The sequence below is a fragment of the Xanthomonas axonopodis pv. maculifoliigardeniae genome (assembly GCF_041519315.1).
Taxonomy (GTDB): Bacteria; Pseudomonadota; Gammaproteobacteria; order Xanthomonadales; family Xanthomonadaceae; genus Xanthomonas; species Xanthomonas euvesicatoria.
This window is the reverse complement of sequence record NZ_CP167998.1, coordinates 3,789,543-3,847,213: the sequence shown is the minus strand read 5'-3', so window position 1 is coordinate 3,847,213 and position 57,671 is coordinate 3,789,543. Positions and strand designations below refer to the sequence as shown.

Genomic DNA, 57,671 nt, shown 5'->3' with positions numbered 1-57,671 from the left:
TGCGTTCGCATCCGCAGGCCGAGCTGGTGTTGCTGGATCTGGCCATGCCCGGTGCACGCGGTTTTTCGGCGTTGTTGCACGTGCGTGGCGAACACCCGGACATTCCGGTGGTGGTGATCTCCTCCAACGATCATCCGCGTGTGATCCGGCGTGCGCAGCAGTTCGGCGCGGCCGGGTTCATTCCCAAATCCACGCCGGCCGAATCGATCGGCACCGCGGTGGCCAGCGTGCTGGAAGGCGGCACCTGGTTCCCGCCGATGACCGCCGAGCGTTCGGAGGCCGACGCACAACTGGCTTCCAAACTCGCCCAGCTCACGCCACAACAGTTCCGTGTGCTGCTGAGCCTGGCCGATGGCCTGCTCAACAAGCAGATCGCGCACGAACTGGGCCTGGCCGAGAACACCGTCAAGGTGCATGTCACCGCGATCCTGAAAAAGCTCGACTGCTACAGCCGCACCCAGGCCGCGGTGTTGGTCAAGGCGCTGGAGCCGGAAGGCGAGGGCTGAGCTAGCCTGCGCAACGGGTGGCCGCGCATTGCCGTCTGCAGCCCACATGACACATCCCGCAGAACGCATGCAGGCATTGCGCCTGCGCATCAAGAGCGGCTGGCAAAACGCAGCGCGCAGTCGTCAGGTGAGCATGGACTGCGTACTCAGACCCTCAGTGCACGCACAGCTACATGCGGCAGCGAGCACCAGCCGCATGGCGACTGCCGCAGTGTCTATTGGCTCTAGGCCGGCGGCTGCCGATAGAACACCATGCCGCCATGATGCAGCTCGTCGTCGGTGACGAAGCGGCCATCGGCGGTGAAGCCGGTGTCGTCCCAGTATTCGATGTGAGTGCCGGTGATTTCGTAACGGCCCTGGTAGGCGCTTTGGCGCGTGCCGCGGGCCTCGTCGTAGCGGCCGTTCGGCAGGAGTTCCTGCCGGATCCGTCCGTCGCCGGTGACCCACATGCCGAGATAGGGGTGTGCGTGCATCGGATGTCCTGGTTGCTGGGTCGCGATCGTGGCGGGTGCCGTGGGCGGTTGCGCAGCTGCCGCGAACGGGCAGGCGAGCGCCGAGCCGGCGCCCAGCGCCACCGCGATGGCGGCTTTCATCGGCCTGTCGCTCATGGGCTGGCCCTGCGTTGCATTTGGCTGCGACCGCGCTGCAGCACGGCGTCGTAGGCGGGCAGGTCCAGGAACGCGTTGACCTCGACCGCCTTGCCACCGGCCATCCGCATGATCCATGCGTAGCGATTGCGATAGCTGCCGCCATCGCGCAGCGTGGCCACGCCTTCCCACTGCACGATGACGTGCTCGCCATCGGCCCAGATGCGTTGCTGCACGGGCCGCAGTGGCGAGGCCAGGCGCTCGCTCAGCGGACGCACCGCGGCGTCGACCAACACCTCGCGACCACGCAAGGTGCCGGCGCTCGGACCGGAGCCTTCGATGGTCCACACCACCTCGGGCGACAGCAGCGTCTCGAAGATACCGCTGCCCCCGTTTCGCCACTGCGCAAAGGCCGCTTCGACGATGCGCTTGTTGCAGATGGGCACGAGTTGCTCTGCGCAGGTGTCTGTGGATGCAGCATCCTTGGATGTGGCGCCGGCATTGCCTGCGAACGTTGCGGCGACAAGCAGCGCTGCTGACGTGATGGTTGGGAGTCTGGTCATGGCTGCTCCGTGGTGGTTAGGTGCGCAGCTGCACGTGATGGGTGCCGTAGATCAACTGCTGCGCCATCGGCCTGCCGATGAAGCGTTCGGGAAAGATCGGCGGCACTGCGCTGACCGCGTCCAGGCGCGCGACATGCGCGTCGCTGAGCACGATCTCCAGCGCGCCGAAGTTGTCTTCGGCCTGCTGCAAGGTGCGTGCGCCCATCACCGGCGACACGACGGCCGGGTTGCGCAAGGTCCAGGCCAGCGCCACCTGCGAGCGCGATGCGCCCAGTTCATCGGCGACCGCACCGACCACATCGGCGATCTCCAGCGCGCGTGCATTGAGATGCCCGGTCGAGGCGATCACGCCCTTGCGGCTGCTCGACACCTCTGCCGCATTGTCGTCGGTCAGATCGGCGCGGCTGTATTTGCCGGTGAGGATGCCACCGCCCAGCGGCGACCACGGCAACACGCCCAGGCCGAGTTCGCGCGCCATCGGCAGCAGCTCGTGTTCGACGCTGCGTTCGACCAGGCTGTACTCGATCTGCAGCGCCACCAACGGCGACCAGCCGCGCAGGTCGGCCAGGGTCTGCAATTGCGCCACGCGCCAGGCCGGCGTATTGCAGATGCCCAGATAAAGCACCTTGCCCGATTGCACCAGATGCTCCAGCCCGCGCATCACCTCGTCCGGTGCGGTGGTGAAGTCCCAGGCGTGCAGGTACAGCAGGTCGATCCGGTCGGTGGCAAGTTGGCGCAGGCTGGTTTCAACCGAGCGAATCAGGTTCAGGCGATGATTGCCGCCGGAATTGATGTTGTCCGCATCGCGCGCCATGGTGAATTTGGTGGCCAGCACGAAGCGTTCGCGTCGGTCCTTGATCAACTCGCCGAGGATGCGTTCGGAGCCGCCGTTGGTGTAGTTCACTGCGGTGTCGATGAAGTTGCCGCCGCGGTCGGCATAGGCGTCGAAGATGCGTTTGGCTTCGCCTGCATCTGCGCCCCAGCCCCAGGCTTCGCCGAAGGTCATGGTGCCCAGCGACAGGGGCGAGACGCGCAGGCCGGAGCGGCCGAGCAGGCGGTAGTGGTCCAGTGAGCGTGGCTGATGCATGCGTGATGTCTCCCGGTAGCGACGTGGTGCGTGTTGCCAGCCACTGTGCCGCGGCGCGGGGGGCGAGCGTGAGCCTGGTTATCCGGCATCCTTGCCTGATCGTCCGAATGGCCGCGGCCAGTCATGGCTGTTCCCCTGCCGATGCATGCACTGCGCCCGAATGCAGCGGCTCTCTTGGCGTCAGACGCAGCAACGCAGGCAAGCGTCTATGCTATGGCGACCGCCATCGAACACTGAAGCCGCGGCACCGTGACCATCAAATTCGACCTCAACGATCTGCAGGCATTCCGTGCGGTTGCCGAAAACGGCAGCTTTCGCCGCGCTGCCGAACGCATCCGCATCACGCAACCGGCACTCAGCCGCAGGATCGACAAGCTCGAGTCGGCGTTGAACGTCAAACTGTTCGAGCGCACCACGCGCAAGGTCACGCTCACCACCGTCGGCCAGGCGTTCATGCCGCAGGTCGAGCGCATGCTCGACGATCTGGACATGGCGCTGATGAGCATCGGCGATGCAGGGTCCAGCAGGATGGGCACGGTGACCGTGGCCTGCGTGCCGTCTGCGGCGTACTACTTCATGCCGCAGGCGATCCACGGGCTGCATCAGTTGTTTCCCAAGATCCGCATCCGGCTGTTCGACGGCAGCGCCAGTCATGTCAGTGCGGCAGTGGCCTCCGGCGAAGCGGATTTCGGGGTCAGCTTCAGCGGCAACCTGGCGCCGGAGGTGGAGTTCGAACCGTTGTTGCAGGAGCGCTATGTGATTGCCTGCCGCCAGGACCATCCGCTGTCCGGGCGCGCACAGGTCAGCTGGCAGGAGGCCTACGGTTACGACTACATCACGCTGGACAAGACATCGGGCAACCGGCTGGTGCTGGATCGGGCGCTGGCTGCATTCACGCCGGACAAGCCGAGCATCTGCGAGACCCGGCATGTCACCACGTTGCTGGGGTTGGTGGAGGCCGGCGTCGGTATTGCCGCCGTGCCGTCGATTGCCATGCCGTCCGGCCCGCATCCGGTGCTGGCGGCGGTGCCGCTGGTCGAACCGGAGGTGTCGCGCAACGTGGGGCTGCTGAAACGTCGCGGACGCACGCTGACACCGACCGCGCTGGAACTGGCGGAACTGGTGCGACGGATGCCCGCACGTTCAGGGTGACACCGGGTCCAGGCCGGTCGCGCGCGCCACCGCCTGCGCATTACCCGACTGCAGGTACGCAAGCAGGCGCTTGGCCGCCTCGGGATGCTCCGCGTTGACCGGAACGCCCGCCGCATAGCGCGTGATCGACTGCAGCGGTTCGGGGATCTTGCCGACAAACTCCACGCCTGCCACCGGAAGCAGCTCGGCCACCTGCTGAAAGCCGAGCTGATAGCTGCCATCGGCCACCACCGTGCCCACCGGGATGCGCGGAATCTTCTTGCTCTTGGCCATCATCGGGCCTTCGATCTGCAACTTTTTGAACAGCGTGGTTTCGATGTAGACGCCGCTGGCGCTGTCGGAATAGGCCACCGAATCGGCGTGCAGCAGCGTCTGTTTGAAGTGCTCGACGCTGTCGATCTTGGGTTTGGGTGCACCGCTGCGCACCACCATGCCGATCCTGGAATCGGCCAGTTCCACCCGCGATGCCGGGTCGACCACGCCTGTGTCGATCAGCTTCTGCAGCGCGCTGCCGACCATGATCACCACATCGGCATGCTCACCGCGTGCAAGCCGGTTGGGAATGGCTTGTGGCGTTTCGCCCATCGAAGGACCGAGCAGGGTGGTGACCTTCACCCCGGTCTGCTTGCTGTATTGCGGCGCCAGGCGATCGAAGGCGGCCGTGAAACCGCCGGAGGTCATCACGGTCAACTCCTGTGCGCCCGCCGCTGTGGACAGCAAAACCGTTGCAACGATCGCAGCCAACCATTTTTTCCACCTGCTCCGCATCATTTCGTCGCTCCTGCCGCAGCATCCAGGCCGGTCGCCGTCGCTGGATTGCCTTGGCGGCGATACAGAAACAGCGTGGCCCCCAGCGCGCACGCCGACGCGAAGACCAGCCAATAGCCGGGCGCCGCCTTGTCGCCGGTGACATGGATCAGCCAGGTGGAGATCACCGGCGTAAAACCGCCAAACACGGCGGTTGCCAGGCTGTAGGCGAGCGAGAATCCCGCAACCCGCACATGCGCCGGCATCCGTTCGGTGAGCGCCGGGATCATGGCGCCGTTGTAGAGGCCATAGATGAAGGACAGCCACAGCAGCGCCTGCAACATATGCGTAAAGCTCGGTGCGGCCGCAAGCAACGCGAGCACCGGATAGGCCGTCGCGATGCACACCACCGCCATGGTCACCAGCAGCGGCTTGCGGCCGAAGCGGTCGCTGAGTGCGCCGCCGATGGGGAGCCAAATGAAATTGGACACGCCCACCAGCAGCGTCACGATCAATGCATCGCCGGTGCTGAGTTTGAGCACGGTCTTGCCGAACGTCGGTGCGTACACGGTGATCAGATAGAACGCGGTCGTCGTCAGCGCGACCATCAAGCCGCCGGCAATCACGATGCCGGCATTGTTCGCCAGCCCGCGCATCACCTGCTTCATCGTGACCGGCTGCCGGCGCTGCGCAAATTCGGCAGTCTCCTCCAGGCTTCGCCGCAGCAAGAAGATGAAAGGGATGATGACGCAACCGATGCCGAACGGAATCCGCCAGCCCCATTGCGCCAGATCCTGCGGCGCCATCAGCTGGTTGAGCGCAAACCCGATCGCGGCTGCCGCGACGATGGCAAGCTGCTGGCTGGCCGATTGCCAACTGGCATAGAAGCCGCGCCGGCCCGGTGTCGCCATCTCGGCTAGATACACCGACACGCCGCCCATTTCCGCGCCGGCCGAAAAGCCCTGCAGCAAGCGCCCGAGCAGCACCAGGGCCGGGGCCCACAAGCCAATGCTGGCGTAGCCTGGCACCAGCACGATCAGCACGGTACCGCTGGCCATGATCGCCAAGGTGACGATCAGGCCTTTGCGGCGCCCGACATCGTCGATGTAGGCACCCAGGATCACCGCACCCAGCGGCCGCATCAGAAAGCCCGCACCAAACACGGCGAAGGTCATCATCAGGGACGCGAATTCGTTGCTCGCCGGGAAGAAGGCCGCGGCGATCTGCGTTGCGTAAAAACCGAACAGGAAGAAGTCGAACTGCTCGAGGAAGTTGCCCGAGGTCACCCTCAGCACCATCCCGAGTTTGGACTGTTGCGTTGCCTCACCGCTGGAACTGTGCATAAATCGCCCTCCACGATAGGTATGCATGGACGTCTGACACCTGAGGCACTCGATTCTGGTCCAGATGGTCGATGTTGATAATTGCTGCTTTCTCATCGATTGATGCGCGTTGAACATCGGCCCGCGCGGCTGCAGTACGCGACGCGCAGTGACCTCGCCACGATGCGCATGCCGCATTCGCCAGCGGCCGCTGGCGTTGCCGCCTGACCTGAAGGTCGATCCGTCCATGCCGTCGCCGCAGGTGCGCTGGCGGCCTGCCGATGCGCCGACTAGATCGGTGCGTGCGCTGCCGGTCTTGGGCGCATGAGAGCAAGCAGGCAGCGCTGGCAGCGCGCTACCCGCGCCGCATCAACATCTGCGTCACCAGCGCACGCAAGGCAGGCGGGCGGACCGGTTTGGACAAAAATCCCCAACCCAGATCCAGCGCATGCTCGCGCAGGACAGGGTCGGGTTCTGCGGTGACCAGGATCACCCGTGGCTCGCGTTGCCAGCGTTCCACCAACTGCGACAGCAGCATGGGGCCGTGGTGTGCGCCCATGCGCACATCCAGCAGCAGCAGTTCCGGCACCTCCTCGGCATTGGCAGCGCTCAATGCCTCATCCGGGCCGCCGGCGAAATCCACGCGGCATTCCCAGCGTTCCAGCAGCGTGCGGGTGGCTTCGCACACCAATGGCTCATCGTCCACGCACCATACCCGGCAGCCGTGCAGGATGGGGTCGTTGCCGTGTTCGGCAGTGCTGGCCGCCGCTGGCAGTTGCCGAGCGATGGCGGTGCGATCGCCCAGCGGGACAGTCACCGAAAACACGCTGCCGGCGCCCAGGGTGGAACGCAGCCCGATGCGATGTCCGAGCAGACGGCCGATGCGCTCGACGATGGCCAGGCCCAGGCCTGCGCCGCGATCGTTGGCCACGCCGTCGTCCAGGCGGCGGAATTCTTCGAAGATTTCGTGTTGCAAGGCGTCGGGGATGCCGGGGCCCTGGTCGTGCACTTCGATACGCAGCCAGCCGCCACGGCGACGGCAGCCGATCAGCACGCGCCCGCGCGGCGTGTAGCGGATGGCGTTGGACAGAAAGTTCTGCAGGATGCGGCGCAGCAGGTTTTCATCGCTCAATACCACCGCCGAGGTCGGCACCGATTCCAGCACCAACCCGCGGTCTTCGGCCAGGATGCCGAAGTCGCGCGCCAGGGTGTCCAGCAAGGGCGCAAGCGCAAAGTCGCGCACCTGGGTCTTCAGGCTGCCCGCTTCCAGGCGCGAGATGTCGAGCAGGCTGTTGAGGATGGCGTCCTGCGCAGCCAGTGCACCGTCGATGTTGTCGACCACGCGTGCGCTGCCAGCCTCACGCACTTGCCCGCGCAGCACCGAGACGAACATGCGCGCGGCGTTGAGGGGCTGCAGCAGGTCGTGCACCGCCGAGGCGACGAAGCGGGTCTTGTAGCGGTTGGCGCTTTCGGCTTCGCGCTTGGCCGCCGCCAGGTCGCGGGTGCGCTCGGCCACGCGGTGTTCCAGCGCGTCGGCCAGCGAACGCAGTTCGCGTGCGGCGTTCTTGTAGCTGGTGATGTCGGCGTAACTGGTGACAAAGCCGCCATCGGGCAGCGGATTGCCGCGGATTTCCAGCACGGTGCCGTCTTCTTTTTCGCTCTCGCGCATATGCGGCTTGCCGCTGCGCAAATGATTCAGGCGCCGCTCGATCGCCGCCTCGATCGGCCCCGGCCCCAGCAGGCCGCGGCGTGCATTGAAGCGGAACAGGTCTTCGATCGGGCGGCCGATCTTGAGCAGTTCCGGCGGGAACCGGAACAGCTCCACATAGCGCGAATTCCACGCCACCAGGTTGAGCGCCTCGTCGATCACCACCACGCCTTGCGGCAGATGTTCCAGGCTGCGGCTCAGGCCGGCATTGGCCTGCTGCGCGGCGGTCACCACGCCGTCCTGGGCCGTGCGCAGTTCTTCGGCGTGTTGCTGCAGCAAGGTTTCCAGTTCGTGCCGGCTGCGCTGGCGTAGCGCCGACAGCCGCCGCCGTTGCTGCACGAACAACCACAGCAGTGCCAAGGCCAGCCACGCGCCGGCGGCGGCAATCGCCGCGGCGCGGCCGGCAGCGGCGCTGGCGCGGGTGTCGTGCAGCAGATGCAGGCGCCAGCCGCTTTCGGGCACTTCCAGGGTCTGCCACAGCACCTGCGCACCGAGCGGCGGGTCGCGCACGTCGGCCAGCACGCCGCCGTACCCGGTCTGCTCGATCAGCCGGCGCCGCAGCGGCAGCAATTCCTGGTCGGCGTACTGGCGGGTGCTCTGCAGTTCGCGGCGATCGCGGTCGCTGAGCGGGGCCAGCACGCGGTAGCGCCACTCCGGCTGGCTGGCCAGAAACACCACATCGTGCGCGTCCGACGCCAGCACGATATCCGGGGTCTGCAGCCACTCGCGCTCCAGCGCAGCCAGCGCGATCTTGATCACCACCACGCCCTGCACCCGGCCGGCGCCATCGACAATGGCCTGCGACAGGAAGTAGCCTGGCTCGCTGGTGGTCATGCCGATGCCGTAGAAGCTGCCGCTGCCGGTGGCCAGCGCCTGCTGGTAATACGGACGGAAGGCGTAATCCACGCCCACGTTGCTCCGTGGCGCCCGCCAGTTGCTGGCGGCCAGTGCCACGCCGTCATGGTTGATCAAGGTCAGCGTGGACGACTGCGTGACATTGTTGGCGCGTTCGAGCTTGCGGTTGAGCGCATCCACCTGTGCCGGCGACAGCGGGCCGGACACGGCCGCGCGCAACTCCGGGTCCAGCGCCAGAATCTGCGGCAACGTGCGATAGCGGTCCACGCGCTGCTGCAGCGCCTGCGCGTAGAGCCGCAGCTGGCGGCGCACGGTGGCGCTTTCATCGTGCAGCGCGCTCTGTTCGACGAAGTGCCCGGCCGCCACCATGGCCACCACCATCCCGCCCAGCACGATGGACAAGGTGAGCAGCAGGCGACGGCGTTGCGATGCGTACATGGGCGCAAGTATGCGGTCTGCTGCCGGCTCGCGTAGCCATCAGCGCGTAACGGCCAACAAGAAACGGTTGCGCTCACCTCCAGACAGACGCAGCCGGCGCTGGTGCCGCATGTGCTACGCGTCGACGACGGTTCCGGGCGCTCGGCCCGCAGGTGCCTGGCCGCTGCTCGCGATCTGTGTCAGCCGCTCTGATCGCACGCTGAGCAAGCGCCGAATACGACAACGGCCGCACCCGGGATGGATGCGGCCGTGTCGAATGCCTGTGGCGGTGCGGTTCCGGCGGCGCGTCGGCGAACCGGCGCGCGGCCATGACTGCTTTTGCTCAGTGCAGCTTAGAACTGCACCTGCGCACGCAGTTCCATCACGTGCGGGGTTTCATGCACGCCATTGCGCGAGGAATCCACCCAGCTGTAGTTGGCCTGGAACTTGAAGTGGCTGGTGAGGTACCAGTTGGCGCCGATGGTGGTGTCGTGCTGACGGCCGCCATGCACATTGTTGTCTTCCAGGTTCAGGCGGCTGTAGCGGGCGGTCAGCTCGACCGCGCCGTAGTCGTGCGACGGCTTGATGTTGCCCGGCACGCCGCCGGCATAGCTGCGCGATTCGCCGGTCAGCGTCCAGGTGCCGTAGACGTACTGGCCCTGGGCGATGAAGTGCGGCTGGTTCGCGTTGCGCGCCACTTCGGCACGCAGGGCTTCGCTCTGCAGCGAGAACGGGCCGTGGATCCAGACCGCTTCCAGGCCGGTGCGGATCACATGGTCCACATCGAGGATGGTGCCGGTATCGATCAGGCGCACATCGGTCAGGCCGGCTTCCGGGCGCGCACGCAGGCGCACACGCGGGCTGAACGACACGCCGCGGCCGTCGCTGTAACCGCGCGGGTTTTCGATCGAGCCGGCGATGCCCAGGTGCAGCACGTCGCCTTCGGCCTTCATCGGGGTCCATGCCGCGTGCACGGCCTGGGTGGTGCCCGGGTTGTCGCCCTGCAGATCCTTGCCGCCGTACGCGCCGGCCTGCAGCAGGTACTGCTGACGTTCCAGCGTCCATTCCGCGCCGGTACGGCGCCCCTGGAACACCGCCTGGATCGGCAGGCCCAGTTCCATGAAGCTGCCCGCACGCGAGCTCTGCACCGCTTCCAGGCCCACCGGCACCTTCATGTAGCCCAGGCGCACGCGGCCGTAATCCTGGCCGAACAGGGCCTTGGTCTCGAACCGGTAGAACACGTCCAGCCACAGCTTGGACTCGAAGTCGTAGTACACCATGGCGTCGTAGACGCCCTTCTTCTTGATGGTGGCGCCGAATTCCTTGCGGCGGAAGTCGTTGCGGTCTTCCAGGCGGTCGTCGCCGGAGAAGTTGTTGTCGTCGTAGGCGTAGTTGCCGGTCAGGCCAAGCTCGGTGCCGTCACCGAAGGTGTACTTGGTCGGCCAGTTTTCGATCGAGGTGGCTGCATTGGCAGCGGCGGGGACGATGGCAGCAGCCAACGCCAGGACAAGCAGATTGAGGCGCATAGGTATGGTCTTCGGCAATGAAAAGGGGCCGGGCGTCCTGCCATGGCGGTCGCAATGAATGTCTTCAGCAAGCGCGCAGGGTCCGGACGACGGCAGCACAGAAACGGTGTCTGCGTTAAACGGAATTAACGGCCGGCGGCGGCGCGGCTGAAGTGTAAGCCCACGTTCAGCCGCTGGACACGGGGTAGTACCAATGGGCTATCGGCCGGGGCTGTGACGTGCGGCCAGAATGCGTGCAACGGGTGCCTGCTCGGCACCCTCTCTCGTCTCTCGGAGTGGTGTCATGCACATCAGCAAGCCTGCCGGCCCCCTGCCGGCGTCCGTCCCCTTCTATCGCCAACTGTATTTTCAGGTGGTGGTGGCGATCGTTCTCGGTGCCCTGCTGGGCCATTTCGAGCCCGCCTTCGCCGAAAGCCTCAAGCCGCTGGGCGACGCGTTCATCAAGCTGGTGAAGATGATCATCGCCCCGGTGATCTTCCTGACCATCGTCACCGGCATCGCCGGCATGACCCATCTCAAGACGGTGGGCCGGGTGTTCGGCAAGGCGATGGCCTACTTCCTGTTCTTTTCCACCTTGGCCCTGGTGGTCGGTCTGGTGGTTGCCCATGTGGTGCAGCCCGGCGCCGGCATGAACATCAATCCGGCCGATCTGGACCAGAGTGCAGTCAAGAGCTACGTCGAGAAGTCGCATGACCTGACCCTGGTCGGCTTCCTGATGGACATCATCCCCAACTCGCTGATCGGCGCGTTCACCGGCGATCAGGTCGTCAACGGCAAGCTGACCGGGCCGAACATCCTGCAGGTGCTGTTCGTGGCGGTGCTGTTCGGCGTGTCGCTGGCGCTGGTGGGCGAGCGCGGCAAGCCGGTGCTGAACCTGCTGGAAGCGCTGATCGCCCCGGTGTTCAAGCTGGTGCACATCCTGATGCGTGCCGCCCCGATCGGTGCCTTTGGCGCCATCGCCTTCACCATCGGCAAGTACGGCGTGGAGTCGCTGGTCAACCTGGCCTGGCTGGTGGGTTCGTTTTATCTGACATCCCTGCTGTTCGTGCTGGTGATCCTGGGGCTGGTGAGCCGGCTGTGCGGGTTTTCGGTCCTCAAGCTGATCCGCTACCTGAAGGCCGAGCTGCTGCTGGTGCTGGGCACGTCCTCGTCGGAGTCGGCGTTGCCGTCGCTGATGGAGAAGATGGAAAAGGCCGGCTGCGAGAAGTCGGTGGTGGGCCTGGTGGTGCCAACCGGGTACTCGTTCAATCTGGACGGCACCAACATCTACATGACGCTGGCGGCGCTGTTCATCGCCCAGGCCACCAATACCGAACTGACCCTGGGCCACCAGATCGCACTGCTGGCCGTGGCGATGCTCAGCTCCAAGGGAGCGGCCGGCGTCACCGGTGCCGGCTTCATCACCCTGGCCGCCACGCTGGCCGTGGTGCCTGAAGTGCCGGTGGCCGGCATGGCGCTGATTCTGGGCGTGGACCGTTTCATGAGCGAATGCCGCTCGCTGACCAACTTCATCGGCAACGCGGTGGCCACCGTGGTGGTCTCGCGCTGGGAAAACGCCCTGGACCGCGACCGGCTCAAGCTGGTGCTGGACGGCGGCGAACCGCCGCTGCTGGCCCCGGTCGGCCAACCCGGCGTGGCACCTGCCAGCCTGCGTTGATGCTTCCTACGGCCCTGTCTTCCGTCGGTGTTAGCGACGGGATGCAGGGCCGTTCTTGTTTGGCTTCCACGCCGGCTGCGCCGCCCACCACGCCGCATCCGTGATTTCCCTGCCGCGCTGACAGCTGCGCGACAGGCCCTTGTTCAGGCAGGAGGGTAGAATTCAGCCTCCTGCGCCTTCGAGAACCACACCACCGATGTCCACCGACGACTTCAAACAGGCCGCCCTCGACTACCACCGCCAGCAGCCGGCCGGCAAGATCAAGGTCACCGCGACCAAGCCGATGCTGACCCAGCGCGATCTGTCGCTAGCGTATTCGCCGGGCGTGGCGTTCGCCTGCGAGGCCATCGTCGAAGATGCCACCCAGGCCAGCGAGCTTACTGCGCGCGGCAATTTGGTGGCGGTCATCACCAACGGCACGGCGGTGCTGGGCCTGGGCAACATCGGCCCGCTGGCCTCCAAGCCGGTGATGGAAGGCAAGGGCGTGCTGTTTCAGAAGTTCGCCGGCATCGACGTGTTCGATATCGAAATCAACGAGAACGACCCGGACAAGCTGGTGGACATCATCGCCAGCCTGGAGCCGACCTTCGGCGGCATCAACCTGGAAGACATCAAGGCGCCGGAATGCTTCATCGTCGAGCGCAAGCTGCGCGAGCGCATGAACATCCCGGTGTTCCATGACGACCAGCATGGCACCGCGATCATCGTCGGCGCCGCCGTGCTCAACGCGCTGGTGGTCACCGGCAAGAAGATCGAAGAGGTCAAGCTGGCCACCACCGGCATGGGCGCGGCCGGCATTTCCTGCGTCAACATGCTGGTGTCGCTGGGCCTGAAGCCGGAGAACATCCTGGCGCTGGACCGCGATGGCGTGATCCACACCGGCCGCACCGATCTGGACCCGGACAAGCAGCGCTACGCCCGCGATACCGACAAGCGCACCCTGGCCGAAATCGTCGAAGGCGCGGACATCTTCCTGGGCCTGTCGGCCGCCGGCATCCTCAAGCCGGAGATGGTCGCCAGCATGGCGCGCCAGCCGGTGATCTTCGCGCTGGCCAACCCCAATCCGGAAATCACCCCGGAAGTGGCCAAGGCGGTGCGCCCGGATTGCATCATCGGCACCGGTCGGTCGGACTATCCGAACCAGATCAACAACGTGCTGTGCTTCCCGTACCTGTTCCGCGGCGCGCTGGACGTGGGCGCCACCGGCATCAACGAGGAAATGAAGATCGCATGCGTCAAGGCGATCGCGGCGATGGCGCGGCGCGAGGCCTCCGACCTGGGTGCGGCCTATGGCGGCGAGACCCCGAGCTTCGGCCCCGACTACCTGATTCCGCGTCCACTGGACCCGCGCCTGCTGGTGGAACTGTCGTCTGCGGTTGCGCAGGCGGCCATGGATTCGGGCGTGGCCACGCGCCCGATCACCGACATGGAGGCCTACCGCGACAAGCTCGGCCAGTTCGTCTACCGCACCAGCCTGATGATGAAGCCGGTCTACGACCGCGCGCGCGCCGACAAGCAGCGCGTGGTGTATGCCGAGGGCGAGGAAGAAGTGGTGCTGCGTGCGGTGCAGAACGTGGTCGACGAAGGCCTGGCCTTCCCGATCCTGATCGGCCGCCCGGACGTGATCGAAGCACGCATCGAACGCATGGGCCTGCGCCTGACCGCCGGCGTGGATTTCGAGATCACCAACATCCTCGACGACCCCCGCTTCAACGATTACTGGCAGTACTACCACGCGCTGACCGAGCGTCGTGGCGTGACCGTCACCGCGGCCAAGGAGCTGATGCGCTCGCGCCCGACCCTGATCGCGGCAGTGATGGTGGCGCGCGGCGAAGCCGACGCGATGCTGTCCGGCGTGGTCGGCCGCTTCCACAAGAAGCTGGGCTACGCGCGCAGCGTGATCCCGCTGGAACCGCGGGTGAGCTCCACCTCGGCGATGACTGGTGTCATCAACCAGCTGGGCGTGTTCTTCTTCCTGGATACGCACGTGCAGGAAGACCCGACGGTGGAGCAGGTGGTGGAAGCCACATTGCAGGCCGCGTACCGCCTCAAGCTGTTCGGCATCGAGCCGAATATCGCGCTGCTGTCGCACTCCAACTTCGGCAGCCACGACTCGCGCGATGCGCTGAAGATGCGCCAGGTGCGCGAAGCGCTGCTCAAGCGCAAGCCCGAGCTCAACATCGACGGCGAAATGCAGGGCGACACCGCCTGGGACGAGGCGCTACGCAAGCAGATCATGCCCAACAGCACCTTGAAGGGCCGCGCCAACCTGTTCGTGTTGCCGAACCTGGAAGCGGCCAACATCGCCTACAACCTGGTGCGCGTGTTCACCGATGGCGTGGCGATCGGCCCGATCCTGATGGGCATCTCCAAGCCGGTGCATATCCTCACCACCAGCGCCACCTCGCGCCGGGTGATGAACATGACCGCCATCGCAGCGGTGGATGCGCAGATCCGCAGGCAGCGCGATGCGGAAAAGGCGGCAGCCGACAAGGGCAGCGACTGACTCGAGATGTTCAGACTTGCCAGGTCCAAGACTTGGCCGAGTGCTGCTTGATTTGAAGCAGCAAGCGCTCGGCCGGCAAGACAACGGCCGATAAGTGTCTTCCTCGATAGGGTGCAAGGCGCCCAGGCACTTGGAGCGGCTAACAAAACGTAGCGCAGTAGTTTTGTTAGCTGCTCTTAGTCCCCAGTCTGCAGCAATAACCCACAAGCCCCTCTCCCCGCGGGAGAGGGGTTGCGGTGAGGGTACGGCCTACCCTTGGCAGCGACTCAGCGTCGACCATCCAAAACGTTGACGAGCGACGCAAACAGCAGGCGTCGCGGGTCGTCATCATCCCAGCGATCACGCCCAAAACCTCAGTCCTCAGCGCCCATCCGGCACCGCACCCAGTAACTCGATCTCCGCCACCTGTGCACGCGCAGGCGCGGTCCAATGCAGCCGATACTCCGCATACGAACCGGGCGTCGCGATCCGGAACGGGCGCGTTTGAAGTGGCCATTGAAAACGCTCCTCGCGGCGCGTATCGACGACGCGCCACGTGCCTCCTGCAGTGCGTGCTTCCAGCGTCCACGCGGCCGACGCAATCGCAGCGTCGCCGCTGGTCACGGTGTAAAGCATGGCCTCACCGCGATCAAGACCGCTCAACGTCAGCACCGTGGCGGGCGACACCGCGCTCGCGCTGCCCGCATCGTCGTCATGCAAAGCCGTCAGCGCGCGACCATCGGCCTGCGTCACGCGTGCGCTGGCACCCAGCAGGTCACGCAACGGGGCAGGGCGCTTGCCTGGCGCGGTCAACGACGGCGGCACATCCTCTGGTGCGCTGCCCCAGCGCGAGGGCGTGGGCCCCATCTCGAAGTCCAGCGTCGCACCCTTGGCGATCGCCGCATGCGGCAACCAGGTCTTGCGCCATGGCTTGCCGTTGAGCCTGAGCGATTGCACATACACATTTTCCGGCGAATTCTGCGGCGCATTGACCGTCAGCGTACCGCCGCCCGGCAAGCGCACGCGCGCCTGCTTGAACAGCGGCGAGCCGATCACATACTCCGGCGCTCCCATCCGCAACGGATACAACCCCAGCGCAGCGAACAGATACCACGCCGACATCTCGCCATTGTCTTCGTCGCCAGGGTAACCCTGGCCGATCTCGCTACCCAGGTACAGGCGCGCCAGAACTTCGCGCGTAATGCGCTGTGTCTTCCACGGTTGCCCTGCATACAAATACATCCATGGAATGTGGTGCGCAGTCTGGTTGCTGTGCGCGTACATGCCCATGCGCACATCGCGTGCTTCGGTCATCTCGTGAATGGTGTTGCCATACGAGCCTGCAAACTGCGCTTGGGCAGTCTCGGGCGTGGCGAAAAACATGTCCAGCTTGGCGGCCAGTGCCGCGCGGCCACCGTAGAGCGTAGCCAGGCCTTCGCCATCGTGTGGCGCGTTGAATGCAAACGTCCACCCGCTGGATTCGGTGTAATCGTTGCCCCACACGCGTGGATCGTACTGCGCCGCGTCCACGCGCCACGTGCCGTCGGGTTTGCGCCCCTGGAAGAAGCCGACCGCCGGGTCGAACAGCGCCGCATACCCGGCTGCGCGGTAGCGAAAATACAGCGCTTCGGTCGCATAGCGCTCGCGCGCTGCGGCAGTGTTGGCCTGGATGGACAACGCCTCGGCCATGTTGGCAATGCCGAAGTCGTTGAGGGCGCCCTCCATCGACCACGACATGCCTTCATGCGTGTCGGTATCGGTATAGCCGCGGAAGGTCGAGCGCGCCATGCCCTTGCGCCCGACATGCCGGTCCGGCGCAACGACCGTGGCGTTCTTCAGTGCAGCGGCGTAGGCCTCGGCCGGGTCGAAGCCTTGCACGCCTTTTCGCCAGGCATCAGCAAACGCCACATCCGAGCTGGTACCCACCATCAGGTCTGCATAACCGGGCGACGACCAGCGCGCAATCCAGCCGCCCGCCCGGGATTGTTCGACAAACCCCTGCACCAGGGCGCCGGCATCATCGGGCGCAAATAGCGCATACGCAGGCCAGGCCGTGCGAAACGTATCCCACAGCCCGTTGTTGACGTACACCCGGCCATCGCGGATCGGTGCGAAGCTGCGCACCGCGCTGCCGTCGATAGTGTCGTCCGACCAGCTGTTCTGGCTGGCGTAGCGCCAATCCGGGGCAGTCGCAGTGCCCACGTTTTCATGCGCCGAGTTCGGATACAGGTACAACCGGTACAGGTTGGAATACAGCGTGGTTGTCTGGTCGGCAGTGGCATCGGGCACTTCGAACCGCCCCAGCAATGCATCCCAGGCCTCCTGCGCGCGCGCGGCGACCTGCTCGAAGCTCGCGTCTGCGGCAATTTCCAGTTCTGCATTGTGCTTTGCCTGATCCACCGACATCAGCGAAGTGGCAATGCGCATCTTCACCTGTCGCGCGCTGCCGGCATCGAACTTGATCCATCCGGTCGGGCGGCCGGTGTCAAGCAGGCCGCTGCTGTGCCAGGGCCTGTCGAAGCTGGCATAGACGTACATGCGCGTTGCGCCCGTCGACAAACCGCTGCGCACATCGGTGTAACCGGACAGTGTCTGGGTCGCCGCATCCAGCTTTAGCCCGCCGCGCGCGTCCACGTTGTCGAACAGCAGATTGGCATCGCCCCGCGCCGGGAAGCGAAAACGAAACAGTGCCGCGTGATCGGTGGGTGCGATCTCGGCATGGATGCCGTTGTCCAGTTGCACGGCGTAGCGATAGGGGCGGGCCTGTTCGTCGTCATGCGAAAACCCCAGTGCACGCCTGCTGCGATCGGCATCCGGCACGCCGGCAGTGAGCGAGGGCATCACCTGAAACGTCTGCCGGTCGCCCATCCACGGGCTCGGTTGATGGCTCAGCGACAGCGCCTGCAGACGCGGGCGATTGTCTGCACCGTTGTGCTCGTTCCAGCGGTATAGCCAGGTCAGCGTTCCCGCATCGGTGACCGGCGTCCAGAAGTTGAAACCGTGCGGCACGGCCGTCGCAGGAAAATTATTGCCGCGCGAAAACGTGCCATTGGATTGCGTGCCGCGCGTGGTCAGCACCCGATCCGAGGGCCGCGCCGGCGTTGCCAGCGGCACCTCGGCAATGGCGATATCGTCGATCCACCCGGCAGCGCGCGCGCCCGCAGGCGGCGCCACGTCCAGCTCGATCGCACGCACACGCCGCCCACGCAGCCCGGGCACATCTCCCAACCGCACCTGCTTGCGCGCCCACTGTTGCGGGTACAGCGTCTTCGAATCGCCTTGCGCCTGCGCACCCAATGCCACGCCATGTTGATCGCGCGCTGCGCTGGCAGAGACATGTGTGCCGTCGTCCAGCAGCAGGTCCAGCGAGACATACGTGGATGCCACATGGTCGTTGCCGACACTTTCCGGCAAGACCATCCACGACAGCGTGGTCTGCGTCTGGATCAGCAGATCGGTGGTGAACAACGCGCGTCGCCCACCTGCGCCGTTGCTCGCGTAACGCAGCGCATGCGCCCCGCTGTAGCCGGCATTTGGCTTGGCGGCGTACGGCGCTGCCGGGCCGGCGCCGACGGCAACCTGCACGGCAGTGTCGGTCACCGGCATCGGTGAGGGGTCACCGTCCTCGAACGCGCTTGCGAAGTGCGTGGCGGCCATCGCCGGCAGCGCAGCGAGACAGAACAGGGCAATGGCGATGGTGCGCGGCAGACCACGCTTATGCAGCAGGACAACAGGCAAGGTCACGGGGCAGTGTCTCCTTGGGGCACGTAACGGCACGTGCGCTGGGCCGATGTTGCGCCCGGTATGGTTCACGTCGCCGGTTGGATAGACGCCGGCTCCGGATGATAGGCGGCATGCGCGGTGCGGTGTCGTTGCGCTGTCGCGCCGCCGATTGGGGGCTGCTGCAGAATCGCCGATTCCATAGCGGCCTCGGCGATTGGATTGGCAACTCTTGCAACTCACCCCCGCGCGGGCCTGTACCGCCCGGTCGATGGGCCGATCACCACGCGGGCTGCTAGAATCCGCGCTCTGCCTTTGCCTTCCGATCGCACCGCCATGAGCCAGACCGCCACCGCGCCCGCCAATGCCGAAAAGCGTTACACCGTGCACCGCGGCGACCTGCCGCTGAGCTGCCCGACGCCGCAGATGGCGCTGTGGAACTCGCATCCGCGCGTGTACCTGCCGATCGAAGACGAGCCCAACGGCGAAGCCAAGTGCCCGTATTGCGGCGCGCTGTTCGTGCTCGCCGACTGATACTGGCCGGATGCACCGCCTGACCGTGGTGCAACTGCTGCCGGCACTGCAGTCCGGCGGCGTCGAGCGCTCCACCCTGGAAATCGCTGCCGCGCTGGTGCGCGCCGGTCATCGCGCCGTCGTCGTGTCGGCCGGCGGACGCCTGGTGCAGCCGCTGTTGGATGTGGGTGGCGAGCATCTCACCCTAGAGATCGGCCGCAAATCGTTGCTGACGCTGCGGCATGTGATCGGCTTGCGTCGCTTGTTCGCCGAACTCGGGGCCGACATCGTGCATGCACGTTCGCGGCTGCCGGCCTGGCTGGGTTGGTACGCGCTGCGCGGCATGCCCGAGGCAACGCGGCCGCGCCTGGTGACCACCGTGCACGGGCTTAATTCGCCTAGCCGCTACAGCGCAGTGATGACCTACGGCGAGCGCGTGATCTGCGTGTCCAAGACGGTGCGCGAATACGTGTGCACGCATTACCCGCAGACCGATCCGGCGCGGCTGCGCACCATTCCGCGTGGGGTGGATATCGCGCAGTTCCCGCGCCGGCTGCAGCCGGACCGCCGCGCACGTGCTTGGGCACAGACGCTGCTGCCCGCTCTGCCGGCCGATGCACCGCTGCTATTGCTGCCGGGCCGTGGCACGCGCCTGAAGGGGCATGCCGATGGCCTGCAGCTGCTCGCCGACATCCGTGCAGCCGGCGTGCCGGCCTTTTTGTGGTTGCCCGGCGCATGCGAGCCCGGGCGCGAGGCGTACGTGCGGGAGCTGGAGACAGAAGCGTCGAGGCTGGGCGTTGCCGAGTCAATCGCCTTGACCGAGCCCACTGCCCGCATCGCCGAGGCCTATGCGGCCAGCGATCTGGTGCTGCAGCTTTCGCGCAAGCCGGAAGCCTTCGGCCGCACCGTGGTGGAGGCGCTGTCGGTCGGCCGTCCGGTGCTGGGCTGGGCACACGGCGGCGTTGGCGAATTGCTGGCCGAGTTACAGCCCGGTGGTGCGGTCGCCGCTTTCGATGCCCGGGCCTTATGCACGCAGGCGCTGCAGTTGCTGCAGCACGCCCCGGCAGCGCCGGCCGTGATCCCCTACACGTTGCAGGCCATGCAAACGGCCACCCTGAAGGTCTATGACGAACTCCGCCGCTGAGGCCCTCCCGCGGGCGCCCGTGTTGACGCCCGATGCCGGCCGCTGGGCGCCGCTGTGGGTGATCGTGTTCGTGGCGCTATGGCCTACGCCCGGCCTGGCCGAAACGGTGTTGTCGTTGGGCGCGTTGTTCGCGGCGTACCGCCTGTTGCATGCGCGCTTTCGCGGCGGCACGCGCCTGCTCAGCGGCGCAGCCTGGGCACTGACCAGCGTGTTGTTCCTGGCGTACTGGTTGCCGCAGATGCTGTCGGCGTTCGACGCGATGGATGCCGGCCGCGCACTACGCAAGTCGGCCACCGATCTGCGCTACCTGCCGTTCATGTGGTTATGCGCCATCGCCGTGGCCAATGCACAGCGTCGGGGTCGCACCTTTACCGGGCTGGCGGTCATCGGTGGGGTGTGGACGCTGGACGCGTTGCTGCAGGCCGCCTTCGGCACCAGCCCGTTGTTTTTTGGCATCGATCAGATCAAGCAGCTGATCAGCGGCCATGGCCTGTGCACGGCCCAGGAACTGGCGCTGGTGGACCGGTTGAGCGGCGTGCTGGGCCCCTGCAATCTGAAATTCGGGCAGACCCTGGCCAGCCTGTCGCCGTTCCTGTTGCTGGCGTTGGGGCGGCGTCATGTCTTGGCCTGGCTTGTCGGCGCGGCGGCGGTCGGCATTGTGTTGGTCCTGGCCGGCTCGCGCGCGTCTTGGATCACCTATGGCGTGATCATGCTGCTGTCCGGTTGGCAGCTGCTGGGCGGGCGTCGTTCGCTGGCCGCGGCGGTGGTCGGCGCACTGTTGGCCGTGGCGGTGGTGGCGGTGGCGCCACAGGCGCGCGAGCGCATCCAGCGCACCACGCTGGCGTTCGGCAATGGCGAACAGGGCGTGGACCAGGCCTTGTCCGGGCGTGCCCAGATCTGGGGGGCATCGCTGTGCATGATCCGCGCGCATCCGCTCAACGGCGTGGGCGTGCGCGGGTTCCGGCAGGCCTATCCGGACTGCAATCCGGCACCTGGCCAAGCGCCGGCCTGGGGCGGCGGGCCGGCCTTTCATGCGCATCAGATCGTGCTCGAGATCCTGGCCGAAACCGGCGTGATCGGCTTGCTGCTGTGGCTGGCTGGCGCGGCGCAGGCATGGCGTGCGTGGCGCTACTCAAGCGTGGTGGTACGCGAGCAGGCGCGGCCGGCGATGATTGCGTTGGTGGCCACGGTGTTTCCGTTCAACACCCATCTGGCGTTCTATTCCAGCTTCTGGGGCGGGCTGAGCCTGATGCTGGCCGGGCTGTATGCCGGCGCCTTGCTCAACGACGATGCGGACCGCGCGCCGCAGTAGCGCGGCGCACGCGGTTGATCGGCACTTCCTCCCTTCGCGAGCTGCGGCGGCGACGCCCATACATGCGTTGCAGGCGTTCGCCGAGCCGGCGTCAGCGATAGAAATCGCTACGTCCACCCGGTTGGCGCTTGAAGCGCCGATGGATCCACAGGTATTGGTCCGGCGCTTCGCGCACCATGTCTTCGATGGCGGCATTGACCTGCGTGGTATCGGCGATGACGTCATCGGACGGAATGTCGGCCAATGGCGGTGCGATCTTGAGGATGTAACGGCCACCTTCGCGACGATGGAAGTACGGCACGACCGCGCAGCCGGTCAACCGTGCCAGCTGATGCGTGGCGGTAATGGTGGAGGCCGGATGTCCGAAGAACGGCACGAACACGGTGTCCTTGCCGCGCATGTCCTGATCCGGCGCATACCACAGAAAACCGCCGCGCTTGAGATGCTTGATGGTGGCGCGCAGGTCTTCGTTGGCGAACATGTGCGTGGCATAGCGCAAGCGCCCACGCTTGACCGCCCACTCGAACACCGGGTTGCGATGCCTGCGGTACATGCCGGCCAGCGGCACATGGTCGCATAGCAGGCGCCCGCACATTTCCAGCGTCATGAAGTGGCCGGACACCAGCAGCACGCCACGTTTTTGCTGCTGCAGTTGCTGCAGATGCTCCAGGCCCTCGATCTGCACGCCTGGTCGAATGACATCGATGCTGCCCCACCAGGCGCGCGCGAACTCGAACAGGCCCACGCCAAGCGCGTCGAAACTGTCGCGCAACAGCCGCGCCCGCCAGGCATCGTCCTGCTCGGGGAAACACAGTTTCAGGTTGACCTCGGCCGCGCGCCGACGCGTGCCCGCCAGGCGCATGGCAATCCAGCCCACGCCGCGGCCCACGGCACGTTGCAGCGTCCAGGGCAGGCGCCCTGCCACCACCATCACCGCCAGGCCCAGATACATCGGCCAGTGCTTGGGGTTGCGCAGGGAAGGGCGGACGGCGACGTTGGCGGGCTCGGACATGCGTCAATTCTAGAGCGTGTGATGCACTTTGCGATGAGATGTGTTGGCCGTCAGCGGCGCGGTGCCCGCTCCGCGCCGCTGACGGCCAACCCTCCGGGAGCGCCCTGTGGCACACCGATACTGCGTTGCGCGCCTTGCCCAGGCTGGCCGCCTGGGCAAGGCGCACGCGGGTCTCGACGCGCCACAGGACGCTTCGCACTCACCTCAACGTACATGATGCGCCCAGCGGGCAGCGTGCACATGCGCACGCACGGGCGCTCCCGTATCCTGCACGGATGCGGAAAGATCCGATCGAATGGCTGTTGCGCGGGCTGTACTCGGCGCTGCTCTACCTGTTGTTGCCGGTCACGGTGTACCACCTGGTGTGGCGCGGTTTCCGCGTGCGCGAATATTTCAATCGCTGGAACGAGCGCTATGCGTCCTACACGCACGCCTGCGGGCGCCCGCGGGTGTGGGTGCATGCGGTGTCGGTGGGCGAGGTCAACGCGTCCGCGCCGCTGGTCAATGCGCTGCGAGCGCAGCGCCCGGATATCCGTTGGGTCATCACCACCATCACCCCCACCGGCTCCGAGCGCGTGCGCGCGCTGTGGGGCGATGCGGTGGACCATGTGTATCTGCCCTACGATGTGCCGGGCAGCGTGGGGCGGTTTCTCGAACACTTCCGCCCGCGCCTGGCCTTGATCCTGGAAACCGAGCTGTGGCCGAACATGTTGTTCGGCTGCCGCGATCGCCAGATTCCGGTGTACATCCTCAACGCACGGTTGTCGGCGCGCTCGTTGCGCGGCTATCGGTTGCTGGCGCCGTTGATCAGTCGCGCGCTGCGCACCGTCACCTGCGTGGCGGCGCAGTCGCAGGACGATGCCGAGCGGTTCGTCACCCTGGGCGCGCGCCCGGATCAGGTGATCGCGCTGGGCAATCTCAAGTTCGATATCGCAGCGCCAACGCAATTGCAGGCGTTGGTCGCGCAGTTTCGCATGCACGTGCCGGCCACGCGCCCGGTGTGGATCGCCGCCAGCACGCACGAAGGCGAAGAGGCCGCCGTTGCCGATATCCACGCACGGTTGCTGCTGCAATTTCCGGATTTGCTGCTGTTGTGGGCACCGCGCCATCCCGAGCGCTTTCCCAAGGTCGAGACGTTGGCACGCGAGCGCGGCTGGCGCGTTGCCACGCGCAAGGCGCAGCAATGGCCGCAGGCGGGCGACAAGGTATTCGTCATCGACACCCTGGGCGAGCTGATGAGCTTCTATGCGTGCGCGCAGGTGGCTTTCGTCGGTGGCAGTCTGCAGCCGATCGGCGGGCATAACCTGCTTGAGCCGGCCGCCGTCGGAACGCCGGCAATCACTGGCCCGCATCTGCATAACTTCTCGGAGATTTCGCGGCGCATGCGCCAAGCCGATGCGGTTGCCATCTGCGAGGATGCCGAGTGCGTCTACCAGGCCTTGGCGCGCCTGCTCGCCGACCCCGCACAACGCGAGGCGATGACCACTGCAGGCCTGGCGCTGGTCGCCAACGGCAAGGGCGCGGTGGCCCGCACCTTGGTGCAGATCGCTGCCGATCTGCCGCCGCTGGCGAGCGCGGGCGTTGTGGCATGAGGTTTGTCGCTCGCTGCGTGGCTGCGTGCATGGCCGTGCCACACTCCGCCGAGCCTGTCGCCGGAGTGCAGCCCTCGTTGCGCTCAACGGTGAGAACTTGCGCCGGGCAGTGAGACGCGTGGTGGGTTCACTTGCACCGGATGCTGCACGCCGGCGTTGCCGGGTTAGCGCACTTGCAGCCGCCGTCACGACAGGCGCGCATGCGGTTGCATCGCGCACAAAAAAGCGGGCCTTAGCCCGCTTTTTTTTGTGCATCCAGCTCGCCTTACTGCAACGACCCACTGCCCTGCAGCTTGGATTCGGCGTCCTGCGATAGCAGGCGGTTGACGTCCTGCAGATCGGTGATGTCGAGCTTGCCGATGGCCTGGCCCAGCAGCAGGCGGTTCTGCAGGAAGTTGTAACGCGACTGTGCGTAGTTCAGTTGCGCCTGGAACAGCGTGCGCTGGTTTTGCACCACGTCCAGCACCGTGCGCGTGCCCACTTCCAGACCCACTTGCGAGGCGTCGTAGGCGGCTTGCGCCGACACCACGGCCAGGCGGCGGGCTTCCACTTCGCTGATACCGGCAACAACAGTCTGGTAGGCATTGCGGGTGTTGCGATCCAGCGCGCGCTTCTGCTGCTCGTAGGTGTCCTGCTGGATATCGCGTTGCGACAGTGCCTGACGCACGGCCGACTGGGTCGCGCCGCCGGCAAAGATCGGAATCGTCAGCGTGATGCCGACGGAATCGGTGTCGATGTCGCGGCCTGCGGTGGTGAAGTTGCCCGCCGCCTCATCCACCGTTCCCTGACCACCCCAGCTATTGCTGCGGCCGACATTGGCACCCAGGCTCAGCGTGGGCAGATGGCCGGCACGCGCGGCACTGACCTGCGCCTCGGCAGCGCTGACCTGCAACTGTTGCGCCCTCAGCGCCGGATTGTCGGCGATCGCGGTGGCAACCAATTGATCCACGTTGCTGTAGGCAGCCGGTACTTCGGGGCGGAACTCATCTGGCAATGCGCGCAAGCCGACCACAGGCTGGCCGGTGAGCTCGGTCAGTGCCTGGTAGTAGTCCTTGAGCGTATTGCGCGCGTTGATGGTGTCTGCCCGTGCCTGGTCGTACTGGGCGCGGGCTTCGTGCACGTCGGTGATCGGTGCAAGACCCACTTCCAGACGCTTGTCGGCGTAGTCGAACTGCTTCTTTGCGGCCGCTTCGTTGGTCTCGGCTGCCGCCAATGACTCGATCCCCACCAGCACCTGGAAATATGCCGCCGAGGTGCGGGTGATCAGGTCGTTGTTAGCCGATGCGAGGGTGAAATCCGCAGCCTTGGCCACTTCGCGCTGCGCACGCAGGTTGGAAAACTGCGCCCAATTGAAGATGGTCTGGCTGCCCTGAATCGCGTACTGGCGCTGCTTGGTCGTGGAGCGGCCATCGACGCCCTCCAGCTCACGATGCGACTGGGTGTAGCTGGCGCTACCGTCCAGCTGCGGCAACAACGCCGCACGCGCCTGCACCTGACCCTCCCGATTGACCAGGCGCGTGGACTCGGCCACGGCCAGCTGCGGATCGCCGTTGCGGGCCATTTCGTAGACCTGCAGCAGGTCGGTGGCGTGCGCAGCCATCGGAGACAGGGCGGCGGCCAGGGCCAGGACAAGGGATCGGCGGATCATCGGGGGAGCTTCCTTGGGAATCAGAATTGGAATCGGGGCGTCGGTGCGGCGCCCTGGAGATAGGCGAGGTCGGTTTCGAACAACGATTCGATGCGCGGGGCGTTGACCTCGCCACGGACCAGGACCGCTTCCATCACCGGGTCGTGACCGCGCACGACGAACAACCGGCCGTTCGGGCGCAACCACTGCAGCCACTGGACAGGCAGCGTGTCGACCGCGCCGGTCACGCAGATGGCGTCGAAGCGACGCTCGCTCTGCCAGCCGAAGACATCGGCGGTTTCGATACGGACGTTGCTGCCCAGGCCGGTGCGGTCCAGATTGGCGCGCGCAGCCGCGGCCAGCGCCGGGTCGATCTCCAGGCTGAGGACTTCGCGCGCGAGTGCGGCCAGGCAGGCGGTGGCAAAGCCGCTGCCGGTGCCGATTTCCAGTACGTCCTCGCCCGGTTGCAGGTCCAGTGCCTGCAACATGCGGCCTTCGACCACCGGCTTCATCATCTTGTGACCGGCCGACAGCGGAATTTCCACGTCGACATAGGCCAGCGTCTTGTAGGCCTCCGGCACGAAGGCTTCGCGCGGCATGCGCGCCAGCACGTCGAGTACGCGCAGGTCCAGCACGTCCCACGGCCGGATCTGCTGCTCGACCATCTTTTCGCGGGCCTGGGTGAAATCGATCGTCATGGTGCGGGTATCCAACGCGGTGGGGCGAACATTTTACCGGTGCGCGAGGCACCTGGCGCATCTAGCATCGCCGCGCGCTGCCATCCGGCGCAGTGCCGGAAGTCATCGCCACCAAAGGCCGGGGGCGCTCAGCGCGGCGCATAGGCCCTCAAAAAGAAGTCCACGCTGGTGTCGATGTGCTCATTGACCTGGGCGCGGGTGGGTTGGCCGTGCAGGCCGCACATCATCAAGGCGTAGAGCTCGCCCTTGAGCAGGCAGAAGAATTGCGAGGCAGCGCGCGCCACGTCCGGGATCTCCAGCTGGCCGTCGGCCACCCGCGCAGACAGGAAATCCGCCAGCGCCCGCTGCGTGCGCTTGGGGCCTGCATCCCAGAACATCTCGCGGATATGCACGTCGCCGGTCCCGGGCGCCATCATCATGCGGTGGGTGGAGATGGCCGATTCGGTGCTGACCATGGCGAAGAACGCATGGGCAATCTCGGTGAGCTGGTCGCGCAATGCGCCCTTGGGGGCGTGATCGAACAGGTCGTCCGGCATCATGTGCTGGCACTGGGCGCGGATCGCCTCGGAAAACAGGCTCTCCTTGTCGCCGAAGTGGCTGTACACGGTCAGTTTGGAGACGCCGGCCTGCGCGGCGATCCCATCCATGCTGACCCCTGCATAGCCCTGCTCCATGAACATGGTGCGGGCGGCACCCAGGATGGCGGCACGCTTTCCAAGATCCTTGGGACGACCAGGGCCATTGCTCTTGGTCTTGGAATTGAGGGGGGACGAGCTGGACATGCCGTCAATACTAGACCATCGGGTTCTATATTTATACTCGGCGCCCGACCGCTACGTTAACGGTTCCGCCTGCCCGGTTCCCGGTGTCGTGCCGCTCCCGGCAGCTGTCAGGGATCCACCGAAGGCAGCACAAAAACCCCGGTGATAAATTGGCCGTAGGCCTGCCGGTGCATACGGGCAGGTATCTCCAGCGAGCACGGACGAGGGGACGGGGAGCGTGGGAAGGGGCGGTACGCAGGCGCACATAAGCTGCGTTCGCAGCACGTGCGTGCGGCGGATCGGGCTGGCGTGGCTGTGGCTGCTGTTGTGTTGCGCACTGCTCAACGCCTGGCCCGCGGCCGCGCAGGTGCTCAAGCACGCCGCGTACCACACCGTCACGCGCTGGAACATGGACGACGGCCTGCCGCACAACCTGGTGCACGCGGTGGCCCAGGGCGAAGACGGGCTGATCTGGCTGGGTACCTGGGAAGGCGTGGCGCGCTTCAATGGGCGCGATTTCACCGTGTACGACCGCCAGAACACTCCCGGCGTCGAGCTGGGCGGGGTATTTGTGGTGGTTCGCGACAGCACCGGCGGCATGCTGTTCGGCACTGCGTTCGACGGCGTCTACCACTATCAGGACGGTCATTGGCAGCAACTGGGCGATGCGTCGGCGCGGCATCTTGCGGTCAGCGCCCTGCTGCGGCGTGCCGATGGCGCGCTGTGGGTGGGCACGCCGCAGACGCTGTACCGCATCGAGGGCGACGGGCGGGTGGTCGACGTCGGCCGCCAGACCGGCTTGCCGCGTGCGCGCGTCACGGCATTGTCTGCGGACGAACGCGGCGACCTGTGGGTTGGTACCGAGGTCGGGCTGTATCGGCTGCCACACGATGGCGTCCAGGCGGTGGCCTCGGGAAGGGGGCACGGGATGCGCGATGCGCCGGTACGGCGGCTGGCCAGCGACCGTCAGGGCGGCCTGTTGGTCGCCGGCGACGATGGCGTGTGGTGGTGGAGCCGTGGCGGTGGCCTGCAGCGTTTCCGCCAGGGCCAACGCGTGGACTCGGTGTTGCTGGACCGCCGCGGGCACCTGTGGATGAGCCTGTCTTCGGGCACGCTGGTGGTGCACAGCGGGCCGAACGACCCGGACGAGCAGATCGCCATTTCCGGCGTCGCCAGCCCGGCGCTGCTGGAAGACGCCGAAGGCCTGATCTGGGTCGGCAGCACCCACGGGCTGTTCCGCATTGCCGAGGGCGCCGCGCACGGCGTCACCCACGACGAGGGTCTGAGTTCGGACTACGTGCGCTGCGTGCTGCAGACCGGCGAGGGCACGGTGTGGGTGGGCAATGCCGTCGGCCTGGATCGTTGGCGCGAGGGCACCATCAGCCGCGTGTCGCTGTCGCCCAGCGAAGGAGGGCGCGTGCTCGAGCAATCGGTGCTGGCGCTGGCCGATGCTGGCGATGGCGGCGTGTGGGCCGGTACCTATAGCCAGGGCGTGGTGCGTCTGGACGCGCAAGGCCACGTGCTGGTGCGCATCGGCGCGGCCGATGGCCTGCCCTCCATGTCGGTGCGTGCGGTGTTGCCGGACGGCGACGATCTGTGGATCGGCACCACCGCCGGGCTGGTGCGGTGGCGCAACGGCAAGGCACGCCGCTACACCGCAGCCGACGGCGTACCGGATGGCTCGGTGCAGGTGTTGTACCGCGATGCGCAGGGCATCGTCTGGATCGGCACCGATCGCGGCGTGACTGCGCTGTCGCCGGACGGCAGTACCCGCGCCTGGCTGGGCGAGCAGGATTTCCCCGGGCAGAACGCCTTCGATTTCCTGCGCGATGCCGCTGGCGATGTGTGGATTGCCAGCGATCGCGGCCTGCTGCGGTTGCGCGGCGACAGCTTCCGCGTCTACGACCACCGGGTCGGGCTACCGCGCGACAAGGTGTTTCGCGTGATCGACGACGGCCGTGGCTATTTCTGGCTGTCGAGCAACCACGGGGTGTTCCGCATCGCACGCGATAACTTCGACCAGCTCGATGCGGGCACGCGCGAGCAATTGAGCGTGGAAGTGGTCGACCGCAGCGACGGCATGCCCAGCAACCAGGGCAACGGCAGCAGCGCGCCGGCTGGCTGGCTGACCCAGTCCGGGCAGTTGCTGTTCCCCACCGCCGCAGGCCTGGGCGTGATCGACCCGGCCCGCGTGGGCACCTTGCAAGGCCATCGGGTGCCGATCGTCTTCGAGCGCCTGCTGGTCGATGGCATGGTGCAGCCGCTCAGTGGCCCGCACCGGTTCGGCGCCGAGACCCGGCGTATCGCGATCGTGTATGCCGGACTGAATTTCCGCGGCCCGGACAAGGTGCGGTATCGCTACCGGTTGGAGGGCTTCGACCCGGAGTGGGTGGATGCCGACAATGCCAGCGAAGCGGTCTACACCAATTTGCCGCCGGGCCGTTTCCGCTTCCGCGTGCAAGCGATGTCGCTACCGGTGGATTGGCGGCAGAACGACCTGCTGGGCGAAGCCAGCCTGGTCATCGAACTGGCGCCGCCGTGGTGGCGCCGCGGCGAAGTGATCGGCCTGGGCATCCTCGGCCTGGCCAGCGTGATCTACGGGTTGTATCTGTGGCGTACCGCCAGCTATCGCCTGCGTCAGCGCCAGCTCAATACCGTCATCGACCGGCGCACGCGCGAACTGAGCGACAAGAACCTGGCGCTGCAGCAGGCCAGCCAGGAGCGCGAAGCGTTGATGCGCCAGCTGGAATACCGCGCCAGCCACGACGTGCTGACGGCGCTGCCGAACCGGCGCGAAGCCGAGCGTGTACTGCAGCAATGGTTCGATGAGGCGCACGCTGGTGGCGCGGCGTTGGCGCTGGCGTTGATGGATATCGATCACTTCAAGCGTATCAACGACGACTACGGCCATGAGGTGGGCGATGCGGTGCTGTCGGCCATCGGCGAGGTGTTGAGCGAGCAGGATCAGGCGCGCTGCTTTGCCGCGCGTCATGGTGGCGAAGAATTCCTGCTGGCGGCCACCGGGCTGGATGCGGTACAGGCGCGCGCGCTGTTCGAGCGCATGCGACAGCGACTGGCCGGCATCGAAGTCGATGCGCAGGGCATGACCGTGCGTTGTACCGCCAGCATGGGCATGGCGATGAGCGAGGAGGCGCCCAGCCGGCGCGAATTGCTGGCGTTGGCCGACCATCGCCTGTACGAAGCCAAGCGGCAGGGGCGGGATCGTTTGATCGGGCCGTAAGACGTTGCTGAGGCCCGTGGACTGCTGCATGCGGGCCCGATGCAAGACAGGTGTTGTTACATTGCACGGGCGGTGCGTGGCGAAGAAGTAGCGCAACATTGCCAGCCGGGCCGTGGCATCGCCGAGTCAGCAACCCGCGTGTGCAGGACGCATCGCACCTCTCGTGCGCTCGTGCCGAGATCAAACTGCTGACGTTATCTTTCGCCAACACGTGCAGCACGCTGCAGACATTCGCCCACAGCCTACGTCTGCGCCAGATCCGCCTGCGCATGCAACAACGCAACAAACGCCTGCGCCGCACGCGACAAGGTGCGCCCGCCATGGGTGACGCATCCCAGCTCGCGGGATAACGCGACATCGGCCAGCGGCAGCACCACGATCTGGTGGTCGATCATGCGCTCGGGCAGGACGCTCCAGGCCAGCCCCACCGACACCAGCATCTTGATCGTTTCCAGGTAATTGGTGGTCATGCGCAAACTCGGCACCAGGCCGCGCTCGGCGAACAGGTTGGCAACGATGCGATGGGTGAATGTGCCCGGATCGGGCAACACCGCCGGGTGCGCCACCACATCGTCCAGCGACACTGCAGGCAGTGCCGCCAACGGGTGATCGGGCGCAACGACGAACTGCAGGCGGTCGTGCCAGATCGGCTGCGCGCGCAGCGGAGCGCGCGTGTCCGGTGCCAGGGTGGTCACTGCCAGCTCCACCTCGCCGCGCAGCACCGCGGCGTACGCCAGCTCCGAATCCAGGAACTGGATGTCCAGCGCCGCCTGCGGATGTTGCGTGGCAAAACCGCGCAACAAGGCCGGCAGGCGGTGCAGACCCACATGGTGGCTGGTGGCCAGGCTCAAGCGGCCGCCAACGGCTGCACCCAAATGCTCCAGCACGCGGCGGGTGTCCTGCAGCTCGGCCAGGATGCGTTGCGCGCGCGGCAGCAACGCCTGTCCGGCTTCGGTCAGCACCACCTGCCGGCCCAGGCGATCGAACAGCCGCGCCGACAATTGCGCCTCCAGGAGTGCAATGCGTTTGCTTACCGCAGGCTGGGTCAGGTGCAAGGCCTCGCCGGCTGCCGAAAAGCTGCCGCTCTCGGCGATCGCCACGAATGCATTGAGGCTCGCCAGGTCCATTGCTATTCCTAAAATTCATTTCTTGAATAAACAATATGAATTTGCGTAATCCAAGGCAAGCTCCTAGCATCGATCTCAGCCAGGTGGGCGCACCCACCATCCGCCACTCGGATTGCCGCGATGACTGCCAAGACCCTGTACGACAAGCTGTGGGACCTGCATGAGGTCACACGCCGTGACGATGGTTCGTCGCTGATCTACATCGACCGCCACATCCTGCACGAGGTGACCTCGCCGCAAGCCTTCGAAGGCCTGCGCCTGGCCGGGCGCAAGCCATGGCGCATCGACGCCAATATCGCCACGCCCGATCACAACGTGCCGACCACGCGCGCCGAGCGCCAGGGCGGTCTGGAGTCGATTTCCGACGAGGTCTCGCGCCTGCAGGTGCAGACCCTGGACGAGAACTGCGACGACTTCGGCATCCTCGAGTTCAAGATGAACGATACCCGCCAGGGCATCGTGCACGTGGTCGGCCCGGAGCAGGGCGCCACCTTGCCGGGCATGACCGTGGTCTGCGGCGATTCGCACACGTCCACGCACGGAGCATTCGGCGCGCTGGCCCACGGCATCGGCACCTCGGAAGTCGAGCACGTGCTGGCCACCCAGTGCCTGATCGCCAAGAAGATGAAGAACATGCAGGTGCGCGTGGAAGGCACGCTGCCGTTCGGGGTGACCGCCAAGGACATCGTGCTGGCGGTGATCGGCAAGATCGGCACCGCCGGCGGCAACGGGCATGCGCTGGAATTTGCCGGCAGCGCCATCCGCGCGCTGTCGATGGAAGGCCGCATGACCATCTGCAACATGGCCATCGAAGCCGGTGCCCGCGTGGGCATGGTGGCGGTGGACGAGAAGACCATTGCCTACGTCAAAGGGCGGCCGTTCGCCCCCAAGGGCGCCCACTGGGATGCGGCGGTGGCGCTCTGGAGCACGCTGGTCTCCGACCCGGACGCCCACTTCGACACCGTGGTGGAGTTGCGTGCCGAAGACATCAAGCCGCAGGTCAGCTGGGGCACTTCGCCGGAAATGGTGCTGGCCATCGATCAGCACGTGCCCGATCCGGCCGCCGAGCAGGACCCGACCAAGCGCGATTCGATCGAGCGCGCGCTCAAATACATGGGATTGACCGCCAACCAGCCGATCACCGCCATCCGCCTGGATCGCGTATTCATCGGCTCGTGCACCAATTCGCGGATCGAAGACCTGCGCGCGGCCGCCGCAGTGGCCAAGGGCCGCAAGGTCGCTTCCACCATCAAGCAGGCGTTGGTGGTGCCGGGCTCGGGCCTGGTGAAGGCCCAGGCCGAAGCCGAAGGCCTGGACAAGGTGTTTCTGGACGCCGGCTTCGAATGGCGCGAGCCAGGCTGCTCGATGTGTCTGGCCATGAACCCGGACAAGCTGGGCAGCGGCGAGCATTGCGCGTCCACCTCCAACCGCAACTTCGAAGGTCGCCAGGGCGCCGGCGGCCGCACGCATCTGGTCAGCCCGGCGATGGCGGCGGCTGCGGCGGTGAGCGGGCATTTTGTCGATGTGCGTGAACTTGGAGATTCGGGAGTGGGGATTCGGGATTCGTAGAAGCGCTCCGCCCATCCGCAGCCTTTTCGAATCCCCAATCCCCAATCCCAAATCCCGGCCTCTCTCAATGACCCCTTTCACCCAACACACCGGACTGGTGGCGCCGCTGGATCGCGCCAATGTCGATACCGACCAGATCATTCCCAAGCAATTCCTGAAGTCGATCAAGCGCACCGGTTTCGGTCCGAACCTGTTCGACGAGTGGCGCTATCTGGATATCGGCGAGCCTGGTCGCGACAACAGCACGCGCCCGCTCAATCCCGAATTCGTGCTCAATTTCCCGCGCTATCAGGGCGCCAGCGTCTTGCTGGCCCGGGAAAACTTCGGCTGCGGTTCCTCGCGCGAGCATGCGCCGTGGGCGCTGGACGAGTACGGCTTTCGCACCGTAATCGCGCCGAGCTTTGCCGACATCTTCTACAACAACAGTTTCAAGAACGGCCTGCTGCCGATCGTGCTGGCCGAAGCACAGGTCGATGCGTTGTTCGAACAATGCCTGGCGACCGAGGGCTACCAGCTCACCGTGGATCTGGCCGCACAACGCGTGCGCCGCCCCGATGGCGTGGAGTACGGCTTCGACATCGATGCCTTCCGCAAGCACTGCCTGCTCAACGGGCTGGACGATATCGGCCTCACCTTGCAGGACGCCGATGCCATCGGGCGCTTCGAGCAAGACCATCGCGCGCGCCAGCCGTGGTTGTTTGGCGCGCTGCAGTGAGGTTGAGCCGCACGCGCGTGCGTCGATCGTGCCGCGTGCGTGTATTGCATTGAATTCAATGACGCTGCGGCGTCACTTCACGAGGGTGGCATGAGCAAGCAGATTCTGATTCTTCCCGGCGACGGGATCGGCCCGGAGATCATGGCCGAAGCGGTCAAGGTATTGAAGCGCATCGACGCGCAACACGGTCTGGGTTTCGAGATGGTGTATGACGAGCTGGGCGGCGCTGCGTACGACAAATACGGCAGCCCGTTGGCCGATGAAACACTGGAGCGCGCGCGCGCCGCCGATGCGGTGTTGCTGGGCGCGGTGGGTGGCCCGCAGTGGGACACCATCGACCCGTCGCTGCGCCCGGAGCGCGGTTTGCTCAAGATCCGCTCGCAGCTGGGCTTGTTCGCCAACCTGCGGCCGGCATTGCTGTATCCGCAGCTGGCCGATGCGTCCACGCTCAAGCCCGAGGTCGTGGCCGGACTGGATCTGCTGATCCTGCGCGAGCTTACCGGCGGCATCTATTTCGGCCAGCCGCGTGGTAACCGCACCTTGGACAACGGCGAACGCCAGGCGTACGACACCTTGCCGTATAGCGAGAGCGAGATTCGTCGCATCGCCAAGGCAGGTTTTGAGATGGCACGCCTGCGCGGGAAGAAGTTGTGTTCGGTCGACAAGGCCAACGTGCTGGCATCGAGCCAGCTATGGCGTGCAGTGGTCGAGGAAGTGGCCAAGGACTACCCGGATATCGCGTTGTCGCATATGTACGTGGACAACGCGGCGATGCAGTTGGTGCGCGCGCCCAAGCAGTTCGATGTGATCGTGACCGACAACATGTTCGGCGACATTCTCTCCGACCAGGCATCCATGCTCACCGGTTCCATCGGCATGCTGCCGTCGGCCTCGCTGGATGCCAACAGCAAAGGCATGTACGAGCCGTGCCATGGTTCGGCGCCGGACATCGCCGGCAAGGGCATTGCCAATCCGCTGGCCACGATCCTGTCGGTGGCGATGATGTTGCGCTACACCTTCGCGCAGGCCGATGCCGCAGACGCCATCGAGCGCGCCGTGGGCAAGGTCCTCGATCAAGGCCTGCGCACTGCCGACATCTGGTCGGAAGGCACCACGAAGGTGGGCACCGTGGCAATGGGCGATGCGGTGGTGGCTGCGCTGTAAAAGTGCTCGCAGTCCCGGAGCGTTGTAGTGCGCAGGAGTGGTCGCCAGCGCAATAACGCATCCGTGTCCTCAGCTGCCGACAGCAGCCGGTGGTACCTGCGCGTGTGCCGGTGTGGCAACTTGAGCGGCATGGATGCTGCGCCAGAGCCTACATGGATGTGCTTGCGGCGTGTCCCAGGCCGGTATGCGTGCAAGTGCCTGCAGCAGGCCGGAGCTTTGCCACGTTGGCAAGCGCGCAAGCAGCCAACCGACACACTTGTAAAAAGTTCGCACGCAAAAACCGAAACGGCCAGCAGATCACTCTGCTGGCCGTGAGGCTTGCATCATCGATCCAATGCGCAGCGTTACGCCACCGCAGCCGTCTTGCCGGCGACCACGCCACGTTCGCGCTGACGCAACAAGCGGTTGGCCACATCCAGCCACGCCAGCGCGCTGGCTTCGATGATGTCCTTGCTGGTGCCGGTGCCTTCGTATTCCACGCCGTCGTGGCGCACGCTCAGGCTGGCTTCGCCGCGCGCGTCCGCGCCGATGCCCACGCTGTGCACCTGGTAGCTGTCCAACTCCAGCTTCACGCCAGTGGCCGAGGCCAATGCACCGAAGAGCGCATCTACCGGGCCATTGCCCTGTGCGGTTTCGGCCACGCGATTGCCTTCCGGGTCGGACAACTCCACCAGTGCATTCGCGCGGCTGCCCACATCGCTGATGGTCATCGACGCCAGGCGGTAGCCTTCCTGCACGGTAGCGTCCTGCATCAATGCCTGCAGATCGGCATCGGTGACCACGCGCTGCTTCTCGCACAGCGCCTTGAACTGTTCGAACACCAGCTTGACCTCTTCCTCCTCCAGCAGATAACCCAGCGCACGCAGGCGCTGCTCGACCGCGGCGCGGCCGCTGTGGCGGCCCAGCACCATTTGCGAGGATTCCCAGCCCACATCTTCCGGGCGCATGATTTCGTAGGTGCCACGATGGCGCAGCATGCCGTGCTGATGAATGCCCGATTCGTGCGCGAATGCGTTGCCGCCCACAACCGCCTTGTTGCGCTGCACCGGCATGCCGACCAGGCGTTGCAACAATTGCGAGGTGGAGACGATACGCGGTGTATTGATTGCCGAATCGATGTTGTAGAACGCACCGCGCACCTTCAGCGCCATGGTGATTTCTTCCAGCGCGCAATTGCCCGCGCGCTCGCCGATGCCATTGATGGTGCATTCCACCTGGCGCGCACCGCCTTCGATGGCCGCCAGCGAGTTGGCCACCGCCAGGCCCAGATCGTTGTGGCAATGCGCGCTGAAGATGACCTTGTCGGCACCTTCCACGCTGGCGATCAGACGCGAGAACATGCCGCGGATTTCTTCCGGCGTGGTGAAGCCGACCGTGTCGGGCAAATTGATCGTGGTGGCGCCGGCGGCGATCGCCACGCGGGTGACCTCGGCCAGGAAATCTTCTTCGGTGCGGGTTGCATCCTCGGCAGAAAATTCCACATCGTCGATATAGCCGCGCGCCAGCGTTACGTGCCTATGCACCGATTCCAGCACCTGCTCGCGGCTCATGCGCAGTTTGTGCTCGCGATGCAGCGGGCTGGTGGACAGGAACACATGCAGGCGCGGGTTTGCGGCTGTTTCCAGCGCCTTGGCCGAGGTTTCGATGTCGGCCTGCAGGCAGCGCGACAACACCGCCAGGGTGGGGCGGCGCAGTTCGCGGCCCATCATCGCCACCGCTTCGCGGTCCGAATGCGAACTGGCGGGAAAACCGGTTTCGATGATGTCCACGCCGAGTTCGTCCAGCGCGCGCGCCATGACCAGCTTCTGCTGGGGCGTCATGCTGCAGCCGGGGGATTGCTCGCCGTCGCGCAGGGTGGTGTCGAAAATTCGGATACGCGGGGTCTGGTTGGATACGGTCGTGTTCACCAGGAAGACTCCTCTACGGCGATGGCGGTGACAGGCGTTGAAGCGACTGCGGATGGGCGGGAATGAACGTGTGTGGCGGGTGGCGGATTGGCGCTGCGTTCGTTGCGCAGCCGCTCGGTATTGCGACGGCGCGGCTTGCGTGGCGGACGCGGCCGCACCTCGGACAAGAGTGTGGCCAGCACGGTTGCGTCGATATTACCGCCAGAGACCACCGCACATTTGCGTTTGCCGGAAACCCGGCGACCGGCGGCCAGGGCGAGGGCGCCGGCGCCCTCGGCAATGACGTGTTCTTCCAGTGCCAGGCGTACCAATGTTTCGCGCAATTCGGCCTCGCGCACGATCACCACGTCATCGAGCAGGCTCGAGCACAGGCGGCGCGTGAGCAGGCCTGGAATCTTGACCTTCACGCCATCGGCGAGCGTCGGCACCGGGGTGATCTCGCGCAGATCGCCACGGACGGCGCGCGCCATAGAATCCACACCTTCCACCTGCGCCCCGACCACGCGCACGCCCTGCGACTTCAATGCCAGCGCCACGCCGGAGGCCAGGCCGCCGCCGCCGATCGGCACGATCACCACGTCCGGCGCATGCGCCGCCAGCTCGATGCCGACTGTGCCCTGGCCGGCGATCACGTCCGGGTCGTCGAAGGCGGACAGGAAGCGATAGCCGTTCTGGTCGGCCAGCTCGCGCGCAAACGCGAACGCTTCGTCGTAGCTGTTGCCATGCTGGCGCACGGTGGCGCCCCAATGCGCGACACCGGCAATCTTGGTCTGCGGCGCGCCGTAGGGCATCACCGTGATGGCCTGCACGCCCAGCCGGTACGCCGACCACGCCACACCTTGCGCGTGGTTGCCGGCCGAGGCGCAGATCACCGGGCGCTCGTCGCCGCGTTCCAGCCCGGCCAGCAACGCATTCAATGCGCCGCGCACCTTGTAGGAGCCGGTGCGCTGCAAATTCTCCAGCTTCAACCACACACCGAAGCGTTCGGCGTAGTGCAGCGGCGTGGGCGACAGGTACTTGCGCAGGCGCGCCTGTGCGGCCAGCACGTCGGCCACGCTGACGGCCACGTCGCCTACCTCTGGCTCCTGTGCGGAAGGGCGGCCGGAATCAGGCATTGCGGCACGCGCGCGGCCGATCCGGAAGAAGACACCTCCGGACGGCAGTCTGATGGTCGCGCGAGGTCTGCATGCTCATGCCGCAGCCTCGACCGATTCCAGTGCGGTGATTACCACCGATTCGCAGTCGTAGACCTTTTCCAGCTGCAGGCGCAGCGTTTCCGGCGGACGGTTGCTGTCCACGTCCAGCAGCAGATGCCAGCGCCCGGCATCGTCCGGCGCTGCTGCGCCCTGGATCGCACATGGGCGGAAGCCACGGCGTTCGGTCATGCCGATCACCCGCACCAACGCGCCTTCTGCCGGCTTCAGCACCAGATCAAGCCGGTAACGCATGCGATGTCTCCTTGGCCGCGTGTGCGGGATTGCTGTCCAGCATGGTGCTGTTGGCGTTGTTGGGCGGCACCAGCGGCCACACATTGGCACGCGCGTCGATCGCGACATGCAGCAGGCCTGGACCGGGCTGGGCCAGCAGCTCGGCCAGTGCCGCATCCACGTCGCCGCGGGCGATGATGCGCTTGGCCGGAATGCCGAACACTTGCGCCAGCGCCGCAAAATCCGGGTTGTCGGACAGGTCGATTTCGCTGTAACGCTCGGCAAAGAACAGTTCCTGCCACTGCCGCACCATGCCCAGCGAGCTGTTGTCCAGCAGCACGATCTTCACCGGCAGCTTGCAGCGTGCGATCGTCACCAGCTCCTGCACGTTCATCATGAAACTGCCGTCGCCGGAGACCAGCACCACGGTGCGGTCAGGGCAGGCGAACTGTGCGCCCATCGCGGCCGGCAGGCCGAAGCCCATGGTGCCGAGGGCGCCGCTGGTGAGGTGATTACGCGGATCGTTGAAGCGGCAATGCTGCGCCACCCACATCTGATGCTGACCCACATCGCAGGCGATGATGGTGTCGGCCGGAGCCACTTCGCTCAGGCGCTTCAGCAGCGCCGGTGCGTAGATATCGGTGCCGGGCGCGTCGTAACGCGCGCCGAACTTTTCGCGGTTGGCAAAACAACGCGTGCGCCAGGCCTGGCAGTTGCCGCGCGCCGCACTCAAGGCCTTCAAGCTGACTGCCACGTCGCCGGGCACCGCGATATCGGCAGTGCGCAGCTTGGAGATTTCATACGCGTCGGCATCCAGATGGATGACGCGCGCAAACGGAGCGAACTCGCTCAGCTTGCCGGTGGCACGGTCGTCGAAACGCGCACCGACCACCACCAGCAGATCGCATTCCTGGATGGCCATATTGGCCGCACGGGTCCCGTGCATGCCCAGCATGCCAAGGTAGTCCGGATGCGCATGCGGCAATGCACCCAGGCCGCGCAAGGTCAGCGCGGTCGGGATGCCGGTGGCTTCGACGAAACGGCGGAACGCCTCCACCGCGCCGGCCAGCGCGATTCCGCCCCCGCCGTACACCACCGGGCGCTCGGCACTGGCGATCGCCGCCAGTGCTTCGGCCAGCTTTGCGTCCTCCGGCGCCGGCGGCGGCTGCACCGCTGCCGGAACATGCAGGGGCAGATGCGAGGCGTCGGCCACCTGCACGTCCTTGGGCAGGTCGATCAGCACCGGCCCGGGACGTCCTTCGCGCGCAATGCGGAATGCCTCGCGCACCATCTCCGGAAGCTCCTCCACACGCCGCACCAGAAAGCTGTGCTTGACGATCGGCATGGTCATGCCGAACACGTCCAGCTCCTGGAAGGCGTCGGTGCCCAGCAGCGGCGTGGCGACCTGGCCGGTCAGGCAGATCATCGGCACCGAGTCCAGCATCGCGTCGGCGATGCCGGTGACCAGGTTGGACGCGCCTGGGCCTGAGGTGGCCACGCACACGCCGACCCGGCCGCTGGCACGGGCATAGCCGTTGGCAGCCAGTGCAGCGCCCTGTTCGTGACGAACCAGGATGTGCTTGAGCCTGGAATCCACCAGGGCGTCGTAGAACGGCATGATGGTGCCGCCCGGATAGCCGAACAGCGTTTCCACGCCTTCGGCTTCCAGGGCCTGCGTCAGCCAGCGCGCGCCATTGCGGGGCGTGCTGTGTGCGGAGGTGTTCATGCGTTGCGGACCTTCGGTTTAAGCGGTGGGGGAGGCGGCGGCGTTATGCCGCCTGTTGATTCGCAGGTGCGGCAGCGGCTTGCTGTTGCCCGTTGAGCCACACCATCTTGGCGCGCAGCTTCTTGCCCACTTCCTCGATCGGGTGTTCCAGATCGGCCTGCTTGAACTTGTTGTAGTTCGGCAGGCCGGCGTCGTATTCGGCCACCCAGTTCTTGGTGAAAGTGCCGTTCTGGATGTCGGTCAGCACGTCCTTCATGCGCGCCTTGGTGCCGGCATCGATCACGCGCGGGCCGCTGACATAATCGCCGTATTGTGCGGTTTCGGACACGAATTCCAGCATGCGGGTGATGCCGCCTTCGTAGAACAGGTCCACGATCAACTTCAATTCGTGCAGCACTTCGTAGTACGCGATTTCCGGCTGATACCCGGCCTCGACCAGCACTTCGAAACCGGCCTGCACCAGCGAGGAGGCGCCGCCGCACAGCACGGCCTGCTCGCCGAACAGATCGGTTTCGGTTTCTTCCTTGAACGTGGTCTTGATGATGTTGGCGCGCGCGCCACCCAGGCCGCCGGCATAGGTCAGCGCGAACTGCTCGGCCTTGCCGCTGGTGTCCTGGTACACCGCATAGATGCACGGCACGCCGCGGCCGATTTCATATTCGCGACGCACCAATGCGCCCGGGCCCTTGGGCGCGACCAGCACCACGTCCAGATCGGCGCGCGGTTTGATCATGTCGAAGTGCACGTTCAGGCCATGCGCGAACAGCAGGCAGGCGCCCTGCTTCATGTTCGGCGCGATGACCTCTTCGTAGAGCTTCTTCTGCACCATGTCTGGGGTCAGGATGGCGACCAGGTCAGCGCTCTTGACCGCCTCGGACGGCGCCACGACGGTGAAGCCATCGGCCTGCGCCTTGGCTTCGGTCGGGCCGCCGGCACGCAGGCCGACGGTGACGTCGAAGCCGGAATCGCGCAGGTTCAGCGCATGTGCGCGGCCCTGGCTGCCGTAGCCGATGATCGCGATTTTCGGTTGGGTGTCGTTGCTCATGGAATGTCCTTGCGGGGTTGGCAGTGGAGATGGGCAGTGGATAAATGGATCAGCCGGCAGTGCGTGCACTGGCCGGCTGAGCAAAGCGGGGACGCGCGATGACAGTGCGCAGGCAACCACAGGCACTCATGCGCAGCTGGGCGCATGGCGATGTTGCGGATGTGGCAGTGATGTCGTTCATGTCATTCGAAACTTTTGGTGATCCCTGAAACGCGAAACCCCGCGCCGTTGCCGGTGCGGGGTCTGATCGAAGCCTTGTGTGTCTGTTGCCTACACGAAGTCTCGTCCCGCACCGGTTGGCGAGGTAATAAGTACGAGCACGAGAAGCGACGCAGCCAACGCGCCGGAGGGCGCGGACAGTGGGGCGTTCGAGGTGGTGAAGTGGTGCGGCATGGGCCTGAGATAACCACCGCGGCAACCAGGGTGTCAACCCTTGCGCTTGAAACATCCGCATCGATGGGCCGAGTCGCGTGCAAAGCCCCGTCGCAGCTGCATGGTTACTGCTGAAACCTGATCGGGACGGCACGACAAGCGCCGACGGGGATCACCATCTGCGCGGCATTGAGCGCGCTGCCAAGTGTCGATCGGACGGCAGGACGCGGCCCGCTGGTATGGTTGGCACCTCATTCTCAGTGTCAGGGGCCCTCGGTGATGCGTCGCGTACCTGTGTTGTTGGTGTCTGCTCTGGCGTTGCTCGCGCCGCCCCTCGGCGCTGCCGACCGCGTCACCGGGCAGCCGTTTGCCACCCGCTCGGAAGTCATTGCGCCGCATGCCATGGCCGCGACCTCGCAACCGCTGGCCACCCAGATCGCGCTGGACGTGATGAAGGATGGCGGCTCGGCGGTGGATGCAGCGATCGCGGCTAATGCGGCGCTGGGCCTGATGGAGCCCACCGGCAATGGCGTGGGAGGGGATCTATTTGCGATCGTTTGGGACCCCAAGACCCACAAGCTCTACGGCTACAACGGCTCCGGCCGCTCGCCCAAATCGCTGACCCTGGCCGAATTCCAGCGCCGTGGCTTGAAGGACATTCCGCCGACCGGCCCGTTGCCGGTGTCGGTGCCGGGCGCGGTGGACGGCTGGTTCGCGCTGCACGCGCGCTTCGGGCGCAAGCCGATGGCACAGAACCTGGCGCCGGCGATCCGCTACGCGCGCGAAGGCCATCCGGTCGCCGAGACCATCGCCTATTACTGGGACCGTTCGGTGCCGCGCCTGTCGCAATACCCCGGGTTCAAGGAGCAATTCACCATCGACGGCCACGCCCCGCGCAAGGGCGAGCTGTGGAAGAACCCGAACCTGGCCAACACGCTGCAGCAGATCGCCGACGGCGGCCGCGACGCGTTCTACAAGGGCGAGATCGCGCACACCATCGGTGCCTACTTCAAGGCCAACGGCGGCTACCTCAGCTATGAGGACCTGGCCAGCCATACGGGCGAGTGGGTCGAACCGGTGTCCACCAATTATCGCGGCGTTGATGTGTGGGAACTGCCGCCCAACAGCCAGGGCATCGCCGCGTTGCAGATGCTCAATATCCTGGAGGGTTACGATTTCTCCAAGATTCCGTTCGGCTCGGCCGAGCACGTGCACTTGTTCACCGAGGCCAAGAAGCTGGCCTTCGCCGACCGCGCGCGCTTCTACGCCGACCCGGCGTTTCAGCCGGCACCGCTGGCCAGGCTGATCTCCAAGGACTACGCCAACCAGCGGCGCGCGCTGATTTCGATGGACAAGGCGCTCAAGGAAGTACAGCCAGGGACACCCAGGCAACTGGAAGAAGGCGACACCATCTATATGACCGTGGCCGATGCCGACGGCATGATGGTCTCGCTGATCCAGTCCAACTACCGCGGCATGGGCAGCGGCATGGCGCCGCCGGGGCTGGGTTTCATCCTGCAGGACCGCGGCGAGATGTTCGTGCTGAAGAAGGATCATCCCAACGGCTACGCGCCGGGCAAGCGGCCGTTCCAGACCATCATCCCGGCCTTCGTCACCAAGGACGGCAAGCCCTGGCTGAGCTTCGGCGTGATGGGCGGGGCGATGCAGCCGCAGGGGCACGTGCAGATCGTGATGAACCTGGTGGACTTCCACATGAACCTGCAGGAAGCCGGCGACGCGCCGCGTATCCAGCACGAGGGCTCCACCGAACCGACCGGGCAGGCCACCGCGATGCGCGATGGCGGCGAGGTGAATCTGGAAACCGGCTTCTCCTACGACACCATCCGCGCGCTGATGCGCAAAGGCCACCGGGTGATCTTTGCCGACGGTCCGTACGGCGGGTATCAGGCCATCGCCCGCGATGCGGCCAGCGGCGTGTACTACGGTGCGTCGGAGAGCCGCAAGGACGGCCAGGCGGCCGGATACTGAGCGCGCGACACGGTTGAGGTTGCCGCTCAACTCCGGCCGCCGCACGCCGCTAATCACGGGATGGAGCAGGAGCCCCTCATGAATTCGATGCAACAGCCCGACCCGCCGTCGCAGACCCAGACGGCCGTGCTCCCGGATGCGCCCGTGGCCTTGCTGCGGTTGTCCGCCGAGGCGTGTGTGGTGGCCTGCAACCGCGTCGGCCTGGATGTGCTGGGCAAAACGGCGCTCGAGCTGCAGGGCGCGCCGGCCTCGGTGGTGTGGGGCTTGAGCGCGGCCGATCTGGTTGGCGAAGACGGCGTCTGGGCTGCCCCGGGCGACGACCCGGCGCGGCGCGTGCGCTATGTGCGCGACCGCGCGCATGGCGGCTGGATGCTGTCGCTGCCGCATGTGGAAACGGCGATCCTGCTGCGCGAGGCCACGCGTCTGGCCGACGGCAGCCGGCCGGTGCCGATCTCGCCCCTGCTGCAGCCGCTGGTTGCACGCCTGCAGGCCGAGCACGAAGACCGCACGGTGCTCGAGCGCACTGCCCAGGCGCTGGCCGGCTGCGAACTCGAACTCCTGTTGCCGCCGGGACTGGCGGAAACCGAGATGGGCCGGCGCCTGCAAGCCGGGTTCGGCAATCTGGCCGAGGCCATCCGCCAGGCAGTGGCCTTGTCGGTGCAGATCGCTGCCGAAGTGCCGCCGCTGGTGGCCGAGAACGATGAAATGGTGCGCCAGTCGCAGGCGCAGAACGAGGCGTTGGACGGTGCGCGCACCGCGGTGGAGCGGCTGTCGTCCAGCCTGCAGGACGTCAATGCCGAGCTGGCGCAGGTGATTGCGCTGGCCGCCAGCGCCGACGACAGTGCGCGGCAAGGTATGGCTGCCGCGCATGCGCTGGGCCAAGCAATGCACGAAGTGGAGCGCCGAGCGTCACGTGCGGGCGAAGTCATCGAAGTCATCGATTCGGTGGCGTTCCAGACCAATATCCTGTCGATCAATGCCAGCATCGAAGCCGCGCATGCCGGCGATGCCGGGCGCGGGTTTGCGGTGGTGGCCACCGAGATCCGGCGGCTGGCCGAACGCGCCGCAGCGGCGGCACGCGACGTACGCGCGATCCTGGCCGAAACCAGCGCAGCCGTAGGGGAGGGCGCAGCCTCTGCACGTGGCACAGAAGCGGTGCTCGATGGCATCACCCGTGTGCTCGGGCAGGCCAGCAGCGCGATGACCACCGTGGCCGGGCGCATCCAGGCGCAGGACGGGGAAATTCGCGGGATCGAGCGTGCGGTAGATGGCGTGGTGGCGTTGGGCCGCAGCAATCTGCAGCATGCCGCGCACGTGGCCGAACGCAGCGAAGCGCTGGAGCGCGGCACCGAAACCCTGCGCGATTGCGTGGGCTTGTTCCGGTTGCCGCCGGACCCGCTGCAGGTGCCCAGGCACGCGCGGGTCAAGGAGCTGGCCGTTGCCACGGCCGGCAAGATCGGCAGTGCGCTGGCGCAAGCCATTGCGCGCGGGCAGATCGAGCAAGCCGCATTGTTCGCGCGCACCTATACGCCGATCGCCGGCGTGGAGCCGCCCAAGTTCAGTACCGACTTCGATGCGCTCTGCGACCAGCTACTGCCCGCTTTGCAGGAGCCGCTGCTGGACGCGCACCCGTGGATCGTCTTCGCCATCTGCGCCAACCCCGATGGGTATGTGCCCACGCACAACCTGCGCTTCACCCAACCGTTGACCGGCGATGCCAAGCGCGATCTGGTCGGCAACCGCACCAAGCGCAAGTTCACCGACCGCGTTGGGCGCAGCGTGGGCGCGCATACCGATCCTTACCGTCTGCAGGTCTATCGCCGCGATACCGGCCAGATCATGTTCGACCTGTCCACGCCGATCTTCGTCGGCGGCAAGCACTGGGGCGGCTTGCGGGTGGGCTATACGCTGGAGTGATGGCGTCGCCCGGCCGGGGTTTGGCTGCTGCGCCTCCACCCGGACAACAAAAAAAAGCCGCCGAAGATCGGCGGCAGGGAGAGAGAGCAGGTTTCTTGTTGTAGTGGCTGCAGGCTAGCGGTGCGATGTGCCCTGGAAATGTCTGTGCATGTCGCCATCGCCGTGCCGTGTGCCAAGCGCTTGATTGCGTGTTAGCCGTGCCACACAGACAACGACCTCCCGAAGGAGGTCGTTGTGACAACACGTGGATCAGGACAGCGTGCTCAGAAGCGCTGCGTGTACTGCAGGTAGCTGTAGCGTCCCGGGATGGCGTAGGCCGGATCGAACGAGTTGGCCGAGGCGCTGAGCGCGACCGGCGGATCGCGGTCAAAGACGTTGTTCAGACCCAACCGCACGGTCGCATTCCATGGAAGCTGGTAAGACACCTGCATGTCGTTGAACGCAGTCGCCGCAACGTGGCGATAGTTTCCGTTGTCGTCCAGTTCCGAATCGTAGTCCTTCATGCCCGAGTAGTACCGCACGGCCCAGTTGGCGGCCAGATTGCCGTAGCTCCAGTCCAGGGTGAGCGTGCCGCGGGTGCGCCAGTTCGGGTTGTTGGTGTGGTAGATGCCGTTGTAGCTTTCCCACGCAGAATTGTCGTCCTGCTTCTGCTCGTTGACCGCCACGTAGGTCGAATCCAGCGTGAGCATGAACTGGCCGATTGCGGTCTGCGGCAGTTTGTAACGCGCGGTGAAATCGTAGCCTTGCATGCGTTGTTCGCCGACATTCACCGGCTGGATCACCAGGCCGGTGATGGTCCCTGTCGCATCGCGGGTCACCAGATCGCAGAACGCCGAGACGTTGAACTGGTAACACTGCGACAGGATCTGATTGGCGCTGAATTCGGTGATGGCGTCGGTGATTTCGATCTTCCACCAGTCCAGCGATACGTCCAGGCCCTGCACCGAAGCCGGGCTGTAGACAAAGCCAAGCGTGGTGTTCTTGGATTTTTCCGGTTGCAGATTGGCGTTGCTGGTGTAGGTGAACGGATAGATGGTCTGGCCGGAGTTGCCGCTGGCGCTGTTGTATTCGGCGACGTAATTGGCAGGCACGCCGCGGGCTGCGCATGCGGCCGCAATCGCGCTGGTGTAGGAGGTGCTATTGGTCGAGCAGGGATCGGAATAGGTGTCGAAACTGTCCGAGGCGCCCAGGTACAGATCTTCGATCGATGGCGCGCGGAAACCGGTGGCGTAATTGCCGCGAATCAGCAGGTCGGCGACCGGCTTCCACTTGAAGCCGAACTTGCTATTGGTGGTGCTGCCGAAGGTGTTGTAGTCCGAATAACGCACTGCTGCGCTCAATTCCAGCAACTGCGCACCGGGCACATCCTTCAGCAGCGGAATCGCCACTTCGGTGTAGTAGTCGTTGAGCGTGTACGAGCCAGAGGTGGGCGTGAACGAATTGCCCGAGGTATAGCCGGCCGAAATCAAGGCATCCGGTGAGGAGAATCCGCTTTCCTCGCGATGTTCGACACCGGCGGCAAAGCTCATCCAGCCGGCGGGCAGCTCGAACAGCTCGCCGGTGAGGTTGGCGGTGAAGCTGTTGTTTTTATATTGATATGTGTTGTGCGCAGTGAACAGGATGTAGTCCAGCATTTCCTGGGTCACGCCACCAGCCGGCGACAAGGGGTTGAACGGTACGCAGCCGGCAATGACGGCGCCGCCGCTGTCCAGGCACGCCAGGGTGCCATTGACGATGCCCGATGCACCGAGCGCATTGCCCAGGTTGAGCAGATTGACATCGCCATACTGGGTTTCGGTCTGGTCGGTCTGGTTGTGCGCAAAGCCCACATCCCAACTGAACTGCCTGTCGGCAAACTGGAAGTCGCCTTCCAGCCCGGTGTACACGTGCGAGGTCTTGACGTCCTGCTGATAGGTGCGTGCGAATTCGGTCAAGCGGTGCGACCAGCCCACATCGCGCCCGTCGCCGCCGTAGGCAGTGTTGTACGGGTTGTAGTAGCTCTCGCCGCTCAACAGGATGCCGGTGTTGACGGAGGCCAGCGGAAAGCCTGCCAATTGCTGCGACGACTGGCGCCGGTTATACAGCCCATCGAACTTGAAGCGCACGTTGTCGGTGAGTGCGTAGTTGCCCTGCACGTACAACGCGTCGCGCTTCTGCGGCGTGACCAGGTAATTGTCCTTGGCGTAGTTGTAGCCATATTCGGACGTGTTGAAGGCGGTGTACTGGTCCAGGCCATAGCGCGGATACCTGCTGTCGCCGCTCGCGGTGGCGCTGTCGGGCAATACCGTCCAGGCGCCGCTGGTGCCATTTGCACGGAGGCGGCCGCTTGCCGAGTAGCTGCTATAGGCCGACGAGCCCGCGCCGTACACCGGCTCGGCGGAGATCTCCCGGTCGCCTGCCATCACCGCATCTTCCTTGACGCTGGACAAGCCGATGACCAAATTGCCGCGCTCGCTGGTGGCGCCCACGGTCGCGTCGAAAGAGGTGCGCTGACCGTCGCCCTGGCCGTATTGGCCAACGTAGGCGTTGACTTCGGCGCCATCGAAATTGGTACGGGTAATGATGTTGACCACGCCCGCGATGGCATCGGAGCCATAGATCGACGAGGCGCCATCCTTGAGGACTTCCACGCGCTCCACGATGGCCGAGGGGATGGTGTTCAGATCCACCGAACCGGACAGGCCCGAGACCCAGCGCCGGCCATTGACCAACACCAGTGTGCGTGAGGCGCCCAGGTTGCGCAGGCTCACCGTGGCCGAGCCGTCGCCGCCGTTGTTGACGGTGCTGTTCATCGTCGCGCCATTGGAGGGAATGCGCTTGAGAACGTCGGCAACCGAGGTCAAGCCCTGCTTTTCGATGTCCTGGCGCGTCAGTACCAGTACCGGTTGCGAATTTTCCACATCGACCGAACGGATGCGCGAGCCGGTGACTTCGATCTTGTCCAGGTTGGTCGGACTCTTGTCGGTTTGTTCCTGGGCGATGGCGCTCGTGCTGACGCACAGGCTGATGGCGATCGCGAGCGAGCCCCGACGCATCGTCGGGTGGAGCGTTGTCTTAGTCATATGTACGGCGGTTCCCGGTAGAGGAGGAGCGACAGCGCGATCCCCGTGAATGACACCTGTATGCGTGCGGCGTCTTCGGCACGCCACGCAGGCTTAGCGGGAATTTAACGAGCGGGTTTCGCCGCCGTTTTTCGTCAATCGGCGCCTTGTTGCGTGGCGACGCGCGCAATGCATCGGCGCGCCATGTAATGCCCGGGCGACGCTGGGCGTGTGCTGCAGCGACGTGAGATGACCTGTGCGGACATATGTCGCCGCCGAACGCGACAACCTTGCGACGCGCAACAGCAGGCCGGTGCGGCCGCTGCGTCAGTGCGGTATGCCCTACGGGTTTAGCGCGGGCCGTGCGCGCTGCGGGTATGTGGCGGATTTTGTTTAGCTGCGCAGGTGCGATGTGGTTTAATCGCCGCCGAAGTGGGGGTACCGCAGCGTGCTGCGGTTGAGATAGTCCCTTCGAACCTGATCCGGCTGATACCGGCGTAGGGAAGCTTCGTCAGATGCGATGGTTCGTGCGTGCACGGGCAATCAGTATCGAGCGCCGCCGCTTCGTCCGCACTGCGACTCCTTCGCAGGGCCAGCACACAGGACGAATGCCATGAATGCCGCGCCCACCGTTTTGCAACAACAAGCCCAGTCGTTGTCGGAGGCTGTCACCCAGCCGATTCCCGGTTCACGCAAGATCTTCGTGCAAGGCTCGCGCGCCGATCTGCAGGTGCCGATGCGCGAGATCGCCTTGACGCGCACGCCCACCTTGTTCGGCGGCGAAGAGAATCCGCCGCTCAGCGTCTACGACACGTCCGGGCCTTACACCGATCCGCGGGTGGCGATCGATCTGGCAGCCGGTCTGGCACCGCTGCGTGCGCAGTGGATTGCCGAGCGTGGCGACACCGTCGCCCTGGACGGGCTGAGCTCCAGCTTCGGGCGTGGCCGCGAGCACGATGTGCGTCTGGATGCAGTGCGCTTTCCGGCGCGGCGTCTGCCGCGGGTCGCGCGACAGGGCGCCAACGTCACCCAGATGCATTACGCGCGCCGCGGCATCATCACGCCGGAAATGGAGTACGTGGCGATCCGCGAAAACCAGCGCCTGGAAGCGGTGACCGATGCAAGCTTGCGCAGGCAGCACCCGGGCCAGGCGTTCGGAGCTTCGATCCAGCAACGCATTACACCGGAGTTCGTGCGCGAAGAGATCGCACGGGGCCGCGCGATCTTGCCCAACAACATCAATCACCCCGAGAGCGAGCCGATGATCATCGGCCGCAATTTCCTGACCAAGATCAATGCCAACATCGGCAACAGCGCGGTGTCTTCAGGCATTGCCGAAGAGGTCGAGAAGCTGGTGTGGTCGATCCGCTGGGGCGGGGACACGGTCATGGATCTGTCCACCGGCAAGCACATCCATGAGACGCGCGAATGGATCATCCGCAACTCGCCGGTCCCGATCGGCACGGTGCCGATCTATCAGGCGCTGGAGAAGGTCGATGGACGCGCCGAGGCGCTGACCTGGGAAATTTTTCGCGACACCTTGATCGAGCAGGCCGAACAGGGCGTGGATTACTTCACCATCCACGCCGGCGTGTTGCTGCGTTACGTACCGCTGACCGCACAGCGCGTGACCGGCATCGTCTCGCGTGGCGGTTCGATCATGGCCAAGTGGTGCCTGGCGCATCACAAGGAGAATTTTCTCTACACGCACTTCGAAGACATCTGCCAGATCATGAAGGCCTACGACGTGGCGTTTTCGTTGGGCGATGGCCTACGCCCCGGCTGCATCGCCGACGCCAACGACGCGGCGCAATTCGGCGAGCTGGAAACGCTGGGCGAGCTGACCAAGCTCGCCTGGAAACACGATGTGCAGACCATGATCGAAGGCCCCGGCCATGTGCCGATGCAATTGATCAAGGAAAACATGGACAAGCAGCTGCGCGAATGCGGCGAGGCGCCGTTCTACACCCTGGGGCCGCTGACTACCGACATCGCGCCGGGCTACGACCACATCACCAGCGCGATCGGTGCGGCGATGATCGGCTGGTTCGGCACCGCCATGCTCTGCTACGTCACTCCGAAAGAGCACCTGGGCCTGCCCAACCGGCAGGACGTGCGCGACGGCATCATGGCCTACAAGATCGCCGCGCATGCCGCCGACCTGGCCAAGGGGCATCCGGGCGCGCAGGTGCGCGACAACGCCTTGAGCAAGGCGCGTTTCGAATTCCGTTGGGACGACCAGTTCCATCTTGGCCTGGATCCGGAAAAGGCCAAGGAGTTCCATGACCAAACCCTGCCCAAGGACGCGCACAAGCTGGCGCACTTCTGTTCGATGTGCGGGCCACACTTCTGCTCGATGAAGATTACCCAGGACGTGCGTGATTACGCGGCCGAGCACGGCATGAGCGAGGCGCAAGCGCTGTCGACGGGCATGCAGGAAAAGTCCGCGCAATTTGTCGCGCAGGGCGCGCAGGTCTATCGCGCCACGTGACGCGTTACATGGCAGCGTTTCATAAAACGTGATGTAGCGCCTGCTTAGGAAAAGTTCAGTTTTGTACTGAACAGATTGCAGCGCGGTCCGCAAGTGCCGCGCTATGTCAGGGTTGCAAGCGATTCCAGTAAATAAGGGTTTCAGCTGATTTAGCTGAATCGCAGATAAAAAAATCGCGCCAGAAGGCGCGAAGGGTACGTCGTAATTATTCGAATTCGTCGGCGAGAGAGAGAGAGCCTGACGCTGCCGCCTGTCTTAGGAAGCAACGGGGCATAGCGTAAAATTTGCACCAAATGGATGCATGACACAGTTGGTCGTCGTCCTTTGCTGAATTTGGCGTTTCGCGGAAGGCGCGGGGCGCTCTTTGTTGTTCTTGCATGCCGACGCGTGTTTTTGCCGATGAGTGTTCCTCCCGCTATTGCAATGCCATCGGGCCGGCTGCGTGTCGGTCAGTGCGTGGTCGACGTTGCCTCGCGCGAGGTGCACGCACCTGGCGCAAAGCGTCCGCTGCGGCTGGCGCCCAAATCCCTGGCGGTGTTGCTGACCCTGGCGCGGCAGCCGGGCCAGGTGGTCACGCGCGAGCAACTGCTTGCCGAGGTTTGGCCCGATACCTTGCCGACCAACGATGTGGTGACCCAGGCGGTCACGCAGCTGCGCAAGGCGTTTGCCAGCCACGGCGGGCAGCGCTCGGAGCACATCGAGACCATCGCCAAGACCGGGTATCGCTTGATGGCGGCGGTTGTGTGGGAAGCGCAGGCACCTGCATCGGCGACGCTGCCTGGTGAAGCACTGGGTCCGGATACGCTCGAGCCGGCGCAGCCAGACCAAGGCGTGGCGTCCGTCCCCGACCAGTCCGACGCTGCCGCATCGCCCGTCCGCACCGCGCCTGTCCAGCCCGTAGCGCCCGTCTTTGCGGCGCCGGCCGCGCCACGACACCGGCGCTCGATGGCGCTGGCAGTCGCCAGCGTGGCGTTGCTGGTCGTGCTGAGCCTTGCGGTATGGACCTCATGGCGACCTGCCCCGGCACCTGAGACCGCGCAAGCGCATGCGGTGCTGGGCAGCCCCAAACGGCCGTATCAGGTCATTACCGCAGGCGGTGGATTCGATCTCACGCCAAGCCTGTCGCCCGATGGCGCGAGGGTGGCGTACGCCTCATTGACCCGCGATCGCACCGGCACCTCAATCCTGGTCAAGACCACCGACAACGCCTATCCACGGGTACTGGAGACGCCTGCGCCCGGCGTCTCCGATCGTTTGCCGGCGTGGTCGCCGGATGGCCGGCAGATCGCGTTTTCCAGGCAGGCGCCCGATGGCAGCTGCCGGGTCATGATTGCCGCAGCCACCGGGCCTGCGGCGTCGCGCGAGGTAATGCGGTGCGATGGTGCCGACATGCTGAGTTTCAGCTGGTCGCCGGATGGGCGCGCGCTGGTGTTCGGCAGCATGACCGGCACGCACGGTGCGGCCCGCATGCGTCGCCTGGATCTGGCAACCGGGCAGTGGCAGACGCTTGACTATCCGGCGCAGGCGGGTGATTTCGATTACGCGCCGCGGTATTCGCCCGATGGGAATTGGATCGTGTTCCTGCGTAATCCGCAGCTCGGGGACCTGTGGCGGATCCCTGCCGAAGGCGGCGTCGCCGAACGGCTCACCCATGACAACGCCGATATCCGTGGATGGAGTTGGCTGCCCGATGGCAGCGGTTTGATCTTCGGGCGTCGCGTGGACAGCGAGGCGCGGCTGTATCGCCTCGATCTGCGGGACCACAGCTTGCACGATGTGGGCGTGGACGATGCGCAAGCACCGGACGTGGCGCATGGGCATCTGGTGTTCGTGCAACGCAAACCGCAGTTTGGCGTCTATCAGGTCATTGGCGACACGATGAACGGTGGCTACATTCGACGCCGACTGTTTCCATCCAGCGGGCGCGACGATCAGCCGATGATTGCGCCGGATGGGCGCCAGCTGATCTTTGCATCCAATCGATCCGGTGCGTACGCACTGTGGTGGGGCGATGTCCGCAAGCCCGGTTCGGTGCGCTTGATCGAAGGGCTGCGACCGGATTCGCGCCAGGCCGCCGACTGGTCAGCCGATTCGCAACGCGTGCTGGTCAGCGGCAGCGATGCGGCCGGGCATGCGGCGCTATTCGAAGTGACCCCCAGTAGCGGCCAGGTGGTGCGACTACCCGTGCCGCAGCCGCGCCCGCTGCAGGCGATCCATCTTCCCGATCCGCACCGGCTGCTGGTCCTTGCTGCTGCCGACGACGGGCATACCTTCGCAACGCTGTACGACCGGCGCAGCAGCCCATGGCGTGCGCTGGCGACGCTGCAGGACGTCTCGCAATTGCGACTGGACCGCGCCAGCGGACAGGTCTTGCTGACCCGCCTCAGCGGGGGCGGTGTGTGGCAGGTCGCTCCATCGCTGGCCGCCGACACCTTGCATGCTGTCGATCCGCAACAGCCATCGCGCTGGCGGTATCGCAGTTGGGCGCCGGGCGTGAATGGCCAGCTGCATTACCTGTCGTCCACCGACAGTTGCGCTGCCTACGATCGCGAGTTGCGCAGCGGCCGCGGCCAGTGCCTGGATGCGGTCAAGTTCACCACCATCAACGGTTTCAGCCTGAACCAGCGCGATGGGACGCTGTATGTGTCGCTGGCCGAAGAAGATGGCAGCGCCATCGCGTATATGCCGTTGTCACAGCATTCCGTGGCGCCTATTGGTGCCATCGCTAACTTATTGTCGGTATTGAGAAAAATCGCCTCGTAAGTTCTTCGGAAAGGCTTCGTGGCAATTTCGGCGCAGTTTCGTCAAAACTTCCTGACTGACGCCACAGTCGGCAAAACACTACGCCCTCTTTTGTACAGGGGGCTGCCAACATGCAACAGGTCATCACCGCGGATCGTGGGCTTGCGCTCGCGCTCGATAACGCCAACGAGTCGACATCGACTATCTGTCTGGCGGTCTCGCGGCTCGGCAGCATCCGTACCAACGCGGCGACATTCACCTTGTGGATACAGCTACGCGGACGCGCATGGGTGGAATCCAAGGAGGGCCGCTTTCGTCTGCGTGCCGGCGACTGGATCGCCTTCGACAAGGATTCCCATCCCACCGTGCAGGCAGATCGCAGCGCGCTATGCGTGGGCGTCGGTCTGGATGGCGAGAGCCTGCAGTCGCTTGCCGAACTGACCGATGCCACGCTGTATCCCGGCCGCGCCCAGTTGTCGCGCAGCGATCTGCGCATTGCCTTGCGCCTGTGGCGCAATGCCGCCGCACAAAGCGGCAGTGCGTCCGCGCGGCCGTTGCTGTTGCACCTGGCCGCGATGCAACGCGATTTTATTGCGCAGGAACAGCGTTGCCCGGGCCGCTCGCGCAGCCGTCGGCGTCAGGTGTTTGGGCGTATGCAGCGTGCACGGCTGTACCTGGAAGGCAACAGCGACCGCGTGGTGCGCATCAGCGAACTGGCGCAGCTGACCAACTTTTCCAGTTGGTACGTCTCCAAGACGTTTCAGAGTTTGTACGAAGAAAGCCCGCAGGCGCTGTCCGCACGCTTGCGTCTGGAACGTGCATCCGATTTGTTGCGCGATACCTCGATGATGATCGGCGAGGTTGCAGCCGCAAGCGGCTTCGACAATTGCTGCAGCTTCGCGCGTGCATTTCGTGCGCGCTTCGGTGTCTCCGCATCGCACTACCGCGACCAAACGGCAAATCCGCCAGATTCGGCAAAGCCACGTAACGTGACGCGCAAAGCGACGGCGTTCACGCAATCGTAATTTGCACAGGGGCGCTTAACGCGCCACTAACGAACCCTGGAGAGATTGATGAACCTTCGCACCTCCGCAGTGCGGCTGGGCCTGTTGCCCGCCGGTATTGCGATCGCGTTGACGCCGGCTTTTGCCGCCGCACAAGAGTCGACCACCACGCTTGACCGTATCGAGATCACCGGCTCGCGCATCCGCAGCGCCGACGTCGAAACGCAGCAGCCGATTTTGACCCTTGATCGTCAAGCGCTGGAAAAGCAGGGCCTGACGTCTGTTGCCGATGTGCTGCAGAACCTGACCTCCGCCGGCTCCCCGGCCATCTCGCGTGCCGACGCGCTGTCGTCCGGCGAAGACGTTGGCGGTTACTACGTCGACCTGCGCAACCTCGGCGCGCAGCGTACGTTGGTGCTGGTGAACGGTAAGCGTCTGGGTGCGTCGACCTCCGGTCTGCAGGATCTCAGCCAGATTCCGATGTCGGCAATCGAGCGTATTGAAGTGCTGAAGGACGGCGCCTCGTCCATCTACGGCTCCGACGCGATCGCCGGTGTGGTCAACGTCATCACGCGTAAGCGTTTCGACGGCGCTGAAGCCAGCGTGCAGTTCGGCCAGTTCGGCCAGGGCGACGGCGACACCACGCAGTACTCCTTCACTGTTGGCTCGCAGGGCGAGCGCGGTGGCGTGACGCTGTCTGCCGAATATTCCAAGCAGGACCCGGTATTCGCCAAGAACCGCTGGTTCAGCCGCGATGGTTCGCGCGGTCCCAACTCGACCCCCAACAGCTGGAGCCCCATCAGCCAGAACGGTTCGTGGTGCAATCCGCTGCAGGTGGACTGCGATGATCCGGACACCGCGGTGTGGCAGACGCTCAATGCCGGCGGCAACCCGAACAACCCGGCCGACTATCACCCGATCACGCCGGCCGAGTACGCCAACTCGAACCAGCAGATGATGGTGCAGACCGGTATCGAGCGGAAGTCGGTATTTGCAAACGTCAACTACGACGTTGCCGATGCCATCACCTTCAACGCCGATATTGCCTACAACGAGCGCACGACCGACGGGCAGATCGCGGGCTACCCGTATCAGTCCGGTTCCTTCGGCACTCCGCTGGAAGGCAGCAGCGCATTCAATCCGATCGGCCAGGATGTCGACTTCCGTCGTCGTCTTTGGGAAGTGCCGCGTGCCAGCGAAAACCAGCTCAAGACCCTGCGCTTCGCGCCGACCTTAAGTGGCTACTTCGACATCGGCGGCAAGACCTGGGATTGGGATGTGGGTGCGTTGTGGAACCGCAACGAGAACACCAAGCGTAGCCGTGGCGACATGAGCCTCATCGCGTCGCGTCAGGCGCTGGGCCCGTCCTTCATCAACGGCCAGGGCGTTGCGCAGTGCGGTACCGCTGCAGATCCGATCTCGCTGTCGGCCTGCCGTCCGTGGAATCCGCTGCTGCCGTACAACGTTGCAGGTCAGGGCTCGCTTGCCGACCCGGCGCTGCAGGAATTCCTGTTCCCGACCTTCACCGATACCGGCCTGACCAAGACCACCAGCTTCACCGCAAACCTGTCCGGTTCGGTGGTTGAGCTGCCGGCTGGCGATCTGGGCGTTGCGGTGGGCTACGAACACCGTAAGGAAGAAGGTCGCTTCTCTCCGGATGCGTTTGCGCAGTCGGGCGAAAGCACCGGTCTGGGTGCCAAGACCACGCAGGGCCAGTACTCGCTGGACGAGGTCTACCTCGAATTGAATGTTCCGCTCTTGAGCGATGTCGCCTTCGCCAAGGAACTGACCTTCAACGCTGCAACGCGTTACTCGGACTACAGCAACTTCGGTAACACGCTGAACTCGAAGTTCGGCCTGACCTGGCGTCCGCTGGAAGACCTGCTGGTGCGTGCGACGTATGCGGAAGGTTTCCGTGCGCCCACCATCAGCGACCTGTACGGCGGCCTGAGCAGCAGCTTCGAGGATTACATCGATCCTTGCGGCGTCGGCGCCCCCAACAGCGTCAACGGCAACGCGGCCTGCACCAACGCTGGCGTGCCGCTGGGCTACACCCAGCTCGGCCAGGGCTTCGTGCCTTGCACGACCTATCCGTGCCAGACGCCTGATGAATTCATCAGCGGCGCCAACCCGAACCTGAAGCCGGAAACCTCCACGAGCAAGACCGCCGGTCTGGTCTGGAGCCCGCGTTGGGTGCAGGGTCTGGACATCTCGCTGGATTGGTACCGCTACGAGATCAACGACATGATCATCGCCGATAGCGTCGACCGCATCCTGCGCGACTGCTATGTGCTCGGCGACGCTGAACGTTGCGCCAATGTCACACGTGCAGCCGATGGTCATATCTCGGCGATGAGCTACGGCGTGGCCAACCTCGGTCAGATGGAAACCGAAGGCTACGACCTGGGTGTGAAGTACCGCCTGCCGGAAACGGCCATCGGTTCCTTCACCTTCGACTGGCAGACCAGCTACGTCAGCAAGTACGACGAAGCCGGCCAGGACAGCGCAGGCAACGCCATCATGATTGGCCGTGTCGGCGAGCCGGGCATCTTCCGCGTGCGTTCGAACGTTGGCGTGAACTGGTCGCTGGGTGATTTCGGCGTCAACTACACCCTGCGTTACTACTCGGGCATGAAGGAAAGCTGCATCACGCTGGCCGAAGGCTATTGCGATGCGCCGGACCATATCGCCAACGGCGAGTCCGACCCGCTGCGTCACACCGGCGCCAATACCTTCCACGACCTGCAGGTCAACTGGAAGGCGCCGTGGGACGCCACGATCGCACTCGGCGCGAACAATGTGTTCGATCACCGCGGTCCGCTGCAGTACTCGGCACCGAACAGCAGCTTTGCCTACTACGGCGGCTTCGAAATCGGTCGTTTCATGTACATGAAGTACACCCAGCGCTTCTGATCCATCGACGCGCGTAGTAAATGAAAGACGGGCCGCAAGGCCCGTCTTTTTTTATGCAGTGCCCTGTTGCGATGAGGCAATGCGCATGCGGCGCGTGATTTAGATGCGAAGTCATCGCTGCGCGACTCAAGCGGTGCGGCAGTTCCGCGAAAAACGCGCGCAGGATGTGGAAGTTGCTCAGCGACTCCGCTCGCAAAGAACTGCAGTCTTTCTTCTCGGGCAGCTTCCACAGCGCTTGAGCGCATCGTCTGCCTGTAGTGCGGTGCGCTTGGGGTGAGTGCCGTGACACA

At 65.3% G+C, this 57,671-nt stretch carries 37 protein-coding genes and 1 riboswitch (1 of these 38 only partly in view); of the genes, 18 read left to right on the top strand and 19 right to left on the bottom strand.

Going from position 1 to position 57,671, the window contains the following annotated elements:
- On the top strand, positions 1-506 hold the 3' portion of the coding sequence (locus ACDH77_RS16375) for a response regulator (protein WP_003483405.1). It extends 133 nt beyond the left edge of the window; only the last 506 of its 639 coding nucleotides appear in the window; its start codon lies beyond the left edge, outside the window; its stop codon occupies positions 504-506.
- A 224-nt stretch (positions 507-730) separates the two neighbouring features.
- Here ACDH77_RS16375 and ACDH77_RS16370 read toward each other — a convergent pair whose 3' ends face one another.
- The 3 genes from ACDH77_RS16370 to ACDH77_RS16360 are packed head-to-tail and all read right to left on the bottom strand — an operon-like array spanning position 731 to position 2,743.
- Complete coding sequence (locus ACDH77_RS16370) at positions 731-1,099, bottom strand: Atu4866 domain-containing protein (RefSeq protein ID WP_372353915.1); 369 nt, start codon at positions 1,097-1,099, stop codon at positions 731-733.
- Positions 1,100-1,110: 11 nt separating this feature from the next.
- Entirely contained in the window at positions 1,111-1,656 is a 546-nt protein-coding gene (locus ACDH77_RS16365) for a nuclear transport factor 2 family protein (protein ID WP_372353553.1), read from the bottom strand.
- Between the two features lie 16 nt (positions 1,657-1,672).
- Entirely contained in the window at positions 1,673-2,743 is a 1,071-nt protein-coding gene (locus tag ACDH77_RS16360; RefSeq protein WP_011348537.1) for an aldo/keto reductase, read from the bottom strand.
- Positions 2,744-2,992: 249 nt separating this feature from the next.
- Between ACDH77_RS16360 and ACDH77_RS16355 the strand changes: the two genes are divergently transcribed.
- Complete coding sequence (locus tag ACDH77_RS16355; RefSeq protein WP_005912048.1) at positions 2,993-3,895, top strand: LysR family transcriptional regulator; 903 nt, start codon at positions 2,993-2,995, stop codon at positions 3,893-3,895.
- Here ACDH77_RS16355 and ACDH77_RS16350 read toward each other — a convergent pair.
- The 4 genes from ACDH77_RS16350 to ACDH77_RS16335 all read right to left on the bottom strand — a co-directional run bounded on the left by ACDH77_RS16350 (position 3,887) and on the right by ACDH77_RS16335 (position 10,470).
- Positions 3,887-4,666 carry a substrate-binding domain-containing protein gene (locus ACDH77_RS16350; RefSeq protein WP_277572492.1) on the bottom strand — a complete coding sequence of 260 codons (780 nt, stop codon included), beginning with the start codon at positions 4,664-4,666 and terminating at the stop codon, positions 3,887-3,889. The two genes, ACDH77_RS16355 and ACDH77_RS16350, sit on opposite strands and share 9 nt — an antisense overlap.
- A complete protein-coding gene (locus ACDH77_RS16345) occupies positions 4,663-6,012 on the bottom strand; it encodes an MFS transporter (protein WP_014091012.1) in 1,350 nt (449 codons plus the stop codon). Before ACDH77_RS16345 ends, ACDH77_RS16350 begins: the two co-directional genes overlap by 4 nt.
- Before the next feature lie 307 nt (positions 6,013-6,319).
- Positions 6,320-8,965, bottom strand: a complete 2,646-nt coding sequence (locus tag ACDH77_RS16340) for a PAS-domain containing protein (RefSeq protein ID WP_031424268.1) — start codon at positions 8,963-8,965, stop codon at positions 6,320-6,322.
- 332 nt (positions 8,966-9,297) lie between these two features.
- Entirely contained in the window at positions 9,298-10,470 is a 1,173-nt protein-coding gene (locus tag ACDH77_RS16335) for an OprO/OprP family phosphate-selective porin (protein WP_008573669.1), read from the bottom strand.
- Between the two features lie 283 nt (positions 10,471-10,753).
- On the opposite strand from ACDH77_RS16335, the gene ACDH77_RS16330 reads away from it, so the two are divergent.
- A complete protein-coding gene (locus tag ACDH77_RS16330) occupies positions 10,754-12,127 on the top strand; it encodes a dicarboxylate/amino acid:cation symporter (protein ID WP_003483384.1) in 1,374 nt (457 codons plus the stop codon).
- A gap of 196 nt (positions 12,128-12,323) precedes the next feature.
- On the top strand, positions 12,324-14,633 hold the full coding sequence (locus ACDH77_RS16325) for an NADP-dependent malic enzyme (protein WP_011348533.1): 2,310 nt from the start codon (positions 12,324-12,326) through the stop codon (positions 14,631-14,633).
- 360 nt (positions 14,634-14,993) lie between these two features.
- On the opposite strand, the gene ACDH77_RS16320 is transcribed toward ACDH77_RS16325, so the two are convergent.
- Positions 14,994-18,356, bottom strand: a complete 3,363-nt coding sequence (locus tag ACDH77_RS16320) for a GH92 family glycosyl hydrolase (RefSeq protein ID WP_031424266.1) — start codon at positions 18,354-18,356, stop codon at positions 14,994-14,996.
- Between the two features lie 312 nt (positions 18,357-18,668).
- Here ACDH77_RS16320 and ACDH77_RS16315 point away from each other — a divergent pair, with 312 nt between their 5' ends.
- Genes ACDH77_RS16315 through ACDH77_RS16305 form a run of 3 tightly spaced genes read left to right on the top strand, consistent with a single transcriptional unit; the run spans position 18,669 to position 21,301 of the window.
- Entirely contained in the window at positions 18,669-18,866 is a 198-nt protein-coding gene (locus ACDH77_RS16315) for a zinc-finger domain-containing protein (protein WP_008573675.1), read from the top strand.
- Between the two features lie 10 nt (positions 18,867-18,876).
- Positions 18,877-19,989 (top strand): glycosyltransferase, encoded by a 1,113-nt coding sequence (locus ACDH77_RS16310; protein ID WP_031424264.1) that lies wholly within the window; start codon positions 18,877-18,879, stop codon positions 19,987-19,989.
- Positions 19,970-21,301, top strand: coding sequence for an O-antigen ligase family protein (locus ACDH77_RS16305; protein WP_031424262.1), 1,332 nt, complete (start codon positions 19,970-19,972; stop codon positions 21,299-21,301). The genes ACDH77_RS16310 and ACDH77_RS16305 overlap by 20 nt, the downstream gene beginning before the upstream one ends.
- A 91-nt stretch (positions 21,302-21,392) precedes the next feature.
- On the opposite strand, the gene ACDH77_RS16300 is transcribed toward ACDH77_RS16305, so the two are convergent.
- Complete coding sequence (locus ACDH77_RS16300) at positions 21,393-22,313, bottom strand: LpxL/LpxP family Kdo(2)-lipid IV(A) lauroyl/palmitoleoyl acyltransferase (RefSeq protein ID WP_008573681.1); 921 nt, start codon at positions 22,311-22,313, stop codon at positions 21,393-21,395.
- Positions 22,314-22,588: 275 nt separating this feature from the next.
- Between ACDH77_RS16300 and waaA the strand changes: the two genes are divergently transcribed.
- Entirely contained in the window at positions 22,589-23,905 is a 1,317-nt protein-coding gene (gene waaA / locus ACDH77_RS16295) for a lipid IV(A) 3-deoxy-D-manno-octulosonic acid transferase (protein ID WP_008573684.1), read from the top strand.
- A gap of 265 nt (positions 23,906-24,170) precedes the next feature.
- Here waaA and ACDH77_RS16290 read toward each other — a convergent pair whose 3' ends face one another.
- From ACDH77_RS16290 to ACDH77_RS16280, 3 genes are all read right to left on the bottom strand, one after another.
- Positions 24,171-25,553 (bottom strand): TolC family outer membrane protein, encoded by a 1,383-nt coding sequence (locus tag ACDH77_RS16290; RefSeq protein WP_008573685.1) that lies wholly within the window; start codon positions 25,551-25,553, stop codon positions 24,171-24,173.
- Positions 25,554-25,573: 20 nt separating this feature from the next.
- The gene (locus ACDH77_RS16285; RefSeq protein ID WP_008573687.1) at positions 25,574-26,230 is read right to left on the bottom strand and encodes a protein-L-isoaspartate O-methyltransferase family protein; all 657 of its coding nucleotides are present in this window, start codon (positions 26,228-26,230) and stop codon (positions 25,574-25,576) included.
- Positions 26,231-26,358: 128 nt separating this feature from the next.
- Positions 26,359-27,012: a TetR/AcrR family transcriptional regulator gene (locus tag ACDH77_RS16280; protein WP_003483364.1), complete on the bottom strand. Its 654-nt coding sequence runs from the start codon at positions 27,010-27,012 to the stop codon at positions 26,359-26,361.
- A 217-nt stretch (positions 27,013-27,229) separates the two neighbouring features.
- Between ACDH77_RS16280 and ACDH77_RS16275 the strand changes: the two genes are divergently transcribed.
- Positions 27,230-30,232 (top strand): two-component regulator propeller domain-containing protein, encoded by a 3,003-nt coding sequence (locus ACDH77_RS16275; RefSeq protein WP_031424257.1) that lies wholly within the window; start codon positions 27,230-27,232, stop codon positions 30,230-30,232.
- Between the two features lie 242 nt (positions 30,233-30,474).
- On the opposite strand, the gene ACDH77_RS16270 is transcribed toward ACDH77_RS16275, so the two are convergent.
- Positions 30,475-31,359, bottom strand: a complete 885-nt coding sequence (locus ACDH77_RS16270) for a LysR family transcriptional regulator (protein ID WP_031424255.1) — start codon at positions 31,357-31,359, stop codon at positions 30,475-30,477.
- Between the two features lie 120 nt (positions 31,360-31,479).
- Between ACDH77_RS16270 and leuC the strand changes: the two genes are divergently transcribed.
- From leuC to leuB, 3 genes are all read left to right on the top strand, one after another.
- Entirely contained in the window at positions 31,480-32,928 is a 1,449-nt protein-coding gene (gene leuC / locus ACDH77_RS16265) for a 3-isopropylmalate dehydratase large subunit (protein ID WP_014091005.1), read from the top strand.
- A 67-nt stretch (positions 32,929-32,995) separates the two neighbouring features.
- Positions 32,996-33,643: a 3-isopropylmalate dehydratase small subunit gene (leuD, locus tag ACDH77_RS16260; protein WP_014091004.1), complete on the top strand. Its 648-nt coding sequence runs from the start codon at positions 32,996-32,998 to the stop codon at positions 33,641-33,643.
- A 90-nt stretch (positions 33,644-33,733) separates the two neighbouring features.
- The gene (leuB, locus tag ACDH77_RS16255; protein WP_031424252.1) at positions 33,734-34,807 is read left to right on the top strand and encodes a 3-isopropylmalate dehydrogenase; all 1,074 of its coding nucleotides are present in this window, start codon (positions 33,734-33,736) and stop codon (positions 34,805-34,807) included.
- Between the two features lie 344 nt (positions 34,808-35,151).
- Here the strand turns inward: leuB and ACDH77_RS16250 are convergent, their stop codons facing one another.
- From ACDH77_RS16250 to ilvC, 5 genes are all read right to left on the bottom strand, one after another.
- Positions 35,152-36,714: a 2-isopropylmalate synthase gene (locus ACDH77_RS16250; RefSeq protein ID WP_011348521.1), complete on the bottom strand. Its 1,563-nt coding sequence runs from the start codon at positions 36,712-36,714 to the stop codon at positions 35,152-35,154.
- Entirely contained in the window at positions 36,711-37,781 is a 1,071-nt protein-coding gene (locus tag ACDH77_RS16245; protein WP_008573702.1) for a threonine dehydratase, read from the bottom strand. Before ACDH77_RS16245 ends, ACDH77_RS16250 begins: the two co-directional genes overlap by 4 nt.
- A gap of 123 nt (positions 37,782-37,904) precedes the next feature.
- Positions 37,905-38,162 (bottom strand): ACT domain-containing protein, encoded by a 258-nt coding sequence (locus ACDH77_RS16240; RefSeq protein ID WP_003483347.1) that lies wholly within the window; start codon positions 38,160-38,162, stop codon positions 37,905-37,907.
- Positions 38,146-39,867, bottom strand: a complete 1,722-nt coding sequence (gene ilvG / locus ACDH77_RS16235; protein WP_372353552.1) for an acetolactate synthase 2 catalytic subunit — start codon at positions 39,865-39,867, stop codon at positions 38,146-38,148. Before ilvG ends, ACDH77_RS16240 begins: the two co-directional genes overlap by 17 nt.
- A gap of 43 nt (positions 39,868-39,910) precedes the next feature.
- On the bottom strand, positions 39,911-40,912 hold the full coding sequence (gene ilvC / locus ACDH77_RS16230) for a ketol-acid reductoisomerase (RefSeq protein ID WP_008573705.1): 1,002 nt from the start codon (positions 40,910-40,912) through the stop codon (positions 39,911-39,913).
- Between the two features lie 651 nt (positions 40,913-41,563).
- Here ilvC and ggt point away from each other — a divergent pair.
- Positions 41,564-43,273, top strand: a complete 1,710-nt coding sequence (gene ggt / locus ACDH77_RS16225; protein ID WP_372353551.1) for a gamma-glutamyltransferase — start codon at positions 41,564-41,566, stop codon at positions 43,271-43,273.
- 60 nt (positions 43,274-43,333) lie between these two features.
- A complete protein-coding gene (locus ACDH77_RS16220; RefSeq protein WP_031424245.1) occupies positions 43,334-45,190 on the top strand; it encodes a methyl-accepting chemotaxis protein in 1,857 nt (618 codons plus the stop codon).
- Between the two features lie 263 nt (positions 45,191-45,453).
- Here ACDH77_RS16220 and ACDH77_RS16215 read toward each other — a convergent pair whose 3' ends face one another.
- Entirely contained in the window at positions 45,454-48,225 is a 2,772-nt protein-coding gene (locus tag ACDH77_RS16215; protein ID WP_029820218.1) for a TonB-dependent receptor, read from the bottom strand.
- Positions 48,226-48,655: 430 nt separating this feature from the next.
- A riboswitch (TPP riboswitch) is annotated at positions 48,656-48,753 on the top strand.
- Positions 48,754-48,844: 91 nt separating this feature from the next.
- Between ACDH77_RS16215 and thiC the strand changes: the two genes are divergently transcribed.
- From thiC to ACDH77_RS16195, 4 genes are all read left to right on the top strand, one after another.
- Positions 48,845-50,722, top strand: coding sequence for a phosphomethylpyrimidine synthase ThiC (gene thiC / locus ACDH77_RS16210; RefSeq protein WP_011348514.1), 1,878 nt, complete (start codon positions 48,845-48,847; stop codon positions 50,720-50,722).
- Between the two features lie 423 nt (positions 50,723-51,145).
- The gene (locus ACDH77_RS16205; RefSeq protein WP_372353550.1) at positions 51,146-53,485 is read left to right on the top strand and encodes a winged helix-turn-helix domain-containing protein; all 2,340 of its coding nucleotides are present in this window, start codon (positions 51,146-51,148) and stop codon (positions 53,483-53,485) included.
- Positions 53,486-53,595: 110 nt separating this feature from the next.
- On the top strand, positions 53,596-54,489 hold the full coding sequence (locus tag ACDH77_RS16200; RefSeq protein ID WP_008573718.1) for a helix-turn-helix domain-containing protein: 894 nt from the start codon (positions 53,596-53,598) through the stop codon (positions 54,487-54,489).
- Positions 54,490-54,537: 48 nt separating this feature from the next.
- Positions 54,538-57,381 carry a TonB-dependent receptor plug domain-containing protein gene (locus ACDH77_RS16195; RefSeq protein ID WP_008573719.1) on the top strand — a complete coding sequence of 948 codons (2,844 nt, stop codon included), beginning with the start codon at positions 54,538-54,540 and terminating at the stop codon, positions 57,379-57,381.
- Positions 57,382-57,671 lie beyond the last annotated feature (290 nt).

Coding starts and splice junctions, on each gene's coding strand:
- ACDH77_RS16370 (WP_372353915.1), bottom strand. CDS start 1,099: ATGAAAGCCGCCATCGCGGTGGCGCTGGGCGCCGGCTCGGCGCTCGCC.
- ACDH77_RS16365 (WP_372353553.1), bottom strand. CDS start 1,656: ATGACCAGACTCCCAACCATCACGTCAGCAGCGCTGCTTGTCGCCGCA.
- ACDH77_RS16360 (WP_011348537.1), bottom strand. CDS start 2,743: ATGCATCAGCCACGCTCACTGGACCACTACCGCCTGCTCGGCCGCTCC.
- ACDH77_RS16350 (WP_277572492.1), bottom strand. CDS start 4,666: ATGATGCGGAGCAGGTGGAAAAAATGGTTGGCTGCGATCGTTGCAACG.
- ACDH77_RS16345 (WP_014091012.1), bottom strand. CDS start 6,012: ATGCATACCTATCGTGGAGGGCGATTTATGCACAGTTCCAGCGGTGAG.
- ACDH77_RS16340 (WP_031424268.1), bottom strand. CDS start 8,965: ATGTACGCATCGCAACGCCGTCGCCTGCTGCTCACCTTGTCCATCGTG.
- ACDH77_RS16335 (WP_008573669.1), bottom strand. CDS start 10,470: ATGCGCCTCAATCTGCTTGTCCTGGCGTTGGCTGCTGCCATCGTCCCC.
- ACDH77_RS16330 (WP_003483384.1), top strand. CDS start 10,754: ATGCACATCAGCAAGCCTGCCGGCCCCCTGCCGGCGTCCGTCCCCTTC.
- ACDH77_RS16325 (WP_011348533.1), top strand. CDS start 12,324: ATGTCCACCGACGACTTCAAACAGGCCGCCCTCGACTACCACCGCCAG.
- ACDH77_RS16315 (WP_008573675.1), top strand. CDS start 18,669: ATGAGCCAGACCGCCACCGCGCCCGCCAATGCCGAAAAGCGTTACACC.
- ACDH77_RS16310 (WP_031424264.1), top strand. CDS start 18,877: ATGCACCGCCTGACCGTGGTGCAACTGCTGCCGGCACTGCAGTCCGGC.
- ACDH77_RS16305 (WP_031424262.1), top strand. CDS start 19,970: ATGACGAACTCCGCCGCTGAGGCCCTCCCGCGGGCGCCCGTGTTGACG.
- ACDH77_RS16300 (WP_008573681.1), bottom strand. CDS start 22,313: ATGTCCGAGCCCGCCAACGTCGCCGTCCGCCCTTCCCTGCGCAACCCC.
- waaA (WP_008573684.1), top strand. CDS start 22,589: ATGCGGAAAGATCCGATCGAATGGCTGTTGCGCGGGCTGTACTCGGCG.
- ACDH77_RS16290 (WP_008573685.1), bottom strand. CDS start 25,553: ATGATCCGCCGATCCCTTGTCCTGGCCCTGGCCGCCGCCCTGTCTCCG.
- ACDH77_RS16285 (WP_008573687.1), bottom strand. CDS start 26,230: ATGACGATCGATTTCACCCAGGCCCGCGAAAAGATGGTCGAGCAGCAG.
- ACDH77_RS16280 (WP_003483364.1), bottom strand. CDS start 27,012: ATGTCCAGCTCGTCCCCCCTCAATTCCAAGACCAAGAGCAATGGCCCT.
- ACDH77_RS16270 (WP_031424255.1), bottom strand. CDS start 31,359: ATGGACCTGGCGAGCCTCAATGCATTCGTGGCGATCGCCGAGAGCGGC.
- leuC (WP_014091005.1), top strand. CDS start 31,480: ATGACTGCCAAGACCCTGTACGACAAGCTGTGGGACCTGCATGAGGTC.
- leuD (WP_014091004.1), top strand. CDS start 32,996: ATGACCCCTTTCACCCAACACACCGGACTGGTGGCGCCGCTGGATCGC.
- leuB (WP_031424252.1), top strand. CDS start 33,734: ATGAGCAAGCAGATTCTGATTCTTCCCGGCGACGGGATCGGCCCGGAG.
- ACDH77_RS16240 (WP_003483347.1), bottom strand. CDS start 38,162: ATGCGTTACCGGCTTGATCTGGTGCTGAAGCCGGCAGAAGGCGCGTTG.
- ilvG (WP_372353552.1), bottom strand. CDS start 39,867: ATGAACACCTCCGCACACAGCACGCCCCGCAATGGCGCGCGCTGGCTG.
- ilvC (WP_008573705.1), bottom strand. CDS start 40,912: ATGAGCAACGACACCCAACCGAAAATCGCGATCATCGGCTACGGCAGC.
- ggt (WP_372353551.1), top strand. CDS start 41,564: ATGCGTCGCGTACCTGTGTTGTTGGTGTCTGCTCTGGCGTTGCTCGCG.
- ACDH77_RS16220 (WP_031424245.1), top strand. CDS start 43,334: ATGGAGCAGGAGCCCCTCATGAATTCGATGCAACAGCCCGACCCGCCG.
- ACDH77_RS16215 (WP_029820218.1), bottom strand. CDS start 48,225: ATGCGTCGGGGCTCGCTCGCGATCGCCATCAGCCTGTGCGTCAGCACG.
- thiC (WP_011348514.1), top strand. CDS start 48,845: ATGAATGCCGCGCCCACCGTTTTGCAACAACAAGCCCAGTCGTTGTCG.
- ACDH77_RS16205 (WP_372353550.1), top strand. CDS start 51,146: ATGCCATCGGGCCGGCTGCGTGTCGGTCAGTGCGTGGTCGACGTTGCC.
- ACDH77_RS16200 (WP_008573718.1), top strand. CDS start 53,596: ATGCAACAGGTCATCACCGCGGATCGTGGGCTTGCGCTCGCGCTCGAT.
- ACDH77_RS16195 (WP_008573719.1), top strand. CDS start 54,538: ATGAACCTTCGCACCTCCGCAGTGCGGCTGGGCCTGTTGCCCGCCGGT.